Origin of the sequence: Variovorax atrisoli (assembly GCF_014195185.1) — a bacterium.
Classification (GTDB): Bacteria; Pseudomonadota; Gammaproteobacteria; order Burkholderiales; family Burkholderiaceae_C; genus Variovorax; species Variovorax atrisoli.
Map to the genome: position 1 here is coordinate 282,959 of NZ_JACIBG010000004.1, position 55,602 is coordinate 338,560.

At 69.1% G+C, this 55,602-nt stretch carries 51 protein-coding genes (2 of these 51 only partly in view); 30 read left to right on the plus strand and 21 right to left on the minus strand.

The features are described 5' to 3' along the window. The 4 genes from FHY06_RS16480 to gtdA form a co-directional block, all read right to left on the minus strand. A protein-coding gene (locus tag FHY06_RS16480; protein WP_019655493.1) for a Bug family tripartite tricarboxylate transporter substrate binding protein crosses the window boundary here: on the minus strand, positions 1–823 show its 5' portion. 155 nt of this gene lie to the left of the window's left edge; only the first 823 of its 978 coding nucleotides appear in the window; its start codon is at positions 821–823; its stop codon lies off the left edge, out of view. A 69-nt stretch (positions 824–892) separates the two neighbouring features. Continuing rightward, the gene (locus tag FHY06_RS16485) at positions 893–2,158 is read right to left on the minus strand and encodes a 3-hydroxybenzoate 6-monooxygenase (protein WP_126184066.1); all 1,266 of its coding nucleotides are present in this window, start codon (positions 2,156–2,158) and stop codon (positions 893–895) included. 29 nt (positions 2,159–2,187) lie between these two features. Next, the gene (locus FHY06_RS16490; protein ID WP_126184067.1) at positions 2,188–2,892 is read right to left on the minus strand and encodes a fumarylacetoacetate hydrolase family protein; all 705 of its coding nucleotides are present in this window, start codon (positions 2,890–2,892) and stop codon (positions 2,188–2,190) included. Between the two features lie 70 nt (positions 2,893–2,962). After that, positions 2,963–4,024, minus strand: coding sequence for a gentisate 1,2-dioxygenase (gene gtdA / locus FHY06_RS16495; protein ID WP_126184068.1), 1,062 nt, complete (start codon positions 4,022–4,024; stop codon positions 2,963–2,965). Between the two features lie 121 nt (positions 4,025–4,145). Here gtdA and FHY06_RS16500 point away from each other — a divergent pair, with 121 nt between their 5' ends. The 6 genes from FHY06_RS16500 to FHY06_RS16525 all read left to right on the plus strand — a co-directional run bounded on the left by FHY06_RS16500 (position 4,146) and on the right by FHY06_RS16525 (position 8,242). After that, positions 4,146–5,042 carry a LysR family transcriptional regulator gene (locus tag FHY06_RS16500; protein ID WP_145760223.1) on the plus strand — a complete coding sequence of 299 codons (897 nt, stop codon included), beginning with the start codon at positions 4,146–4,148 and terminating at the stop codon, positions 5,040–5,042. Between the two features lie 110 nt (positions 5,043–5,152). After that, complete coding sequence (locus FHY06_RS16505) at positions 5,153–5,602, plus strand: acyl-CoA thioesterase (protein ID WP_019655488.1); 450 nt, start codon at positions 5,153–5,155, stop codon at positions 5,600–5,602. A 110-nt stretch (positions 5,603–5,712) separates the two neighbouring features. Beyond that, a complete protein-coding gene (locus FHY06_RS16510; protein ID WP_132800019.1) occupies positions 5,713–6,195 on the plus strand; it encodes a phasin family protein in 483 nt (160 codons plus the stop codon). A 148-nt stretch (positions 6,196–6,343) separates the two neighbouring features. Continuing rightward, positions 6,344–7,039, plus strand: coding sequence for a TetR/AcrR family transcriptional regulator (locus FHY06_RS16515; RefSeq protein ID WP_184605800.1), 696 nt, complete (start codon positions 6,344–6,346; stop codon positions 7,037–7,039). A 4-nt stretch (positions 7,040–7,043) separates the two neighbouring features. Further along, on the plus strand, positions 7,044–7,892 hold the full coding sequence (locus FHY06_RS16520) for a tetratricopeptide repeat protein (protein ID WP_019655485.1): 849 nt from the start codon (positions 7,044–7,046) through the stop codon (positions 7,890–7,892). 92 nt (positions 7,893–7,984) lie between these two features. Continuing rightward, positions 7,985–8,242, plus strand: coding sequence for an acyl-CoA-binding protein (locus tag FHY06_RS16525; protein ID WP_126184071.1), 258 nt, complete (start codon positions 7,985–7,987; stop codon positions 8,240–8,242). Positions 8,243–8,267: 25 nt separating this feature from the next. Here the strand turns inward: FHY06_RS16525 and FHY06_RS16530 are convergent, their stop codons facing one another. From FHY06_RS16530 to FHY06_RS16545, 4 genes are all read right to left on the minus strand, one after another. Then, entirely contained in the window at positions 8,268–9,182 is a 915-nt protein-coding gene (locus tag FHY06_RS16530) for a DNA/RNA non-specific endonuclease (RefSeq protein WP_184605801.1), read from the minus strand. Between the two features lie 71 nt (positions 9,183–9,253). Continuing rightward, positions 9,254–9,505: a hypothetical protein gene (locus FHY06_RS16535; protein ID WP_019655482.1), complete on the minus strand. Its 252-nt coding sequence runs from the start codon at positions 9,503–9,505 to the stop codon at positions 9,254–9,256. Further along, positions 9,502–11,136 carry a S8 family peptidase gene (locus FHY06_RS16540; RefSeq protein ID WP_184605802.1) on the minus strand — a complete coding sequence of 545 codons (1,635 nt, stop codon included), beginning with the start codon at positions 11,134–11,136 and terminating at the stop codon, positions 9,502–9,504. Before FHY06_RS16540 ends, FHY06_RS16535 begins: the two co-directional genes overlap by 4 nt. Before the next feature lie 74 nt (positions 11,137–11,210). Beyond that, a complete protein-coding gene (locus FHY06_RS16545) occupies positions 11,211–12,455 on the minus strand; it encodes a CaiB/BaiF CoA transferase family protein (protein ID WP_184605803.1) in 1,245 nt (414 codons plus the stop codon). Positions 12,456–12,710: 255 nt separating this feature from the next. Here FHY06_RS16545 and FHY06_RS16550 point away from each other — a divergent pair, with 255 nt between their 5' ends. From FHY06_RS16550 to FHY06_RS16580, 7 genes are all read left to right on the plus strand, one after another. After that, positions 12,711–13,601, plus strand: a complete 891-nt coding sequence (locus tag FHY06_RS16550) for a helix-turn-helix domain-containing protein (RefSeq protein ID WP_184605804.1) — start codon at positions 12,711–12,713, stop codon at positions 13,599–13,601. A 130-nt stretch (positions 13,602–13,731) separates the two neighbouring features. After that, the gene (locus tag FHY06_RS16555) at positions 13,732–14,679 is read left to right on the plus strand and encodes an ABC transporter substrate-binding protein (protein ID WP_184605805.1); all 948 of its coding nucleotides are present in this window, start codon (positions 13,732–13,734) and stop codon (positions 14,677–14,679) included. Positions 14,680–14,704: 25 nt separating this feature from the next. Then, on the plus strand, positions 14,705–16,213 hold the full coding sequence (locus FHY06_RS16560) for a sugar ABC transporter ATP-binding protein (protein ID WP_184605806.1): 1,509 nt from the start codon (positions 14,705–14,707) through the stop codon (positions 16,211–16,213). Next, positions 16,210–17,190 carry an ABC transporter permease gene (locus FHY06_RS16565; RefSeq protein ID WP_184605807.1) on the plus strand — a complete coding sequence of 327 codons (981 nt, stop codon included), beginning with the start codon at positions 16,210–16,212 and terminating at the stop codon, positions 17,188–17,190. The genes FHY06_RS16560 and FHY06_RS16565 overlap by 4 nt, the downstream gene beginning before the upstream one ends. Before the next feature lie 156 nt (positions 17,191–17,346). Next, positions 17,347–18,504: a zinc-binding dehydrogenase gene (locus tag FHY06_RS16570; RefSeq protein WP_184605808.1), complete on the plus strand. Its 1,158-nt coding sequence runs from the start codon at positions 17,347–17,349 to the stop codon at positions 18,502–18,504. After that, on the plus strand, positions 18,501–20,027 hold the full coding sequence (locus FHY06_RS16575; protein WP_184605809.1) for an FGGY-family carbohydrate kinase: 1,527 nt from the start codon (positions 18,501–18,503) through the stop codon (positions 20,025–20,027). Before FHY06_RS16570 ends, FHY06_RS16575 begins: the two co-directional genes overlap by 4 nt. After that, on the plus strand, positions 20,024–20,761 hold the full coding sequence (locus FHY06_RS16580) for an SDR family oxidoreductase (RefSeq protein ID WP_184605810.1): 738 nt from the start codon (positions 20,024–20,026) through the stop codon (positions 20,759–20,761). Before FHY06_RS16575 ends, FHY06_RS16580 begins: the two co-directional genes overlap by 4 nt. 12 nt (positions 20,762–20,773) lie before the next feature. On the opposite strand, the gene FHY06_RS16585 is transcribed toward FHY06_RS16580, so the two are convergent. The 3 genes from FHY06_RS16585 to FHY06_RS16595 are packed head-to-tail and all read right to left on the minus strand — an operon-like array spanning position 20,774 to position 24,292. Beyond that, a complete protein-coding gene (locus tag FHY06_RS16585) occupies positions 20,774–21,091 on the minus strand; it encodes a polyhydroxyalkanoic acid system family protein (protein ID WP_019655477.1) in 318 nt (105 codons plus the stop codon). Continuing rightward, positions 21,084–22,178: an aminopeptidase gene (locus FHY06_RS16590; RefSeq protein ID WP_184605811.1), complete on the minus strand. Its 1,095-nt coding sequence runs from the start codon at positions 22,176–22,178 to the stop codon at positions 21,084–21,086. The genes FHY06_RS16585 and FHY06_RS16590 overlap by 8 nt, the downstream gene beginning before the upstream one ends. A gap of 50 nt (positions 22,179–22,228) precedes the next feature. Next, positions 22,229–24,292 (minus strand): molybdopterin-containing oxidoreductase family protein, encoded by a 2,064-nt coding sequence (locus FHY06_RS16595; protein WP_184605812.1) that lies wholly within the window; start codon positions 24,290–24,292, stop codon positions 22,229–22,231. Between the two features lie 51 nt (positions 24,293–24,343). Between FHY06_RS16595 and FHY06_RS16600 the strand changes: the two genes are divergently transcribed. Next, positions 24,344–25,468 carry an ABC transporter substrate-binding protein gene (locus FHY06_RS16600; protein WP_184605813.1) on the plus strand — a complete coding sequence of 375 codons (1,125 nt, stop codon included), beginning with the start codon at positions 24,344–24,346 and terminating at the stop codon, positions 25,466–25,468. 103 nt (positions 25,469–25,571) lie between these two features. Here FHY06_RS16600 and FHY06_RS16605 read toward each other — a convergent pair whose 3' ends face one another. The 4 genes from FHY06_RS16605 to FHY06_RS16620 all read right to left on the minus strand — a co-directional run bounded on the left by FHY06_RS16605 (position 25,572) and on the right by FHY06_RS16620 (position 29,753). After that, a complete protein-coding gene (locus FHY06_RS16605) occupies positions 25,572–26,666 on the minus strand; it encodes a M14 family metallopeptidase (protein WP_019655473.1) in 1,095 nt (364 codons plus the stop codon). A 59-nt stretch (positions 26,667–26,725) separates the two neighbouring features. Further along, positions 26,726–27,928, minus strand: a complete 1,203-nt coding sequence (locus FHY06_RS16610) for a M20 aminoacylase family protein (RefSeq protein ID WP_019655472.1) — start codon at positions 27,926–27,928, stop codon at positions 26,726–26,728. A 102-nt stretch (positions 27,929–28,030) separates the two neighbouring features. Next, entirely contained in the window at positions 28,031–28,531 is a 501-nt protein-coding gene (locus FHY06_RS16615) for a nucleoside deaminase (RefSeq protein ID WP_019655471.1), read from the minus strand. A gap of 22 nt (positions 28,532–28,553) precedes the next feature. Beyond that, a complete protein-coding gene (locus FHY06_RS16620; RefSeq protein ID WP_132751938.1) occupies positions 28,554–29,753 on the minus strand; it encodes a glycerophosphodiester phosphodiesterase in 1,200 nt (399 codons plus the stop codon). Positions 29,754–29,858: 105 nt separating this feature from the next. On the opposite strand from FHY06_RS16620, the gene argE reads away from it, so the two are divergent. The 9 genes from argE to FHY06_RS16665 all read left to right on the plus strand — a co-directional run bounded on the left by argE (position 29,859) and on the right by FHY06_RS16665 (position 42,078). Further along, the gene (argE, locus tag FHY06_RS16625; protein ID WP_019655469.1) at positions 29,859–31,025 is read left to right on the plus strand and encodes an acetylornithine deacetylase; all 1,167 of its coding nucleotides are present in this window, start codon (positions 29,859–29,861) and stop codon (positions 31,023–31,025) included. Next, positions 31,018–32,280 carry a DUF445 domain-containing protein gene (locus FHY06_RS16630; protein ID WP_260310478.1) on the plus strand — a complete coding sequence of 421 codons (1,263 nt, stop codon included), beginning with the start codon at positions 31,018–31,020 and terminating at the stop codon, positions 32,278–32,280. The genes argE and FHY06_RS16630 overlap by 8 nt, the downstream gene beginning before the upstream one ends. Positions 32,281–32,415: 135 nt before the next feature. Further along, on the plus strand, positions 32,416–34,086 hold the full coding sequence (locus tag FHY06_RS16635; RefSeq protein ID WP_184605814.1) for a hypothetical protein: 1,671 nt from the start codon (positions 32,416–32,418) through the stop codon (positions 34,084–34,086). 139 nt (positions 34,087–34,225) lie between these two features. Further along, positions 34,226–34,999, plus strand: coding sequence for an MHYT domain-containing protein (locus tag FHY06_RS16640; protein WP_019655466.1), 774 nt, complete (start codon positions 34,226–34,228; stop codon positions 34,997–34,999). A gap of 101 nt (positions 35,000–35,100) precedes the next feature. Then, the gene (locus tag FHY06_RS16645; RefSeq protein ID WP_184605815.1) at positions 35,101–36,711 is read left to right on the plus strand and encodes an acyl-CoA carboxylase subunit beta; all 1,611 of its coding nucleotides are present in this window, start codon (positions 35,101–35,103) and stop codon (positions 36,709–36,711) included. Then, entirely contained in the window at positions 36,708–38,678 is a 1,971-nt protein-coding gene (locus FHY06_RS16650; RefSeq protein WP_184605816.1) for an acetyl/propionyl/methylcrotonyl-CoA carboxylase subunit alpha, read from the plus strand. The genes FHY06_RS16645 and FHY06_RS16650 overlap by 4 nt, the downstream gene beginning before the upstream one ends. Positions 38,679–38,715: 37 nt before the next feature. Further along, positions 38,716–39,618: an SDR family oxidoreductase gene (locus tag FHY06_RS16655; protein ID WP_019655463.1), complete on the plus strand. Its 903-nt coding sequence runs from the start codon at positions 38,716–38,718 to the stop codon at positions 39,616–39,618. Positions 39,619–39,651: 33 nt separating this feature from the next. Next, on the plus strand, positions 39,652–40,809 hold the full coding sequence (locus FHY06_RS16660; protein WP_184605817.1) for an acyl-CoA dehydrogenase family protein: 1,158 nt from the start codon (positions 39,652–39,654) through the stop codon (positions 40,807–40,809). Between the two features lie 99 nt (positions 40,810–40,908). Then, positions 40,909–42,078: an acyl-CoA dehydrogenase family protein gene (locus FHY06_RS16665; protein ID WP_184605818.1), complete on the plus strand. Its 1,170-nt coding sequence runs from the start codon at positions 40,909–40,911 to the stop codon at positions 42,076–42,078. A gap of 51 nt (positions 42,079–42,129) precedes the next feature. On the opposite strand, the gene FHY06_RS16670 is transcribed toward FHY06_RS16665, so the two are convergent. Together FHY06_RS16670 and FHY06_RS16675 are read right to left on the minus strand one after the other, a co-directional pair. Then, entirely contained in the window at positions 42,130–43,170 is a 1,041-nt protein-coding gene (locus tag FHY06_RS16670) for a methyl-accepting chemotaxis protein (protein WP_184605819.1), read from the minus strand. Positions 43,171–43,328: 158 nt separating this feature from the next. Next, complete coding sequence (locus FHY06_RS16675) at positions 43,329–44,633, minus strand: DEAD/DEAH box helicase (RefSeq protein ID WP_184605820.1); 1,305 nt, start codon at positions 44,631–44,633, stop codon at positions 43,329–43,331. 75 nt (positions 44,634–44,708) lie between these two features. Here FHY06_RS16675 and FHY06_RS16680 point away from each other — a divergent pair, with 75 nt between their 5' ends. From FHY06_RS16680 to FHY06_RS16700, 5 genes are all read left to right on the plus strand, one after another. Next, positions 44,709–45,104, plus strand: a complete 396-nt coding sequence (locus tag FHY06_RS16680; RefSeq protein ID WP_184605821.1) for a translation initiation factor Sui1 — start codon at positions 44,709–44,711, stop codon at positions 45,102–45,104. Positions 45,105–45,111: 7 nt separating this feature from the next. Continuing rightward, positions 45,112–45,348, plus strand: a complete 237-nt coding sequence (locus FHY06_RS16685; RefSeq protein ID WP_019655454.1) for a DUF3820 family protein — start codon at positions 45,112–45,114, stop codon at positions 45,346–45,348. 191 nt (positions 45,349–45,539) lie between these two features. Next, positions 45,540–45,986 (plus strand): RNA-binding regulator, encoded by a 447-nt coding sequence (locus FHY06_RS16690; protein ID WP_184605822.1) that lies wholly within the window; start codon positions 45,540–45,542, stop codon positions 45,984–45,986. A gap of 205 nt (positions 45,987–46,191) precedes the next feature. Then, on the plus strand, positions 46,192–46,680 hold the full coding sequence (locus tag FHY06_RS16695; protein WP_132751927.1) for a tripartite tricarboxylate transporter TctB family protein: 489 nt from the start codon (positions 46,192–46,194) through the stop codon (positions 46,678–46,680). A gap of 17 nt (positions 46,681–46,697) precedes the next feature. Next, complete coding sequence (locus FHY06_RS16700) at positions 46,698–48,209, plus strand: tripartite tricarboxylate transporter permease (RefSeq protein WP_020723151.1); 1,512 nt, start codon at positions 46,698–46,700, stop codon at positions 48,207–48,209. A gap of 199 nt (positions 48,210–48,408) precedes the next feature. On the opposite strand, the gene chrA is transcribed toward FHY06_RS16700, so the two are convergent. Next, positions 48,409–49,779 (minus strand): chromate efflux transporter, encoded by a 1,371-nt coding sequence (gene chrA, locus FHY06_RS16705; RefSeq protein WP_184605823.1) that lies wholly within the window; start codon positions 49,777–49,779, stop codon positions 48,409–48,411. 20 nt (positions 49,780–49,799) lie between these two features. Continuing rightward, positions 49,800–50,558, minus strand: a complete 759-nt coding sequence (locus FHY06_RS16710) for a sulfite exporter TauE/SafE family protein (protein WP_184605824.1) — start codon at positions 50,556–50,558, stop codon at positions 49,800–49,802. Positions 50,559–50,931: 373 nt separating this feature from the next. Here FHY06_RS16710 and FHY06_RS16715 point away from each other — a divergent pair, with 373 nt between their 5' ends. Next, positions 50,932–52,170, plus strand: a complete 1,239-nt coding sequence (locus tag FHY06_RS16715; protein ID WP_132751924.1) for an ammonium transporter — start codon at positions 50,932–50,934, stop codon at positions 52,168–52,170. Between the two features lie 23 nt (positions 52,171–52,193). Then, positions 52,194–52,499 carry a hypothetical protein gene (locus FHY06_RS16720; protein ID WP_019655447.1) on the plus strand — a complete coding sequence of 102 codons (306 nt, stop codon included), beginning with the start codon at positions 52,194–52,196 and terminating at the stop codon, positions 52,497–52,499. A gap of 112 nt (positions 52,500–52,611) precedes the next feature. Here FHY06_RS16720 and FHY06_RS16725 read toward each other — a convergent pair whose 3' ends face one another. Together FHY06_RS16725 and FHY06_RS16730 are read right to left on the minus strand one after the other, a co-directional pair. Next, on the minus strand, positions 52,612–54,285 hold the full coding sequence (locus tag FHY06_RS16725; protein WP_184605825.1) for a thiamine pyrophosphate-binding protein: 1,674 nt from the start codon (positions 54,283–54,285) through the stop codon (positions 52,612–52,614). Positions 54,286–54,442: 157 nt separating this feature from the next. Further along, positions 54,443–55,602, minus strand: the 3' portion of a protein-coding gene (locus FHY06_RS16730; protein WP_184605826.1) for a pyridoxal phosphate-dependent aminotransferase. It continues 70 nt past the right edge of the window; the window shows 1,160 of its 1,230 coding nt (coding positions 71–1,230); the start codon falls outside the window, past its right edge; it ends in the stop codon at positions 54,443–54,445.

The window sequence follows — 55,602 nt, forward strand, 5'->3', positions numbered from 1 at the left end:
CCACGTCGGCATTGATCTTCGCCTTGATGGCCGCCGGCACGCCCTTGGGCGCGAGCAGCGACACGAACGAATTGACCTCCAGCGAGGCGGGGCCACCGGCCTCGGCCATGGTCGGCACGTCGGGCATCTGCGGGATGCGCTTGGTGGCCGCCACCGCGATGTAGCGCAGCTTGCCGGCCTTGTAGATGCCCTGGCTCGACGGAATGCTCGCGAAGGCCCACGGCACTTCGCCGGTGCCCACGTTCGAGTAGAGCTGCGACACCTCGCGGTAGGGCGCATGGCGCATGTGGATGCCGGTGAGCGCCTCCAGCTGCTGTGCACCCAGGTGGCCCGGGCTGCCCACGCCCCACGAGCCGTAGACGATGCCGTCGGGGTTGGCCTTGGCCGCGGCGATCAGGTCGCCCATGTTCTTCCACTTGGAGTCGGTGCCCACGGCCACGAAGAAGGGCGTGCGAAAGAGCGAGGCCACCGGATCGAAATGCTGCAGCGTCACGAAGTTGCGCGACTTGTAGAGGTGAGGCAGCGCGGCGATGTGCTCGCTGTCCAGCTGCAGCAGCGTGTAGCCGTCGGGCGCGCCGCGGCGGGCCTGGTCGATGGCGATGAAGCCGCCGCCGCCTGGCCGGTTGTCGATGACCACGCGCTGGTTCCAAAGGCGCGAGAGCTTGTCCGAGACGAGGCGCAGCACCGCGTCGGGGCCGCTGCCGGCGGCGAAGGGCGTGACCAGGGTCACGGGCTTGCTGGGGTAGTCGGAAGCCTGGGCCAATGCTCCCGTGGTGGCCGTCAGGGCCAGCAGGCCCGTCATCAGTGCGCGCGAAAAGTTCATCTCTCTTGTCTCCTGGGCTTGGACCTGGATGGTCGCCTCGATGGTTATGAATGTTGAAAGAAAACTGCCTCAGTGTCGCGAAAGCACGGCCGCGGCTTCGGCGACGGCCGCGGCCGAAGGACGCAGCGACTCGGGCGCGTCGTCCAGGCAGCGCTCGGGCCGCCAGGCGTAGAGCCACTCGACCGCATCGTAGAAGCGTTCGGGCGTGCGGCCCGGCCACAGGCTGTTGCGCACGAGGCGCTCCACGCCCTTGGCATGGTAGAGGCGCCCCATCTCGCGCACCGACAGCACCACGCGCGCCGTGCGGGCGACCCGCGCCGCCTCGTAGAGCTTGAAGGCGGCGGGCATGTCGAAGCCGCAGGCCTTCACCGCCTCGCCGAGCGTCACGGCGTCTTCCAGCGCCATGCACGCGCCCTGCGCGAGGTACTGCATCATCGGATGGGCCGCGTCGCCCAGCAGCGTGGCGGCGCCTTCGCTCCAGCGCTCGACCGGGTCGCGGTCGGCGGTGCTCCAGCGGCGCCACGAGGTCGGGCGGTCCAGCAACTGGCGCGGGCGCGCATGCACGCCCTCGAAGTACGAGAGCACTTCCTCCTTGCTGCCGTCGGTCACGCCCCACTCTTCCTTCTCGCGGCTGTGGAAGGTGACGACGAGGTTGTACTGCTCGCCGTGGCGCAGCGGGTAGTGCACCAGGTGGCAATTCGGGCCGGCCCAGACCACGGGCGCGTTCCAGCGCAGGTCGGCCGGCATGTCGGCCGCGGGCACCACGGCGCGATACACCACGTGGCCCGACACGCGCGGCGCGTCGCCGATGAGCCGGCTGCGCACCACCGATTTCACGCCGTCGCAGCCGACGATGGCATCGGCCTTGAAGCTGCGGCCGTCGCGCGTCGTTGCGGTGACGCCCTGCCCGCCCAGGTCGATGGACTCCACCTGCGCCGAGGTGTGGAAGCGGATCAGCGGATGCTGCTTCACCGCCTCGTGGATCGCGCCGTGCAGGTCTGCGCGATGGCTCACCGCATACGGATTCTTGAAGCGCGCACGGAAGGCCTCGCCCACCGGCACCGAGGCCACTTCGCCGCAGTCGACGGCGTCCATCATCACCAGCCGGTCTGTGAACACCGAGCCCCGGCGCACCGCCTCGCCCACGCCCAGCGCGTCGAGCGCCGCGAAGGCATTGGGGCCGAGCTGCAGGCCCGCGCCGATCTCGCCGATGGTGGCGCTCTGCTCGAGCAGGTCGATGGAAACACCCAGGCGCGCGAGCGCCAGCGCGGCGGCCATGCCGCCGATACCGCCGCCGACCAGCAGCACGGTGGGAGGGTTCTTCGATGAAGTCATGGCGGGCCCGTGCTTTCCGGTGGATTCGGTCAGTCGATATGCACAGTCAGCGACGGCAGGCGCTCGATGCTCACCTTGATCGTCTGGCCCGGCTTCACCGCGCCCACGCCCTCGGGCGTGCCGGTGAAGATCAGGTCACCGGGCTGCAGCGTGAAGAGGGTCGAGAGGTTGGCGATGACTTCGTTCACCGACCAGATCAGGTGCGTGATGTCGCTCTTCTGGCGCACTTCGCCGTCCACTTCGAGCACGATGGCGCCGGCGTTGATCTCGCCCACGTCGGCCAGCGTGCGCAGCGGCGCGATGGGCGCGGAGAAGTCGAAGGCCTTGCCGATCTCCCACGGGCGGCCCTGCTCGCGCATCTTCATCTGCAGGTCGCGGCGGGTCATGTCCAGGCCCACGGCGTAGCTGTGGATGTGGCTGGCGGCCTGCTCGACCGGGATGTTGGCGCCGCCCTTGCCGATGGCGACCACCAGCTCGGCCTCGTAGTGGTAGTTGCTGGTGAGCGGCGGATAGGGAATGGAGGCGGTCTCACCCTCGGCCACCGGCACCACCGAGGCGTCGTCGTTGGGCTTGCAGAAGAAGAAAGGCGGCTCGCGGTCGGGGTCGAAGCCCATCTCGCGTGCATGGGCGGCGTAGTTGCGGCCCACGCAGTAGACGCGGCGCACCGGGAACTGCTGGTCGGAGCCGGCGATGGGCAGGCCGACGATGGAAGGAGGCGTGAAGACGAAGGACATGGAAGGCTCCTGCCGCTCGGGGCGGCACACGGTCAGAAAGAAAGAAAAATCGGAACTGCGCGCCCGGGCTTCAGGCGTCTTCGAGGAAGGCCTCGCGCAGGATGCCCATGGCCTGCTGCACGGGGCGGTCGGAGAAGCTGAAGAGCACCGCGTCTCCATCCGGCGACGACAGCTTCAGCGTCGCCCACGAGGGCACCACGAAGGTGTCGCGCGGGCCGAATGAGAAGCGCTGGCCGGCGATCTCGGCCGTGCCGCGGCCCTCGACCACGCTGTAGACGGCGCCGTCGGTCGCGCGGTGCGCCTTGCCGGTGAAGCCCTTCGGCAGCAGTTGCAGGTTGGTCGCGATGGTCGGCATCGGCGAGCCGCCGGTCAGCGGGTTGATGTAGCGCAGCTTGTGGCCCAGCCAGGCATCGGGCGCTTCCTGCTTCTGCAGCTGCGCCAGCGCCTCGCGGCTGCGCGCATAGGGGTAGTTGAAGATCGGCGAGGTGGCCGATGCGTGGTCGTGCCGCACCGGCACCATGTTGTGGCCGAAGCGCGCGAGGCTGTTGCCCTCGGGGCGCGAGACGTGCTGCACCTTGGAGTCGTCGTTCTCGGCGAAGCCTGCGTCGAAGAAGCGCAGCATCGGGATGTCGAGGCCGTCGAGCCACACCACCGGCTCCACGCTGCCGCCGATGCCTTCGTTGCCATGGTCGTGCCAGGCCCACGAGGGCGTGATGATGAAGTCGCCCGGGTACATGGTGGTGCGCTCGCCGCCCACCGTGGTGTAGGCCCCCTTGCCGTCGACGATGAAGCGCAGCGCCGACTGCACGTGGCGGTGCGAGGGAGCGACCTCGCCCGGCATGATGAGCTGCAGGCCCGCGTAGAGCGACTGCGTGATCGACGAGTTGCCGGGCAGCGCCGGGTTCTCGAGCACCAGCACCCGGCGCACGGCCTCCTCGGCGGTGATGAGGTCGGCCGACTCCATCAGCAGCGGGCGGATCTCGTCGTAGCGCCACAGCGCGGGCACGCACGGCGTCTGCGGCTCGCGCGGCACCAGCGCATGCAGCGACTCCCACAGCGGCGTGAGATGCAGCGGGCGGATGCGGTCGTAATAGTCGCGGCGCTCGGCCGCATTCGAGGGGGCGGGTTTCATGGGGCGGTGTCTCCGTTGGCGGCATTGTTGGCGCGCACCACTATTTCCTCAAGACCGACATCCAATACACGGAATTCGAAATTTCGATAATGGTGTCTTTCGCCGTAAGCAGGAGTCCCGCATGTCGAAGCTCGATCTCGAATGGCTCGCCGTGTTCGACGAGGTCTACAAGACCGGCAACGTCTCGAAGGCAGCCGAGCGCCTGGGCATGGCGCAGGCCGCGGCCAGCACCGCGCTGAACAAGCTGCGCGCCCACTTCGACGACCGCCTGTTCACCCGCACCGCGCAGGGCATGCAGCCCACGCCGCACGCCGAGCGCATCTACCCGAACCTGCGCGAGGCGCTGGCCCAGATCGCGCAGGCGCAGGGCAACCGCAGCAGCTTCGATCCGGCGCAGGCGCAGCGGCGCTTCCGCATCTGCATGACCGACATCAGCGAGGTGGTGCTGCTGCCCGGCCTGCTCGACCACCTGCGGCAGGCGGCGCCGGGGGTGCACATCGAGACGGAGATCATCTCCACGCTCAGCGGCCGCCGGCTGCAGGACGGCGAGGTCGACCTCGCCGTGGGCTTCATGCCGCAGCTGGACGCGGGCTTCTACCAGCAGACGCTCTTCATGCAGAACTTCGTCTGCCTCGCCGCGAGGAACCATCCGCGCATCGGCACGAAGCTCTCGCGCAGGCGCTTCGAGGCCGAGGCGCACGCGGTGGTGTCGACCTCGGGCACCGGGCACGCCATCGTCGACACCACGCTCGCGCGGCTGGGCCTGAAGCGCAACGTGGTGGTGCGGCTGTCGAGCTTCTTGAGCGTGGCGCGCATCGTGGCGCAGACCGAGCTGCTGGTGGTGGTGCCGCGCATCCTCGGCAAGGTGCTGGCCACGCAGGAGCCGGTGAAGCTGCTGGAGCCGCCCTTCGCGCTGTCGGACTATGCGGTGAAGCAGCACTGGCACGAGCGCTTCCATGCCGACCCGGGCAATGCCTGGCTGCGGCGCACGCTGGCGCAGCTGTTCAGCGGGAGCTGAGCGCGCGCGCCGCGACGACCGGCGGCGTCCGCAGGCGGGGTGCCCGCTCGCATAATCGCGGCTCCCCACTCCATAGTCACAGCCCACATTCACCACCAAAGGCGGCCCCCATGTCCTCGATCACCCTGCGTTTTCTCGCCGAGCCCAGCACCGTCAACTTCGGCGGCAAGGTCCACGGCGGCACCGTCATGAAGTGGATCGACGAGGCCGGCTACGCCTGCGCGACCAGCTGGGCCAAGCGCTACTGCGTCACCGCCTTCATCGGCAGCATCCGCTTCCACCGGCCCATCATGATCGGCGACCTCGTCGAGGTGGAGGCCCGCCTCGCCTACACCGGCAAGACCAGCATGAACATCTCCGTGGAGGTGCGCAGCGGCGACATGAAGGGCGGCGCGATGGAAAAGACCACCGAATGCCTGATCGTGTTCGTCTCGGTCGATTCGCACGGCCGTCCCCTGCCGGTCGAGGCCTACGTGCCCGGTACCCCCGGCGAAATGGCGCTGGCCGAGCGCGCCAAGGCGCACCTGGACGCGAGCCGAGCGGCCAGCGGCACGCCCTGAGCCGCCCACAGCTTCGACCATGGCTTCGCCCCATAGACGCGAAGCTCTAATGAAGAGGCCCTCGGGCGGCTAGAGTCAGGCGATTGTTTGCACGCAAAGGAAGAAATCGCATGGCTACCCAGGACGACGACAGCAACGGCAAGGCCGCCGACCGCATCAAGGACTCCGCCCAGCAGATCTGGCTCGCCGGCCTCGGTGCCTTCGCCAAGATGCAGCAGGAAGGCAGCAAGGCCTTCGAGGCGTTGGTGCGCGACGGCGCCGGCATGCAGAAGAAGACCCAGCAGGCCGCCGAGGAAACCCTGTCCCAGGCACAGCAGCGCATGGCGGGCTTCGCCAGCGAGTTCGGCACCAAGGCCGCGGGCCAGTGGGGCAAGCTGGAGAACATCTTCGAGGAGCGCGTCGCCCGCGCGATGGAGAAGCTGGGCGCCCCCAGCGCCGCGGACATGGCCGCGCTGCAGGCGCGCGTCGAGGCATTGGAGGCCCAGCTGAAGAAGGCACAGCAGGGCACTGCCGCCGCCGCACGCAAGACCACCGCCCGCAAGCCGGCCGCGCCCGCGGCCAAGAAGACCTTGCGCCGCAGCAAGGCTGGCTGACCCCGAGCGGGCCGCCCGCGGGGCGGCCGCGATTGCGGCACTGCACAAGAGCGGCGGCGCCGCAAATCATGTCCCGCGCCTTCATGGTGCGGTGCACATACGCTAGAGTGTCCCCAAGAGAGACGAACGAGACATCGGGGGCACCGACATGGCAAAGAAGGCGCCACGCCGCACCGCGCAACGCATCCTCGAAGCCGCATTGGACCTGTTCAACCGCTTCGGGGAGCCGAACGTCTCGACCACGCTGGTGGCGGGCGAACTCAATATCAGCCCCGGCAACCTCTACTACCACTACCCGGCCAAGGAAGAGCTGATCAACAAGCTCTACGAAGGCTACGAGGCCGAGCTCGACGAGCTGCTGCACGCCAGCGAGGGCGTGCACGACGTGGAGGACGCCTGGTTCTTCATGCACAGCCTGTTCGAGCTGATCTGGCGCTACCGCTTCCTCTACCGCGACCTCAACGACCTGCTCAGCAAGAACCGCCTGCTGGAGACCCAGTTCCAGCTGGTGCTGAAGAACAAGGCGCGCGCCATCCGGCAACTGATCGCCGGCCTGAGCCGCGCCGGCCACCTGGAGATCGACGTGCACGAGGTCGACACGCTCGCGCAGAGCATGGTGGTGGTGCTGACCTACTGGCTGAGCTACGAATACGTGCGCAACCCGCGCGAGGCGCTGGAACCCGAGCATGCGCAGGGGGCGCTGATGCGCGGCGGGCTCCATGCCCTGCACCTGCTCGCACCCTACCTGGGCCCGGAACAGCGGCGTCACCTGCTGGCGCTGGGCAATGCCTACAACGGCGAAGACCCCGGCGCCGCGGCCACTCCTGTCGACATGGCGGTCTAGAACCATGCCCCATCCCGATTTCAAACCGCTTTCGCTGATGTCCGCCGGTGCGGCCAACACCAACCCCGGCACCGGCAGCGAGCCCTGGACGCCCCTGCCCTGGGCCGACTCGCCGCGCTACGACGCGCGCAGCGTGCTGTCGCACTGGCCGCGCCTGCATGCCGGCCACGCGCTGCCGCCGCCGGCCGAGGGATCGACGCTCGCCGAGGGCTGGGCGCTGTACCACAGCGGCGAGTTCGAACGCGCCGCGGCCATCGGCCTGCTGCAGGGCCCCGAGGGCATGGCGCTGGCCAACCAGGCGACCGCGATCTACGCCAACTACCTGGAGCCGCGCGAATCGGCACGGCTCTCGATGTTCCGCCAGGTGATCGAGCGTGCGGGCGCGCAGGCCGAGGCCGAACCCGACAACTGCCAGGCGCTGTACTGGCAGTCCTATGCGCTGGGCCGCTACAGCCAGGGCATCAGCGTGGCGCGCGCGCTGGCGCAGGGCCTGGGCAGCAAGCTCAAGGGCGCGCTGGAACGCGTGATCGAACTGCAGCCCCGGCACGCCGATGCGCACCTCGCGCTCGCCTCGTTCCACGCCGAGGTGATCGACAAGGTGGGCGCGCTGGTCGGGCGCATGACCTACGGCGTGCGCGCCGAGACTTCGCTCGAACTCTTCGAGCGCGGCCTGGAGCTGCACCCGCAGTCGGCGGCCGGGATGATGGAATACGCCCGCGCGCAGCTGATGCTGCACGGCGAGGCCCGCATGGCCGAGGCGACGCGGCTATACGAGAAGGCGGCGGCGCTCGTGCCGGCGGATGCGCGCGAGCGGCTGGACGTGGAGCTGGCAAGGGCCGGATTGCGGGATTGACCGGTATCGCCGCAGCACCGGCGGGTATCGGTACGTTCGTGTACCGCAGGACTTAAGATGCGGGCTTTCCGCTTCACATCTCCCAGACCGACATGTCCGACCTCAACGCCCAGTTCGAAGCCGCCCAGGCCAATTCCAAGCTGCTCGCCGAGCGCCCCGACAACCCGACGCTGCTGAAGATCTACGCCCTGTTCAAGCAGGCCACCGAAGGCGACAACACCGCCAAGAAGCCCAGCTTCAGCGACATCGTCGCCCGCGCCAAGTGGGACGCCTGGACGGCCCAGAAGGGCCTGAGCGCCGACGAGGCCAAGCAGAAATACATCGACCTGATCGAGTCGCTGCGCGGCTGAACGGCCCGGCGGCCGTCCTGCCGGTTCAGGCCGGCAGCTTCGTGTCGGCCAGGCGCCGGATGGGCTGCACGAAGGCGAGGTCCGCGCCGTCGAGCACGTCGCGGCCCTGCAGGCTCTCGAAGCGCAGCCCGGTCTCGGCCTCGATGAAGGCCAGCGGGCGCTGCGAGGTGCCGAAGTCTTCCAGGTCGCGCGCCACGCCCGAATCGAGGTAGGTGCCCTGGCTCATCAGGTAGGCGATGGCGCTGAGCTCGCCGGTCGCCTCGCTGATGAAGGCGACCACCTTCCAGAAGTCGCGCGGAATGCGGATGCCGAATCGCTCCGCGTCCTCCGGACGCAGGATCGGCCCGGTGAAGACGCTGATGCGCTTGTCGTCGCCCTGGGCGTTGCCCAGCACGTAGTCTTCGAGGTCGCCCCAGAGCCCGTCGTTGAAGGGCTGCCACTGGGGGCAGGCATTGGTGGCGAAGAAGGTGTCGATGTTGGCCCGCTGCGCCGTCGCGAGCGGGCCCCAGTTCGGGTCCTGCCTGCGCGTCATGTGGCCGCGCGAGAACTTGCCGTCCTGCTGGGGGCCGTAGGCCTCGCGCAGCATCTGGTATTCCTTTCCGATGCGCCCGTCGTAGCTCCAGGTGTCGTGGCGCGGCACGTTCTTCGACTTCGAGCCGTCGATGTTGCAGGCCGAATAGAGCGGCATGCGCCGCGAGATGCACTGCACCGTGCTGAAGTGCTGATACCTGAGCTCGAAGGAGCCGTCCTCCAGCTTCGCGATGTCGTCCATGGAGATGGACTCGCCGATGGAAGGCAGCGCCACGTGCGCGTCCTTCCCCAGGAAAGCGGGCGAATAGCCCTTGCGGCCCTTGAAGAACTCCGGCGGCTTCGGCGTCGCGGCGACGCGCTGGATGCCTGCCCATGAGCTGCTCACGACCTGGATGTCTGCATCGGACATGGAGAACCTCCCTCCTGAAAAACACAGGGGCCGATTCCGGCCCCGTCTTGGAATGCGTGCGCGCCGCGCGGCTACTTCGCGAGCTTGGCCCGTGCGTTTTTCAGGTTGAAGACAGGCTTGCGGATTTCCGCGAAGGCGGGCCTGGAGATCGTCCACTCCGGGTTCTGCTCGAGCGCGGCGAGCTGTTCGTCGTCGACCTGGGCTTCCATCAGGGTGCTGGTCTTGGGCGTGAGCACCACGCCGGGAACGCAGCGGCGCAGCCGTGCCTCCGCCGACAACTTCTTGCCGGGGCTGCCTGTGTAGGTCAACACGATGCTGGTCACTTCAGAACTCCAAAACCTTCGTACTCGGCCGGCCAACCCACCTTTTTCGCTGTCTCGGACAGCATCCTGACGATGGCGTCGGCCTTCTCGGGGCCCCTGGGCATGTTAAGCAGCTTCCTTTCCCCTGACAACAAACGGGCTGCCATCCCCGACGAGTAGGGCGTGGCCATCGAAGTTCCGGACATCATGGCGTACCTGTCGCCCGGAAAGGCCGACAGCACCGCCACCCCGGGGCCGATGAAATCGGTGGAGAGACCGTAGTTCGAGAACTCGGCGACGAACTCCTTGCGGCGGCGGATCTCGCTGGCCTGGAAGCTCTCGGGGCAGTCCGCCGGAAAGGTGCCGTCGCGCCCCAGTGCGCCCACCGCCAGGGTGTGGCTGTAGCGGGCGGGATAGCGCAGGAGCGGCTGGCCATCGTTGCCGGTGGCGGCGAACACCACCACGCCGGCGTTGCGCGCCTTCTCGAGGATGTCGGGCATCTCCGGCATGGGCTCCAGGCTGCCCATGCTGATGTTGACGATGTGGCAGCCGTCGGCGATCGCCCGGTCGAGCGCGCTGGCGATGTCGGTCGACTTGGCCCGCCCGCGCTCGCCGCTCTTCGGGCAGACGCGGTAGGCCATGAGCCTGCAGGCCGGCGCGAGGCCGTAGACGCCGGTGCCCTGTGCCATGCGGCCCGCGATGATCCCGGCGACGTGCGTGCCGTGGCCGATGCCGTTGTCGAGGAAGTCCGCCGGGTCCTCGCCGGTGACGAAGCAGCCGCCGCCAGCCACGGCGATGCCGGCATGGGGCCCGACGCCGCTGTCGATCACGCCCACCGTCACGCCCTCGCCCGCCTGCGCATCATGGGGCGCGTAGCTGGCCAGCAGCTGGAAGCCGTCGGGCACCAGCGGCGCGGCCGGCACGTTCAGGCGCTTCGGCGCATCGACGCGGTCGAAGCCCTTCAGGAACACCGACCAGTGCGTGTGCTCCGGCTCGACCAGGATCATCTCCACGCGCGGATAGAGCACCGGAATGCCCAGGCTCGCGATGCCGTCGGGGCCGGTCACGGCGGGCACGTGCGCGCCATCCCAGTCCACGAGCGCCTTCACGCGCACGCCGGCGACCGGCCTGCCCTGCGGGTCGGCAAGCCGCAGCTCGAAGCGCTTGACCTTGGTGCCCGCCGCGACCTGGATCGCGCTGGCTTCCAGCTCGTCGCCCAGCGGGCGGATGTACTGCAGGTAGGCCCAGGCGGCCGGTGCGATCCGCAGCCCCGGCGTGTTGCGGCGCATGGCCAGCAGGGCCGACGAGTTGGCGCGCATCACCGACACGCCCTCGACCTGCTTGAGCAGCTTCATCCTCGGCGCGCCGCGGCCGCGCACGCCCTCGCCGATCGCATCCGCCGCGTTGCCGAGGTTGATCGCGCTCAGCGCCGCCAGCTCCGCGCCGCCGGCCTCGGCCGTGCGGGAAGGCCAGACGATCACGTCGTCGGAGAACTTGGGCTCCAGCGCCATGCGGCGCAGGCGCAGCGCCTGCAGCAGGCGCTCCAGCTTCTTCTCGTCCGACGCCGAAAGCTCGCTTCTGGCGGGCGGAAGATTCCCGTCGTTGTCGCGCCTCTGAAGTTCCCGTCGATCGTTCGCTGCTGCTGCTGCCATCGGCTCTTCCTCCTGGTTGCCGCTTTATCGCACGAAGGCTGTTTCGCCCGCGTGAATCTCCCCTGGAGAGCTGGCTACCCCACGATGCCGCGCTCGTGCAGCGCGGCGATCTGCTCGGCGCTCAGGCCGATCTCCTTCAGCACCGCGTCGGTGTCCGCTCCCAGCGCGGGTGCGTTGCGCCGGTGGCTGGCCGGCGTGAGCGACAGCTTGGGCACGAAGCCGGGCACTGCAAGATCGCTGCCGTCGGCCATGCGCACCTGCTGCAGCATGCCGCGCGCGGCGTAGTGCGGATCGGCCGCGATGTCTGCGATGGTGTAGATGCGCCCGGCCGGCACGTGCGCCGCGTCGAGCGCCGCGAGCACCTCGCCCACGGTGCGCTGCGCGGCCCAGTCGCCGATGGCGGCATCCAGCATCTCCACCTGCGCGACGCGGCCGGTGTTGCCGGCCAGCGCCGGGTCGGCGGCGAGGTCGGGCCGGCCGATGCATTCCATGAGCCGGCGGAAGATGCTGTCGCCGTTGCCCGCGACGATCGCGTAGCCGCCGTCCGCGCAGCGGTAGGCATTGGTCGGCGCGATGCCGGGCAAGGCGCTGCCTGCCGCCTCGCGCACCGCGCCGAAGGCGCCGTACTCGGGCAGCAGGCTTTCCATGCAGTTGAAGACCGCCTCGTACAGCGCCACGTCGACCACCTGCCCGCGGCCTTTCGGATACTCGGCACTCACCGTCGCATGCCGGTGATGCATCGCCATCAGCACGCCGATCACGCCGTGCAGCGAGGCCAGCGTGTCGCCGATCGAGACGCCCACCCGCACCGGCACGCGGCCCGGCTCGCCCGTGAGATGGCGCAGCCCGCCCATGGCCTCGGCCACCACGCCGAATCCGGGACGGTCGCGGTACGGGCCGGTCTGCCCGTAGCCGCTGATGCGCAGCATCACGAGCGCGGGGTTGGCGGCCAGCAGCTCGTCGGGGCCCAGGCCCCAGCCTTCCATCGCGCCGGGGCGGAAGTTCTCGATCAGCACGTCGGCCTCGGCCGCCAGCTGCCGCACGATGGCCTGCGCCTCGGCCTCGCGCAGGTCCAGCGCCAGCGAGCGCTTGTTGCGCGACTGCACCTGCCACCAGACCGAAGTGCCGTCCTTCAGCAGCCGCCAGGTGCGCAGCGGATCGCCCGCGCCGGGCGGCTCGATCTTGATGACCTCGGCACCGAAGTCGGCCAGCGTGCGCGCGGCGAAGGGCCCGGCGATGAGCTGCCCGAGCTCGATGACCTTGAGGCCGGCCAGCGGGCCTGCGGGGGTGGATGAGGGTGTGCTTGTGGTCGTCGTCATGGCGCCAGAGTGTGCCGCCCGCCGCAGCGGGAAGGGAAAACACCTATGAATTCTTGACGCCGCCAGCCTCGCCTGCGCCGCAGTGCAGCAATCGGCGCCGCCACGTGCCTCCTTCCTCGGGGAGAAAGGGTCTTGCTGCGGCGCAATGCGGGCCGCGGCATCGATCTTCGCGGCCTCGCCCAAGGTCAAGAAAGTATCGATTCCGGGCGCCATCTCTGGTTGTTGGCGTCGGGAGCGATTCGTACAGTCCGCCCCATGCAACCCGACCTGGAAATCGTCGAAGTCCGAGGTGACGAATCGTTCACCTGCTGGGCGCACGGCTACCCGTACCGCACGGTGCGCTGGCACTTCCATCCCGAGTACGAGATCCAGCTCATCGTCGAGACCCAGGGCGTGTATTTCGTGGGCGACCACGTGGGCCACTTCGAGCCCGGCAACCTGGTGCTGATGGGCCCCGACCTGCCGCACAACTGGATCAGCGACGTGCCCGCCGGCCAGAGCGTGGAGCGGCGCGGCATCGTGATCCAGTTCCCGGCCTCGCTGGTGCGGGGCATGGCAGCCACCTTCCCCGAGTTCGAGCGCGTCGCGCCGCTGCTCGCCGAATCGGGCTCGGGCCTCCTGTTCTCGGCCGATACCGCCGCGGCGGCCAAGCCGATCATGGAATCGCTGCTGGAGGCGCGCGGCCTGCGGCGGGTGGTGCTGCTGCTGTCGCTGCTCGATCTGCTGGCCGACGGCCAGGACCGCCAGCGCCTCGCGAGCCCGGCATTCAGGCCCGACCCCAAGGCCTTCATGTCGCACGCCATCAACAACGTGCTGGCGCACATCGCCGCCAACCTCGGCGACGACCTGCGCGAGCCGATGCTGGCCGAGCTGGTGGGCCAGAGCCCGAGCGCCTTCTCGCGCTCGTTCCGCAAGCACACAGGCCAGTCGTTCGTGCGCTACGTGAACCGGCTGCGCATCAGCCGCGCCTGCGAGCTGCTCACCAACAGCGAGAAGCCCGTGCTCGACGTCTGCATGGACGTGGGCTTCAACAACGTCTCGAACTTCAACCGGCAGTTTCTGCTGCACAAGCGCATGCCGCCGACCAAGTTCCGCCAGTTCCACCGCATGCAGGCAGCCGCCTCGCGCGCGGCCAGTCCGCCGTAGCGCGCGGCGCCGCCCGCCACCACCGTTCTCCCCGCGTCGTTTCCGGCGCGGCGCACCGAGGCGCCGCGCGGGGCGGCCCTTTGCCAGCGTTTTTCATCGACAGCAAGACAACCCCAAGGAGACAGCCACCATGACGAACCTTCCCAAAGCCGCCGCACTCGCCGCATGCATCGCCGCGCTGGTCTGCGGCACCTCGGCCGCGCAGGCGCAGGCGCAGGCGCAGGCCCAGCCGGCAAAGCAGCCGCTGCGCATCGGCATGACCTTCCAGGAGCTCAACAACCCCTACTTCGTGACCATGAAGCAGGCGCTGGAGGAGGCCGCCGCCAGCATCGGCGCGACCGTGGTCACCACCGACGCGCGGCACGACGTGGCCAAGCAGATCGGCGACGTGGAGGACATGATCCAGAAGAAGGTCGACATCCTGCTGCTGAACCCGACCGACTCCACCGGCGTGCAGTCGGCCGTGCGCTCGGCCAAGAAGGCGAACCTGGTGGTGGTGGCGGTGGACGCCAACGCGCAGGGCCCGGTCAATTCCTTCGTGGGCTCGAAGAACACCGACGCCGGCCGGCTGGCCTGCGAGTACCTGGCGAAGAGCATCGGCGAGAAGGGCGACGTGGCCATCCTCGACGGCATCCCGGTGGTGCCGATCCTGGAGCGCGTGAAGGGCTGCCGCGAGGCGCTCGCCAGGTACCCCGGCATCAAGGTGGTGAGCACGCAGAACGGCAAGCAGGAGCGCGCCACCGCGCTCACCGTGACCGAGAACATCCTGCAGGCCAACAAGGAGCTCAAAGGCATCTTCAGCGTGAACGACGGCGGCTCCATGGGCGCGCTCGCGGCCATCGAGGCCAGCGGCAAGGACGTGAAGCTCGCCAGCGTGGACGGCGCACCCGAGGCCATCAAGGCGATGCAGAAGCCGGGTTCGAAGTTCATCGCGACCACCGCGCAGTACCCGCGCGACCAGATCCGCCTCGCCATCGGCATCGCGCTGGCGAAGAAGTGGGGCGCCAACGTGCCCGCCGCGGTGCCGGTCGACGTGAAGCTGATCGACGCCGAAGGCGCGAAGACCTTCAGTTGGTGACCCGCGCCTCGACGAGTTCCAGGCCATGAACGACACCGCCGAAATGCTGCGGCTCGAAGGCGTCTCGAAGAGCTTTCCCGGCGTGAAGGCGCTCTCGGGCATCGACCTCTCGATCCGCAGGGGCGAGGTGCACGCGCTGCTCGGCGAGAACGGCGCGGGCAAGTCGACGCTGATGAAGATCCTCGGCGGCATCCACCAGGCCGACGAGGGGCGCATCCTCATCGAGGGCGAGGAGCGCCGGTTCGCGGGCTACAGCGACGCGATCGCCGCGGGCATCGGCATCATCTTCCAGGAGTTCAGCCTCATCCCGTACCTGAACGCGGTGGAGAACATCTTCCTCGGCCGCTACCTGAAGAACCGCTTCGGGCTGATGGACCGGGCCGCGATGAAGCGCTCGGCTCGCGAACTCTTCGACGAGCTGGGCGTGCGGATCGACCTCGACGCGCCGATCTGCCGGCTCTCGGTGGCGCAGCAGCAGTTCGTGGAGATAGGCAAGGCGCTGTCGCTGAAGGCGCGCCTGCTGGTGCTCGACGAGCCCACCGCCACGCTCACGCCGAACGAGGCCGCGCACCTGTTCAACATCATGCGCGAGCTGCGCGCCAGGGGCGTGGCGATGATCTTCATCTCGCACCACCTCGACGAGATCTTCGAGGTGTGCGACCGCATCAGCGTGCTGCGCGACGGCGCCAACGCAGGACATGCCGAAGTGGGCGAGACGAACGTGGACGCGCTGGTCGAGATGATGGTGGGCCGCCGCATCGAGCACAGCTTTCCGCCGAAGCCTCGGCCTGCGCCGCGCGGGCGCAAGGTGCTGGAGGTGCCGCACATCCAGCTCGCCAGGGGCGGGCCGGTGAATGCCTTCGACCTGCACGAGGGCGAGATCCTCGGCTTCGCGGGACTCGTCGGCTCCGGCCGCACCGAGCTTGCGCTGGGCGTGATGGGCGCCGACCGCGCCCACCGCAAGACGGTGCTGCGCAACGGCGTGCCCGTGCGGCTGGACGACCCGACGCAGGCGCTGGCGCATGGCATCGGCCTGCTGCCCGAGAGCCGCAAGGTGGAAGGGCTCATCACCGACTTCACGATCCGCTTCAACATCTCGCTGAACAACCTGGGCAGGCACCGCAGCGCGGGGCTGGTCGACAGGGCCTCGGAAGAGCGCTCGGCCGCCGAGCTCTCGCGCCGCGTGGGCGTGAAGGCGCCAGGCATCGAGACGCGCGTGGCGACGCTCTCGGGCGGCAACCAGCAGAAGGTGGTGATCGCGCGCTGGCTAGGCCACGCCTGCGAGGTGCTGATCTTCGACGAGCCCACGCGAGGCATCGACGTGGGCGCCAAGGCCGAGATCTACGGGCTGATGCGCGAGCTCACCAGGCAGGGCAAGTCGATCGTGATGATCTCCAGCGAGCTGCCCGAGATCGTCGGCATGTGCGACCGCGTCGCGGTGTTCTCGGGCGGCGCCATCGTGGCCACGCTCGAGGGCGACTCCATCAACTCCGGCGACATCATGCGCCACGCAACCAGAGGGGGCCTGCAATGAACGCCACCGCCACCCATCCCGCGCCGCCGGTTCCCGCCGGCGGGCTCTTCACCCGGCTGCGCCGCTCCACGGCCTTTCTTCCACTGGTGGGCCTGGTCGCGATCTCGGTCTTCATGATCGTGGCGACCGACAACTTCCTCTCGTGGAGCAACCTGCAGAACATCGCGCTGCAGTCGTCCATCAACGCGATCATCGCGGTCGGCATGACGGCGGCGATCCTCACCGGCGGCATCGATCTCTCGGTGGGCGCGGTGGTGGCGCTTTCGGGCACGCTGGCCTCGGGGCTGATGGTGCAGTTCGGGCTGCCGCCCATGCTCGCGGTGCCGCTGGGACTGGGCGTGGGCGTGGTGATCGGCCTGTTCAACGGCTACTGCGTGGCGTACCTGCGCATGCCGCCCATCATCGTGACGCTGGCCACCATGGGCATCGCACGCGGCATCGCGCTGATCTACACCGGTGGCTACCCCATCGACGGCCTGCCCGACTCGTTCGCCTTCCTCGGCGGCGGCGTGCTGGCGGGCATCAAGGTGCCGATCCTCATCATGCTGGCGACCTACCTCGCGGCCTACGTGCTGCTGAACATGGCGCCCTTCGGCCGCTACGTGTACGCCATCGGCGGCAACGAGGAGGCCACGCGGCTGTCGGGCGTGCGCGTGTCGCGCTACAAGCTGCTGGTGTATGCACTCAGCGGCTTCACCGCCGCAGTGGCCGGCATCGTGCAGGCCTCGCGCGTGACCAGCGGGCAGCCCGGCGTGGGCCTGGGCTTCGAGCTCGACGCCATCGCGGCGGTGGTGATGGGCGGGACCTCCATCGCAGGCGGACGCGGCGCCATCGTGGGCACGCTGGTGGGCGCGCTGCTTCTGGGCGTGCTGAACAACGGGCTCAACATGATCGGCGTGTCGCCGTACCTGCAATTGATCATCAAGGGCGGCATCGTGCTGCTCGCCATCTTCATCAGCCGCGAGGCGAAGAGATGAACCGATGAGCCCCTGCATTGCTCCTTCCCCCGCTGGGGAAGGCTGGGATGGGGCAGGCAGAGCGCGTCCGGTGGTGACGCCGCTTGCCCCCACCCCTGCCCTCCTCCAGCGGGGAGGGAGAACGCCCCGACCACCCTTTCTGATCCCAAGGAACCCATGTCCTATCAAAAGCTCCAGCCCGGCACCTCGGGCGCCATCTCGCAGCTCGCATCCATGCAGGCCGTCGTCTGCCACGGCCCCAGGGACTACCGGCTGGAGACGGTCGACATGCCGGTCATCGGCGCCAACGAACTGCTGATCTCCATCGCCGCCTGCGGCATCTGCGCATCCGACTGCAAGTGCCATTCGGGCGCGAAGATGTTCTGGGGCGGCGACGGGCAGCCTTCGTGGGTGAAGGCCCCCGTGATCCCCGGCCACGAGTTCTTCGGCTACGTCGAGGCGCTGGGCGAAGGCGCGGCGGAGCACTTCGGCGTGGAGAAGGGCGACCGCGTGATCGCCGAACAGATCGTGCCCTGCGGCAAGTGCCGCTTCTGTACCTCGGGCAAGTACTGGATGTGCGAGGTGCACAACATCTTCGGCTTCCAGCGCGTCGTGGCCGACGGCGGCATGGCCGACTACATGCGGCTGCCGCCCACCGCGCGCGTGCACAGGATTCCGGACGGCATCCCGCTGGAAGACGCAGCCATCATCGAGCCGCTCTCGTGCGCGATCCACACGGTGAACCGCGGCGACATCCAGCTCGACGATGTGGTGGTGATCGCGGGCGCCGGTCCGCTCGGACTGATGATGGTGCAGGTGGCGGCGCTGAAGACGCCCAGGAAGCTGGTCGTGATCGACCTCGTGCCCGAGCGTCTCGCGCTCGCGAAGCAGTACGGTGCCGACGTCGTCATCGACCCGAATGCCGAGAACGCCGACGCCATCGTCAAGGAACTGACCGGCGGCTACGGCTGCGACGTGTACATCGAGACCACCGGCGTGCCTGCCGGCGTGACGCAGGGCCTGGAGATGATCCGCAAGCTCGGCCGCTTCGTGGAGTTCAGCGTGTTCGGCTCCGAGACCAGCGCCGACTGGTCGATCATCGGCGACCGCAAGGAGCTCGACGTGCGCGGCGCGCACCTGGGGCCGTACTGCTATCCGGTGGCCATCGACCTGCTGGCGCGCGGGCTCGTCACATCGAAGGGCATCGTCACGCACGACTTTCCGCTGACCGAATGGGAGCGCGCCTTCGCGCTGGCAAACTCGCTGGATTCCATCAAGGTGCTGCTGAAACCGCAGCCCCGACCCCGAGAGACAACCAGCCAGAGGACGACATGAAATACGTGATCGGCGTCGACATCGGCACGCAGAGCACCAAGTGCCTGCTCGTCGGTATCGACGGCAAGGTGCATTCGCAGCACAGCGTGGCCTACCAGCCGGAGACGCCGAAGCCCTTGTGGGCGCAGCAGGACTGCGAGGTGTGGTTCGACGCGGTGTGCGAGAGCGTGCGTGCCTGCGTGGCGAAGAGCGGCGTCGCGCCCTCCGACGTCGCCGCGATGTGCGTGAGCAGCCTCTACGGCGGCGCGGGCATCCCGGTCGACGAGGCCATGCGTCCGCTGCATCCGTGCCTGATCTGGATGGACCGCCGCGCCACTGCCGAGGTCGATGCGGTGAACGCCAGCGTCGACGTGCAGCGGCTGCAGGCCATCACCGGCAACGGCGTGGACAGCTACTACGGCTTCACCAAGATCCTGTGGATTCGCGAGCACCTGCCCGAGGTATGGGCGAAGACGCGCCACTTCCTGCCGCCCAACAGCTACATCAACTGGCGGTTCACGGGCGAGCTCGCCGTCGACCACAGCTCGGCCGACAACATCGGCGGCGTGTACGACGCGGCGCGCCGGCAGTGGTCGGAGGAAGCGATGGGGATGCTCGGCATTCCGCCGCGCATGATGCCGCCGCGCCTGGTCGAATCCAGCGACGTGGTCGGCGGGCTGAGCGCCGGATGGGCCGCGAAGCTGGGCCTTGCCGAGGGCATGCCGCTGATGGCCGGCGGCGTCGATGCGGCGGTCGCCACCTTCTGCGCGGGCGTCACCGGCAGCGGCGACCACGTGGCGATGATCGGCACCAGCATGTGCTGGGGCTTCGTGAGCCCCACGGTCGATGCGCGGCACAAGCTCATCACCATGCCGCACGTGTACCGCGGCGCGGACCGCAGCTACGTGTTCGGCGGCGCGATCACCGCGGGCGCCGCCGTCACCTGGTTCCGCGAGGCCTTCTGCCAGGCAGAGATCGCGGAGGCCGCGCGCACCGGCGAGGACGCGCATGCCCTCATCGAGCGCAAGGCGGTCGACGTACCGCCCGGCGCCGAGGGCCTGGTGTTCCTGCCCTACCTCATGGGCGAGCGCAGCCCGATCTGGGACGCACAGGCCAAGGGCGCGTTCATCGGGCTTTCGCTCGCGCACAGCCGCGCGCATCTCTACCGCGCGGTGCTCGAAGGCGTGAGCTTCGCGCTGCAGCACAACATCGAGGCCGGGCGGCGCAGCGGCCAGCCGCTGGACGAACGCCTGATAGTGGTCGGCGGCGCCGCGCACTCCGATCTCTGGATGCAGATCGTGGCCGACGTCACCGGCTACCCGGTGTTCACGATCGAGCAGGAAGTGGAAGCGGCGCTGGGCGCGGCGATGCTCGCGGCGCTCGGCGCCGGGCTGGTCGATGCGGCCACCGCCGAGCGCGGCTGGGTCACGCTGGTGGAGCGCGCGCGGCCCGAGCCCCGGGCGCAGGCCGTGTACCGCGAGCGCTTCGAGATCTACAAATCGCTCTACCCCGCGCTGCGCGATGCGATGCAGCGGCTGACATGACGACCTCCTTCGACTTCTCCGGACGCCGCGCCCTGGTGACCGGCGCGAGCAGCGGCATCGGCCGCGCGGTGGCGGTGCGGCTCGCGCAGGCCGGCGCGCAAGTGACGGCCATCGGCCGCAACGCCGCGGCGCTGGCAGCGCTGCACACCGAAGCAGGCTGCACCCCGCTGGTGCTCGACGTGGCCGACGCGCCAGCACTGGAACGCGCGCTCGCGCCGCTTCCCGCCTTCGACCTCGTGGTGAACTGCGCCGGCATCGCGCTGCTCGAACCGGCCGCCGAGATGCAGGCCGGCAGCTTCGACGCGGTGATGGCCGTCAACGCGCGCGCGGCGGCACTGGTGGCCTCGCGCTGCGGCAGGGCCATGATCGCGGCCGGCGTGCGCGGCAGCATCGTCAACGTGTCGAGCCAGGCCGCGCTGGTGGCGCTCGACGCGCACCTTTGCTACTGCGCCTCCAAGGCCGCGATGGACGCCGTCACGCGATCGCTGTGCCTGGAGTTCGGGCCGCACGGCATCCGCGTGAACAGCGTGAACCCGACCGTCACGCTCACGCCGATGGCCGCGCAGGCCTGGTCCGATCCGGCGAAGAGCGCGGCCGCATTGAAGAACATTCCGCTGGGCCGCTTCGCGCAGGTGGAGGAAGTAGTGGCGCCCATCCTCTTCCTGCTGGGCGACGGCGCGTCGATGGTGAGCGGCGTGGCGCTGCCGGTGGACGGCGGCTACACCAGCGTCTGAGCCGGCGCGGCCTCAGGCGAGGCGGGTGCCGCCCCGGGGAGACGATTCGAGCATCGCGTCGAGGTTGCGCGTGATCTTCTGCTCGATCATTTCGCTGAAGCTGCTGAACAGGAAGCCCAGCGTCGCTTCGAGCTTGAAGGTGGTGTCGGTGACCTCGACGGTGCCGTCGATGCCGGCGCGCGTGAAGGTGGCGGTGTCGCGGCCGTCGCCCTGCGTGTAGACGCATTCGAGGCCGAACTCCTGCTCGGCCTGCTGGATCCACTTGCGCGCGACGACGCGCGCGCGTGCGATGCCCAGCGTGTGATTGCGTTCGATATGGATGTCAGGCACCGCGATCTCCGGTCTTTTCGTGTTCAGGTTTGGTCTGGGTCTGGAGGATACCCGTCGCTGCCTGCAGGGCGACGCGGCGTTCCTCGGAAGTCGGCAGCTTCGCGATGCGCCGCACCTCGGCATAGAAGCGCGGCCAGTCGCGGCCTTCGCGCTCGAAGAGTTTCTCGAAGCTGGGCACGAGGTCGTCGTACGCGCCCTGCGCGCCGAAGGCCGCGTTGTTGGCGCGCGCCACCCAGGCGTCGTAGGCGTTCTGGCGCGGGCCGGACCAGCCGGCCTTCAGCTTCGCATAGCGCTCGCGGAAGTCGGCCATGGCGGCCTGCTTCATGGCCTCCACCCTCGTCCAATCCCCGGCCTTGGCTTCGGGCGATTCGTACACCTTCGTCAGCGCGCGGCGGGTGTCGAGCGCCAGCGCGCGGAACTCCTGGCGCTGCGTGTCGAACTGCGCGTACTCGCGACGCGCCGCGTCGCCGGCCTCGCGCTGCAGCCACATCGCGCCGCCGATGCGCTCGACCGCCGTGGCGTAGGACTCGTTGAAGACCGTGTCGCCCGCCACGTAGAGCACCTGGTGTGCGAGCTCGTGGAAGACGATGCGCGCGAGCTCGCCCTCGGGGTAGCCGATGAAGGTGGACAGCAGCGGATCGCCTCCGGCCCAGTTCATCCAGCCCAGCGTGGAGTACGCGGGCACCGGGTACACGGCCACTTCCAGGTCCTGCTTCTTCTGTTCCTCGGCTTCGGCCTTGGCCGCTTCCTCGCTGTAATAGCCGCGATAGCCCACGCAGCCCGCCACCGGGAAGCACCAGCTCTTGAGCGTGAGCGAATAGTGCGGCGCCGCCACCACGTTCCACACGGCGGCGGGGCGGTGAAGGTCGGCGTACGACTTGTAGCTGGCGTTGTCGGGCAGGCCGAGTTCGGCGGATGCGAAGCGGCGGATGCGCTGCGTGAGCTCGAGCCTGGCCTTCAGCGCGACCGACACCGACGGGTCGGCCAGCCACTCGGGCACCGGCTTGGCGGCCCGCATGATGCCGATGTGGCCGCTGGCGGACTGCCAGTAGTAGCCGAGGTCGGCGCAGCCCGTGAGCAGGAGCATCGAGCCGGCCAGCGCAAGGACCGGAAGGCCCGGAAGAAAGCGAAAGCGCCTCACACCTTCTCGACTTCGACCAGGCAGTCGTAGAAGGTCGGCCCGCGGCCGATGTCGGTCAGGCGCTGGCTGGTGAGCTCGTTGACGTTGGTGCCGTCCATGCCGAGCTTGCGCCACCAGATGCCCATGCCGTGCACCACGCCCTGGCGTGCGCGGCGCGAGATCTCGGCGCGGCAGCGGTGCTCGCCGCGCTTGTTGAACACGCGCACCGTGGCGCCGTCCTCGATGCCGCGCGCGGCGGCGTCGGCCTCGTGGATCTCCAGCAGCGGCTCGACCTCGATGGCGCGCAGGCTGGTCACGTTGACGAAGGTCGAGTTGAGGAAGTTGCGCGCCGGCGGCGAGATCATGGCCAGCGGGAACTCGGTCGAACTGCCTGCCGGCTCCCAGTTGGGTACGTGGTCGGGCAGGCCGTCCATGCCCATGGCCTGCAGGCGCTCGCTGAAGAACTCGCAGCGGCCCGAGGGCGTGGGGAAGCCGCCTTCGGCGAACGGCGCCTCGGGCAGCTTCAGGCTGCTGAAGCCCTGCGCGGTCAGCTCGGCGTAGTCGATGCTGCCTTCGGCGAAGGCGGTGCGGCACAGCGTCTCGTCCGAATCGGAGAAGCAGGGCTCGGTGAAGCCCATGCGCTTCGCGAGCTCTCGGAACACCCAGGCGTTGCTGCGGGCCTCGCCGCGCGGCGCGACGGCCGGGCGGTTCAGCAGCACGTCGGTGTGGCCGTAGCTGCAGTGGATGTCCCAGTGCTCCAGCTGCGTGGTGGCGGGCAAGAGGTAGTCGGCGTAGTCGGCGGTGTCGGTGCGGAACTGCTCCAGCACCACGGTGAAGAGGTCTTCGCGCGCGAAGCCCGCCGCCACCTTGGCCGACTCGGGCGCCACCGCCACCGGGTTGCTGTTGTAGACCACGATGGCCTTCACGGGGTTGGCTGTGTCGAGCAGCGCGTCGCCGATGGTGCTCATGTTGACGGTGCGCGGCTTGCGCCCGGCGAGCAGGTCGGGGCGCTGCAGCGCGGCGCGGTCCACCGGGTAGTGGCCGGAGCTGCTCAGCAGCAGGCCGCCCGCGCGGTCGCGCCAGGCGCCCACCAGCGCCGGCAGGCAGGCGACGGCGCGGGCCGCGTTGCCGCCGCCGCGCACGCGCTGCATGCCGTAGTTCAGGCGGATGGCGGCCGGCTTCGTGGTGCCGTAGGCCTTGGCCAGCGAGACGATCTGCTCCTCGGGAATGCCGCAGACCTGCGCCGCGCGCGAGGGCGGCCACTGCAGCGCGCGCTCGCGCAGCCGCTCCCAGCCCAGGGTGTGATCCGCGATGTAGTCGTGGTCGAGCCAGTCGTGCACGATCAGCTCGTGCATCAGGGCCAGCGCCAGCGCGGCGTCGGTGCCCGGCAGCAGCGCGATGTGCTCGTCGCACTTGTCGGCGGTCTCGGTCTTGCGCGGGTCGATGCACACCAGCCGCGCGCCGGCGCGCTTGGCGGCCTGGGCGTGGCGCCAGAAATGCAGGTTGCTGGCAATGGAGTTGCTGCCCCAGATCAGGATCAGCTTCGCCTCGGCGAAGAACTCGATGCGCATGCCGACCTTGGCGCCCAGCGTGTGGACCATGGCCTCGCCGCCGGCCATGGAGCAGATCGTGCGGTCCAGCAGGCTGGCACCCAGCTTGTGGAAGAAGCGCCGGTCCATCGACTCGCCCTGGACAAGGCCCATGGTGCCCGCATAGCTATAGGGGACAATAGCTTCGGGTTTTCCCTGTAATACTTGAAGATTCGCGGCGATGTCGTCCAGGGCGGCATCCCAACTCACCGGCTCGAACCGGCCGCTTCCCTTGGGGCCGACACGCCTGAGGGGCTGCACCAGCCGTTCCGCATGGTCGTTGCGCTCGATGTAGCGCGACACCTTGGTGCACAGCACCCCGCCCGTATGCGAATGGGCGGGGTTGCCCTGCAGCTTCACCGCAACGCCGTCCCTGACGGTGGTGACCAGCGCGCAGGTGTCCGGGCAGTCGTGCGGGCAGGCGCCCAGCACTGTGGTGGTTGCGGGCTGGGAGGGCGCTTCTTCGAGCGAGGTATCCGGTGCGTGGGCCATCGGACAAGTCTAATTTGTGCGCGAGTCAGAGCGCAGGAGTGGGTTTTCGTCATGTTGTTGAATCGACGTCGTTTTTCTCTGGCCGCAGGCGCGGCCGCCACGCTGGGCGGCTTCGGCCTCGCACGGGCGCAGGACACGCCGCTGGTGCTGGGCCAGTCGGCGGCTTTCACCGGGCCGGCGGCGCAGCTGGGCATCCAGTTCCACCAGGGCGCCAAGCTGTTCCTGGACCAGTACAACGCCCAGCCCGGCCGCCGCAACGTGGTCATCAAGAACCTGGACGACGGCTACGAGCCCGACCGCTGCGCGGCCAACACGCAGAAGCTGATCGAGGAGGACGTCTTCGCGCTCTTCGGCTACATCGGCACCCCGACCAGCCTGGCCGCGCTGCCGCTGGCGGTGAAGGACAAGGTGCCCTTCGTGGCGCCCTTCACCGGCGCGATGTCGCTGCGCGAGCCCTTCCAGAAGAACGTGTTCCACCTGCGCGCCTCGTACAACGACGAGACGGCGCTGATGGTCAAGCAGCTCACCCACCTGGGCCTGAAGAAGATCGCGGTCTTCTACCAGAACGACGCCTACGGCAAGGCCGGCCTCGACGGGGTGACGCTGGCGCTCGCCGAGCAGCAGCTCAAGCCGGCCGCGCTGGCCACGGTGGAGCGCAACTCGGCCGACGTGGCGCAGGCGGTGAAGACCATCGTCGCGGCCCGGCCCGACGCGGTGGTGCAGGTGGGCGCGTACAAGGCCTGCGCGGCCTTCATCCGCGAGTCGCGCAAGGCGGGCTACGGCGGCACCTTCTTCAACATGTCCTTCGTCGGCACGCAGGCGCTGGCCGACGAGCTGGGCAAGGACGGCGCCGGCGTGATGATCACGCAGGTGGTGCCCTCGCCCTACAACCAGGCCAACGCGCTGGCCCGCGAATTCGCCGAGGCGGCGCGCAAGGTCAACGGCGCCAGCATCAACTTCTCGAGCCTGGAGGGCTACCTCGCGGCGAAGGTGCTGGTGGAGGGCCTGCGCAAGGCGCCGGGCAAGCCGACGCGCGAGGGCCTGATCGCCGGGCTGGAAAGCATCGACCGCCAGCAGTTCGGCGGCTTCGAGGTGTCGTTCTCGTCCAGGAACCACGTGGGCTCGAAGTTCGTCGAGCTCTCGATGCTGACGGGCGACGGCCGCGTCAGGACCTGAGGTCCTCCCCTCGAATACCGCGGAACCGGCTTCGCCGGGCCCTACGTATTGCCTTCTCGGCGGAGTTGGCGCAGCGACACGAAGTGCGCAAGGCCGGGAAGGGTCAAGCCGTCAGACCGTCCACCGCCTGGAACATGGCCTGGCGCGCCTGGCTCACGATCTGCCCACGCCAGGCGTCGGTGTCCGTGTAGAAAGCCTCCAGCATGCGCGCGCGGATGCCGTCGGCCAGGTCGGCCGGCGCGCCGGGGTGCTTGTGCAGCCAGTGGTCGGCGCGCAGCGCGCCGGTCACTTCGAGGATGGGCAGCGTGCCGTATTCGAGCGCGATGCCGGTGTACTCGGCCTGCGGGCACTCCTCGTACACCGAATCCCACATCAGCCCGCGCAGCAGCGCCGAGGTCGACGAACCGTCGTAGATGGAAGTGACGGGCGCCGCCGGCGTGCCCCACCATGCATTGGCGCGCGCATAGGCGGTCTTGTCGTCGCGGCCCGCGAAGATGCGCTCGCCCAGGCCGTTCGGGCCCAGCCCGGTGTGCAGGTCGATCCACGCGATGCGCTTCGCGCGGCCCGCGTGGCGGCGCAGCACCTCGCGGACGGTCCTGTTGCTCCAGGTCGGCGCCTTGCCGCCGTAGAACAGCCCGTCTTCGAACTGGTATTGCCCGCTGGTCACCGCGGCCTGGTAGGCGGTGGTGCCATGCTTGCCGATCCACTTGTCGATGGCCGCCTGGTTCTCGGGCGTGGGCGGCCAGGTGGCGGGCAGCAGCAGTTCGTGCAGCTTCGCGTAGGCCTCGTTGACCGGCACCGGCTTCGAGAAGTCGATGAAGTTGCGGTTGAGGTCGACGTTCTCGTGCGTCACGCGCCGGCCATGCGAGAAGCCATGCGGGTTGAGCGCATGCACGTACAGCACCGCCACGCCCTGGGCCTTCGCCTTCTCGCGCCACTCGGCGTCGTGCAGCGCGAACACCTGCACGCCGCTGCCGCAGTGGCCTTCGACGCCGTGGCAGGCACTGCTGACGACCAGCAGGTTCTGCGCGTCGGGGGCGCCGTCGAGTGCTACGTCCATCGAGAGCTCCTCGCCCTCGCGCCCCTTGAGCGGGTGCGCATGCGGCTCGACCGTGAGGCCGGCGCTCACGCAGCCCTGCAGGAATTTCTGGCGCGCCTGCGAATAGCGCGGCGAAAAGGCTTCGGCGATTCCGATCATGTGGCGCGGGACCTCTCTCGATGGATCAGGCAATCAGGCGTGAATCAGGCGACGGCGGATCAGGCTGCGCTGCCGCCGGGCTTGAGGAACTGCTCCGCGATCTGCACCCAGCAGGTCGCGCCCAGCGGGATCAGGTCGTCGTTGAAGTCGTAGCTGGCGTTGTGCAGCGTGCACGGGCCCTCGCCGTGGTGCACGTCGCGGTGCGAGCCGTCGCCGTTGCCGATGAAGGCGTAGGCGCCCGGCTTGGCCTGCAGCATGAAGGCGAAGTCTTCCGAGGTCATGGCGGCCTCCTGCTTCAGCACGTTCTCGGGGCCCACGACCCCGGCCATCACGCGGCGGGCGAAGTCGGCCTCGGCCTCGGTGTTGATGGTGGGCGGGTAGTAGCGCTCGAAGCGGAACTCGCAGGTGGCGTCGTGCGCGGCGCAGATGTGGTCGCAGATCTGCTTCATGCGCGCCTCGATCATGTCGAGCACCTCGATGGAGAAGGTGCGCACCGTGCCCGACAGCTCGCAGTTGTCGGGGATCACGTTGTTGGCTTCGCCGGCATGGATGGTGGTGACCGATATCACCGCCGAATCGGTCGGCTTCATCTTGCGCGTGAGGATGGTCTGGAAGGCCTGCACGATCTCGCAGGCGATCGGCACCGGGTCGATGCCGGTCTGCGGCAGCGCCGCATGGCCGCCCTTGCCCACCACGTTGACGAAGAACTTGTTGCCCGAGGCCATCACCGGGCCGGGGCTCACTGCGAACTGGCCGGCCTTCATGCCGGGCCAGTTGTGCATGCCGAAGACGGCATCCATCGGGAATTTCTCGAAGAGCCCTTCCTTGATCATCTCGCGGGCGCCGCCGCCGCCCTCTTCGGCCGGCTGGAAGATCAGGTAGACGGTGCCGTCGAAGTTGCGGTGCTTCGCGAGGTGCTGCGCCGCCGCGAGCAGCATGGCCGTGTGGCCGTCGTGGCCGCAGGCGTGCATCTTGCCGTGGTGCTTGCTGGCGTGGGCGAAGGTGTTGAGCTCGGTGACGGGCAGTGCGTCCATGTCGGCGCGCAGGCCGACGGCGCGGTTGCTGGTGCCGTTCTTCACGATGCCCACCACGCCGGTGGTGCCCAGGCCGCGGTGGATGGGGATGCCCCATTCGGTGAGCTTGCCTGCCACCACGTCGGCGGTGCGGACTTCTTCGAAGCAGAGTTCGGGGTGTGCGTGCAGGTCACGTCGGACGGCGGCGATGCCAGCCGCCTGCGTGACGATCGAGTCGATGAGTTTCATGGGGATAGACCGTCTCAAAACGCCAGTCTATCCACTCTGGCACCGAGAGGCACCTCGGAAGACACGCAGCCCGAGTGGCTGCAGGGGCCGTTCCCCGGTTCCTCAGTGCGCGCCGGTCCAGAAGCCCACGTGCGGCGCCGCGGCTTCCTGCTCGAGCAGCGGCCCGACCACCTCGACGCGCCGCTGCCCGCGCGCGAAGACTTCGCGGCACGGAAGCGAAAAGGTCGGGTTCTCGGGATGATCGCCGGTCAGGCCCAAAAGCGCGTGCTCGGAAAGCGCGTAGACCACGCGCCCGATGTTGGTCCAGTAGATCGCCCCCGCGCACATGCAGCAGGGCTCGGCGCTGGTGAAGAGCGTGCAGCGCGCGAGCTCCTCGGGGGTGAGCAGCTTCGCGGCCTGCGCGGCGGCCACCAGCTCGGCGTGCTGCGTGGGGTCGCCCTCGGGCGGCATCGAGTTGTTGCCCGCGGTGACGACGACCTCGCCGTGCTCGTTCGCCACCAGCGCGGCGAAGGGATGGCGCCCGCGCGCCTTCGATTCGTCCGACAGGCGGATGGCCATGCGAAGCAGTTCGAGATCGCGCGGGGAGAGGTCGTCGGTGGTCATTTGCGCACGATAACCCGGTCGATCAGCGGCCGATGCTCTTGAGGTAGTCGGCGCGCGCGGCCAGCGCGGTGTCGGTGAAGTCGGTGAACACGCCGTCCACGCCGAGCTTGTAGTACACGCCGTATTCGTTCTTGCCGTCCTTGTTGTAGTCGGAGGCCAGGCGGCGCGACTCGTTGCGGAAGGTGAAGGGGTGCACGAAGAGGCCGGCCTTGTGCGCGTCGGCGATCAGCGAGGTGGGCGCCATGGAGGTGGCATCGGCGTCGTTGATCTTGCCGTCCTTGTTGACGTCCACCGGCTTGCCGTCCGCACCGATAGTGCCCTTGATGCTCACGATGTAGCGCTTCCAGGGGCCGATGCCGTCGGCGTAGGTCTTGATCTCGGCCAGGCCCGCGGGCGTGACCATGGCGTCGAAGTTGCGCTTGTCGCCGGCCTTGGTCCAGTCGTAGGGGCGGTCGCTGGGCACGGCGAAGGTCACGGCGCCGGTCTTCAGGTCGACGCTGTCGCCGTCGATCAGCTGGATGAGCCTGGTGTTCAGGCCCTTGCTCTTCATGTACTTGAGGCTGCCCGGCTCGAAGGACTGCACGTAGATGGGCGCGGTCTTGCTGTTCCAGCCGGCCGCGTTGATGGCGGCGATGACCTTGTCCTCCATCGGCAGGCCGAGGTCGCGGAAGTAGGTCGGGTTCTTCGTTTCGGGGTAGATGGCGATGGTGCGGCCGGTTTCCTTCGACTTGGCCTTGGCGAAGTCGATGATCTCCTGGAAGGTGACGACCTTGTACTTGCCGTTGAATTCCTGCGGGCGCTCGGCGTCGGTGGAGATGGCGCCCAGGGTCTTGATCTCGGCCAGCGTGAAGTCGTTGCTGAACCAGCCGGTCTGGGTCTCGCCGTCGACCTTGATGGTCTTCTTGCGCGAGGCGAAGCGGGGGTGCTTGGCCACGTCGGTGCTGATGGCGAGGTTGGGGTCGTGGCGGGCGATGAGCACGCCGTCCTTGGTGGAAATCAGGTCCATCTCGATCACGTCGGCGCCGAGCTCGATGGCGCGGGCATAGGCTTCGAGGGTCTCTTCCGGCAGATAGCCCGATGCACCACGATGGGCAATGACCAGCGGCGGGTTGCCGTCCAGCGTCAGCAGCTTGCTGCCGCCGCCGGAAGGTCCGGTGCTGCTGCAGGCGGCCAGTGCGAGGGCTGCGGTGGCGGTCAGGGCGATCTGAAGAGAGGTGCGCATGGTCGAGGTTCTCCGTCCGGAATGAAGAGGCGCAGGGTACCCGTTTCGCGTGACAGCTTCGACATCCGCGCACGCGCGGCGCCGACTTCCGGGAGAATGTGTTGCATGCCCCATACGCTTTCCCCCCAAAGCCTGCTGATGGCCCAGACGCTGGTGCGCATGAACACCGTCAGCGCCAACAGCAACCTCGAACTGATCGACTTCGCCCAGAGCCACCTCGCGGCCCTGGGCGTCAGGAGCCGGATCACCTACAACGCCGAACGCACCAAGGCGAACCTCTTCGCCACGCTGGGCGAGGGCAAGCCGGCCGGGGTGATCGTCTCGGGCCACACCGACACGGTGCCCTGGGACGGGCAGGACTGGAGCGTCGATCCGCTCTCGGCCGTGGTGCGCAACGAGCGCCTCTACGGGCGCGGCTCGGCCGACATGAAGAGCTTCATCGCCGTCGCGCTGTCGAACGCCAGGCGCTTCCTGGAGAGCGACTCGCCCTTCGCGGTGCACTTCGCCTTCAGCTACGAGGAGGAGATCGGCTGCTTCGGCGTGAAGGAGCTCATCGCCGACATGCGCGACGCCGGCATCAAGCCCCTGGCCTGCATCGTGGGCGAACCCACCAGCATGGTGCCCGCCATCGCGCACAAGGGCGTGTACCGCTACAAGTGCTGCGTGCGCGGCAAGGAGGCGCACTCCTCGCTCACGCCGAAGTCGGTCAACGCCATCGAGATGGCTGCGCGCGTGATCGGCAAGGTGCGCGACATGGCCGAGGGCTTCGAGCGCAGCGAGCCGCGCTACGAGGGCTTCGACGTGCCCTTCAGCACCGCGAGCGTGGGCCAGTTCCACGGCGGCATCGCCGACAACGTGGTGCCGCGCGACGCCGAGTTCCGCTATGAATTCCGCGACCTTCCCACCGCCGACGCCGGGAAGATGCAGGCCGAGGTGGTCGCCTACGCGGGCAGCCTCGAGCCCGCGATGAAGAAGGTGGCGCCCGACGCGGGCTTCAGCTTCGAGACCATCTGCGAGATCCCCAGCTTCCTGGGCTCCGCCAACGACCCCATCACGCTGCTGGCCCAGCGCCTGGCGAGCGAGGAGCGCACCACGCTGGTGGCCTTCGGCACCGAAGCGGGTCTCTTCAAGAACGCCGGCATCCCCACCGTGGTGTGCGGCCCCGGCAGCATCGAGCAGGCGCACCAGCCCGACGAGTACGTGAGCCTCGAGCAGCTCGCGCGCTGCGAGCTGTTCATGGAGCGCCTGGCATCCACGCCGAGCATTGGCTGAAGCCGGCAGCAACGACGACGCATCGCGGCGCATGAAGCGCGTCGCGCTCGGCCTGCTGTGCGCCGCCGCGCTGCTCTATGCGGTGGCGAGCGTGCTGCATGCGCGGCATCCGGCCTGGGGCTACGTGGCGGCCTTCGCCGAGGCCGCGATGGTGGGTGCCATCGCCGACTGGTTCGCTGTGGTGGCGCTGTTCCGCCATCCGCTGGGCCTGCCGATCCCGCACACGGCCATCATCCCGAGCAACAAGGACCGCATCGGCGCCAAGCTCGCGGGCTTCATCTGCGACAACTTCCTGAGCACCGCCCAGGTGCTCGGCAAGCTGCGGCAGTTCGACGCGGCCGGGCGCATCGCCGACTGGCTGGCCCGGCCCGCGAGCGGCGAGAAGCTCGGCGAATGGGGCGTGGCCGCGGCGCGCTACGGGCTCTCGGCCTTCGACGACGAGCGGGTGCGCGACTTCATGGGCCGCGCCGCCGCAGCCGGCCTCGCGAAGATCGACCTCTCGCGCCTGACCGGCCAGGCGCTCGACGCGCTCACCGCGGGCGGGCGCCACCAGGCGCTGCTCGACGACGTGCTGCAGCAGGTGGCCGGGCTGCTCGAAGGCGAGGAGGTGCAGGCGCACATCACCGAGGCGATCGCGCGCGAGATCAAGACGCTGCGCTACGTGGGCCTCGACCAGGTGGCCGCCAAGCTGGCCACGCGCAAGATCGTCGCGGCCGTGGCGCGCACCATCGGCGAGCTCGCGGCCGAGCCCGACCATCCGATGCGCAGGCGCTTCGACCATTTCGTCGACGACTTCGTGGTGCGCCTGAAGCTCGACCCCGAGTTCCAGCAGCGCGGCGAGCAGATCCGCGCCGAACTGGTCGCGCACCCCGCGCTGGGCGACTACCTGCACGGGCTGTGGGGCGAGCTGCTCGCGTGGCTGCACGACGACCTGGGCCGCGGCGATTCGGCCATCCGCCAGCGCATCGCATCGATGGCGGGCGCACTGGGCGCGCGGCTGCAGGGCGACGAGGCCATCCGCCGCTGGATCAACGAGCAGATCGAGGCGGCCGCGCCGCTGGCCATCGAGCGCTACCGCGAGGACATCCGCCGCTACATCGAGGAGCGCGTGGGCGAGTGGAACGCGCAGGAGATGACGGTCGAGCTCGAACGCCACATCGGGCGCGACCTGCAGTTCATCCGCATCAACGGCACGCTGGTGGGCGGGCTGGTGGGGCTGCTGATCCACACGGCGACGCAGCTCCTGCGCGGCTGAGCCTGTGCTGAACCCCGGCAGAAGGCCGCGGGTAATCCACAGCGGACGAAAGTCCGCATCCTGTCCCCGGCGGGACTCGGCGGCCCCTGCGCGCTCCTAGACTGCTTCGCGCATCAACAAGAGGAGACGCCAACCATGCCCCGTCGACGCAGCCTCGGCGCCATCGCGCTGACCGCCACCCTCGCCCTGCTGGGCGCCTGCAGCAGCCTCGCGCCGCCAACGTTCACCAGTCCCCCCACCCGACCTGCTTCCTGGGCTGCGCCCGAGGCGCTGGTGGCGCCATCGGCCTTCGCCGGGGTGCACGGGCTGGCCATCGACGCCAAGGGCCGGCTGCTGGCGGGCTCGGTGCTGGGCAACACGATGTGGGAGGTCGACCGCAGCACCGGCGCGGCGAAGGTGTTCATCGACGCGCCCGAAGGCCAGGCCGACGACATCGCCGTGGGCCCGAAGGGCGAACTCGCCTGGACCAACTACCTCATGGGCCTGGTGCGCTACCGCGAGAGCGACACCTCCCCCATGCGCGTGCTGGCCAAGGACCTGCCCGGCATCAACTCGCTCGATTTCGACCGCCGCAACGGCAGGCTCTACGCCTCGCAGGTGTTCCTGGGCGACGCGCTGTGGGAGATCGACCGCGAGGGCCAGAAGCCGCCCAGGCTCATCAGGAAGGACATGGGCGGCTTCAACGGCTTCGAGGCGGGGCCCGACGGCATGCTCTACGGGCCGCTGTGGTTCAAGGGCCAGGTGGTGAAGATCGACCCGGCCAACGGCAACATGACCGTGATCGCCGACGGCTTCAAGATTCCGGCGGCCGCCAACCTCGACGGCAAGGGCAACCTCTGGGTGGTCGATGCACGCAGCGGCGAGCTTGTGCGGGTGGAGCTGGCCACCGGCCGCAAGACGGTCGCGAAGCAGCTGCGGCCCTCGCTCGACAACCTCGCCATCGCCAAGGACACGCCCGACGGGACGATCTACGTCTCCAACATGGCCAACAACGAGGTGCAGGCCTTCAACCCCGCCACCGGCGAGCTGCGCACGCTCACCAGCGGCAAGGTGGCGGCGCCGGCCGGCATGAAGATCGACGGCAACGACCTCTGGGTGGCCGACGTCTTCGGCTTCCGCCAGGTCGACGTGCGCAGCGGCGAGGTGCGCGACGTGTTCCGCATGCAGCGCGACCCGGAGCTCGACTACCCGTTCGCGGTCGGCCTGTCGCCGAAGCTCTTCGCGCTGAGCTCGTGGTTCACCGGCACGGTGCAGCTGGTCGACCGGCAGACCCTGAAGACGGTAGAGACCATCCACGGCCTGAAGGCGCCCTTCGATGCCATCCCCATGCCCGACGGCAGCGTGATCTATGCCGAGATCGCCACCGGCAGCATCACGCGCGCCAGCGGGCCGAAGTTCGCAGAAAAGTCAGTGCTCGCCAGCGGCCTGAACGGCCCGGTGCAGATGATCGTCGGCCAGGACGGCGCGCTCTACGTGACCGAGGCCGCCGGCCGGCTGCTGCGCATTCCGCTGGACGCCAGCGCCCCGCTGCGCGCGGTGGCCGAGGGCCTGGCCCTGCCCGAAGGCGTGGCGCAGACGCCCTGGGGCAGCTTCATCGTGGCCGAGAGCGCGGCGCGCCGGCTCGTGGAGATCGCGCCCGACGGCAGCCGCCGAACCGTCGCCGAGAACCTGCCGATCGGCCTCGCACCCGGGCCCGGACTGCCGCCGCCCTACGTGGTGACAGGCGTGGCGGTGGGCCGCGACGGCACCGTCTACATGGCCGCCGATCGCAACAACGCGATATATCGAATCCGCCCCGTAAGGTAGCGTAACAATAAGTGTAAATTTCAGTTTACTTTTACAAACAAACATTACAGACTGCGCGGGACGCCTTGTGGCGCCCCGTCCGCATCCCGCGAGCGGGAGTCCGCGAGGCGCTCTTTTCTTGACCTGAAAGGGACATCGCATGACTCCGCTCGTCGTAGGCCAGATCCTGTCGCCCGAGTACTCCCCGGGCATGGTGGCGCTCTCCTTCCTCATTTCCTTCGCGGGCTCGCTCGTGGCCCTGATCTGCGCCGGCCGGATGGTCGGCCCGGACGGCAGGCCCAACCTCGCGGTCGTGACCTGCGCGGCGGTCGCGCTGGGCGGCATCGGCATCTGGTCGATGCACTTCATCGGCATGCTGGCGTACCGGCTGCCGGTGGCGATCTCGTACAACATGCCGCTGACGGTGGTGTCGCTGGTGGCGGCGATCCTGATCTCGGGCATCGCGCTGTACATGGCGGGCGGGCAGCGCAAGTTCAGCAAGCCGGGCTGGCTCGCGGGCAGCCTGCTGGCGGGCATCGGCGTGTGCGTGATGCACTACATGGGCATGTTCGCGATGAACATGCGCGCCTCGATGAACTTCGACCTGGCGACGGTCGGGCTGTCGGTGCTGATCGCCGTCACGGCGGCCGGCGCCGCGCTCTGGCTGGCTTTCAACCTGCGCAAGTTCACGCACAAGGTCGCGGCCGCCGCCGTGATGGGCGTGGCGGTCTGCACCATGCACTACGTGGGCATGAGCGCGGCCAGCATGGTCTGCACCGCCGCCGCGCCGGTCGACGCGCTGGCCATCGGCGGCAGCTACATGGGCCTGACGGTGTTCGGCACGGCCGGCGCGGTGCTGATCTTCATCTACTGGGTGGTCACGGGCAGCAGCCTCGACGCGCCGGTCGCGCCCCGGCGCGCCCGCGCGGGCTGAGCGCCCGGCGGGCATCAGCCAGTCAGCGCAAGCGGGCGCCGCGCCCGCGACCTAGAGTCCGTGCAGAACGAAGAAACAAGCGATCTGCACGGACTCTTTTCATGCCAGTCATCGAATCCCGGCTGCAAGCGGCCAGCGACACCTTCCAGGCCAACCGGGCCAGCATGCTGGCGCTTCTCGGCCAGGTGCGTGAGCACGAAGCCCGCGCCGTCGCGGCCTCCGCAGCCTCGGCAGAGCGATTCGCCAGGCGCGGCCAGTTGCTGCCGCGCGAGCGCCTCGCGCTGCTGCTGGACACCGGCGCTCCGTTCCTGCCGCTGGCCTCGCTCGCGGGCCTCGGCCAGGACAACCTCGATCTTTCCAGGAGCGTGCCCGGCGGCGGCCTGATCTCCGGCATCGGCTACGTCGCGGGCGTGCGCTGCATGGTCAACGCCTCCGACTCGGGCATCGACGCCGGCGCGCTGCAGCCCATGGGCCTGGACAAGCAGCTGCGCGTGCAGGAGATCGCGCTGGAGAACAGGCTGCCTTACGTGCAGCTGGTGGAAAGCGCGGGCGCCAACCTGATGCAGTACCGCGTGCAGGACTTCGTGCGCGGCGGCAACATCTTCCGCAACCTCGCGCGGCTGTCGGCCGCGGGGCTGCCGGTGGTGACGGTGACGCACGGCTCCTCGACCGCAGGGGGCGCCTACCAGACCGGGCTTTCCGACTACATCGTGATGGTGCGCGACCGCACGCGCGCCTTCCTCGCGGGGCCGCCGCTGCTGAAGGCCGCCACCGGCGAGATTGCCACGGAAGAGGAACTGGGCGGCGCCGTGATGCACACCCACATCTCGGGCCTGGGCGACTACCTCGCGGAGGACGACCGCGACGCCATCCGCATCGCCCGCTCGATCCTCGGCGGCATCGACTGGGCGCGCGACGAAGCGCCGCGCAGCTTCGCACCGCCGCGCTACGACGCCGAGGAACTGCTGGGCATCATGCCCAGCGACGGCCGCCGCCCGGTGGACATGCGCGAGGTCATCGCGCGCATCGCCGACGGTTCCGAGTTCCTGGCCTTCAGCGAGCACTACGGCAGCGCCACCGTCTGCGGCCACATCCGGCTCGAAGGACATGCCGTTGGCATCATCACCAACAACGGCCCGATCGACTCCGACGGCGCCACCAAGGCCACGCACTTCATCCAGGCCTGCTGCCAGTCGCGCACGCCCATCGTCTACCTGCAGAACATCACCGGCTACATGGTGGGCCGCGCGCACGAGGAGGCCGGCATCATCAAGCACGGCGCGAAGATGATCCAGGCGGTGTCGAACGCCACCGTGCCGCAGGTCACGCTGCTGTGCGGCGCCTCGTACGGCGCGGGCAACTACGGCATGTGCGGCCGCGGCTTCGCGCCGCGCTTCTGCTTCAGCTGGCCCAACGCGCGCACCGCGGTGATGGGCGGCGAGCAGGCGGCGAAGACCATGGTCATCGTGATGGAGGCCGGCATGGCACGAAAGGGCGCGGTCGACCAGTCGAAGATCGACGCGATGCAGCAGCAGGTCATCGAGCGCTTCGACCGGCAGATGAGCGTGTTCACCACCAGCGCCCTGCTGCTGGACGACGGCGTGATCGACCCGCGCGACACCCGCGCCGTGCTGGCCGAGGTTCTCTCGATCTGCCGCGACGCCGACACGCGCACGACGCAACCCATGCAGTTCGGGGTGGCACGTCCATGAGCAGCAGCAACACCAGCATCACCACCAGGTTCCGGAAGATCCTGGTCGCCAACCGCGGCGAGATCGCGGTGCGCGTCATGCGCACGGCCCGCGCCATGGGCTTTCGCACCGTGGCCGTGTACTCCAGCGCCGACGCCGGTTCGCAACACGTTCGCTTCGCCGACGAGGCTGTGCATATCGGCGAGCCGCTGCCCGCGCAGAGCTACCTGAACATCGCCGCGATCGTCGAGGCCGCGCGCACCAGCGGCGCCGACGCGGTGCACCCCGGCTACGGCTTCCTCGCCGAGAACGCGGCCTTCGCGCAGGCCTGCCGCGATGCCGGCGTGGTCTTCATCGGACCTTCGCCCGAAGCCATCCGCGCGATGGGCGACAAGGCCGGCGCCAAGCGGCTGATGCAGGCGGCGGGCGTGCCCTGCATTCCGGGCTACCAGGGCGAGGACCAGGGCGAAAGAACGCTCGCCGCCGAAGCCGCGCGCATCGGCTGGCCGGTGATGATCAAGGCCACGGCCGGCGGTGGCGGGCGCGGCATGCGGCTCGTCAGCTCGGCCGCGAACTTCGCCGAGCAGCTGCGCAGTGCGCAGTCGGAGGCGCTCAACGCATTCGGCGACGCCACCGTGATCCTGGAGCGCGCCATCGTCGCGCCGCGCCATGTCGAGGTGCAGGTGTTCGCGGACCGGCACGGCAATGCCATCCATCTCGGCGAGCGCGACTGCTCGGTGCAGCGCAGGCACCAGAAGGTGGTGGAGGAAGCGCCCTCGCCCGCCGTCTCGCAAGCGCTGCGCGAACGCATGGGCGCCACCGCCGTCGCCGCGGCGAAGGCCATCGGCTACGAGGGCGCGGGCACGCTCGAATTCCTGCTCGACGCCGAGGGCCGATATTGGTTCATGGAGATGAACACGCGCCTGCAGGTGGAGCACCCGGTGACGGAAGCCGTGACCGGACTCGACCTGGTCGAGCTGCAATTGCGCGTCGCGGCCGGCGAGCCGCTGCCGGTCACGCAGCAGGAAGTGCGCTTTTCCGGCCATGCGATCGAGGTGCGCCTGTGTGCCGAAGATCCGCAGCAGGGCTTCATGCCGCAGAGCGGCACGCTGGCCGCATGGCGCCCCAGCGCCGCGCTGCGCACCGAGCATGCCCTGCGCGACGGCGCCGAGGTGCCGCCCTTCTACGACTCGATGATCGCCAAGCTGGTCGCCCACGGCCGCACACGGGAGGACGCGAGGCAGCGGCTCCTGGCGGGCCTGCAGGACACCGTCGCGCTCGGCATCCCGACCAACCAGCAGCTGCTGGAGCGCACGCTGTCGCATGCGGTGTTTGCAAGCGGCGAGGCGACGACCGCCTTCGTGGCCGACCACATCGGCGCGCTGCTCGCTGCCGACGAAGCAGGCCGCAACCGCGCAGCGTTGCTCGCCGCGCTGCTGCTGCAGCTCGGCGAACGCGGCTGGCCTTCGCCGCTGGCGCACACGCTGCCCAATGCCCTGCGCTTCGAGCTCGACGGCACGGTGCACGCCGCGCGCGTGACGCCGCGCGGCGCCGGCCGCTTCGGCATCGCGCTGGACGGCCAGGAGCCGGTGCAGCTCGCGCTGCTCGACATGCCAGGCGACGGCAGCCTGCGCTTCTCGTGCAACGGGCTCGACGCGCAAGCCTTCGTCGCGCGGCACGGCGGCCGCGTGTTCTTCCACCACGACGGACAGGCCCACCGCCTCGACGACCTCACCCACGCCCCGGCCACCCGCGCCCATGACGACGGCGGCGACGGCCTGCTGCGCGCCTCCATGAACGGCCGCGTGATCGCGCTGCTGGTGGCCGAGGGCGAGGCCGTCGCCGCGGGCCAGCCGCTGGTCACGCTGGAGGCGATGAAGATGGAGCATGTGCACTGCGCACCGCGCGCCGGACGTGTCGCCCTGCACGTCGCGGTCGGCGCGCAGGTGGCGGCGCGCCACGTGGTCGCGCAGGTCGCCGATGCATGACGGGGACCGCCCCCGCGCCTTTACCGAAGCCAACCGCATGAACTCACCCTCTTCCCACTACCGTTCCGTCTTCGCCCCCGGCCTGTTCGACGGGCAGGTCGTCGTCGTCACCGGCGGCGGCTCCGGCATCGGCCGCTGCACGGCGCACGAGCTCGCCTCGCTGGGCGCGCAGGTGGTGCTGGTCGGACGCAAGCCCGAGAAGCTCGACGCGGTGCGCGCCGAGATCGAGGCCGCCGGCGGCAAGGCTTCCACGCAGGCCTTCGACATCCGCAACGAGGACGCGGTTCGCGAGGCCATCGCCGCCGTCGTCGCCGCGCACGGCCGCATCGACGGTCTGGTCAACAACGCGGGCGGCCAGTACATCACGCCGCTGCACGCGATCTCGGCCAAGGGCTGGGAGGCGGTGATCCACACCAACCTCACGGGCGGCTTCCTGGTCGCGCGCGAGTGCTACCTGCAGAGCATGCAGGCCCAGGGCGGCGCCATCGTCAACATCGTGGCCGACATGTGGGGCTCCATGCCCAACATGGGCCACAGCGGCGCGGCGCGCGCGGGCATGGTGAGCTTCACCGAGACCGCCGCGCTCGAATGGGCCGCGAGCGGCGTGCGCGTGAACGCGGTGGCGCCGGGCTACATCGCATCGAGCGGCATGGACCACTACCCGCCCGAGGCCGGCGACATGCTGCGCGCCATGCGCAAGACCGTGCCGGCCGGGCGTTTCGGCAACGAGGCCGAGACCTCCGCCGCCATCGTCTTCCTGCTGGGCCCGGCCGCGAGCTTCATCAGCGGCAGCGTGCTGCGCGTGGACGGCGCGCGGCCGCAGGTGCGCATGGGCTGGCCGATGGCGATTCCCGATGCGCAGGCGCAGCAGCGCCGCGCGGTGAAGCCCTTCGACGGCTTCCACCTGGCGCAGGCGCCGCGCGTGTTCCAGGACAAGTAGGACGAGAGACAAGGAAAGACCGGAGACCACCCCATGCAGTACAGCCACGAACACCTCGAGATCCAGAAGACCCTGCGCCGCTTCATCGACGACGAGATCAACCCGCACGTGGAAGAGTGGGAAGAGGCAGAGATCTTCCCCGCGCACGAGGTCTTCAAGAAGCTCGGCAGCCTCGGCATGCTGGGGCTGAACAAGCCCGAGGCCTTCGGCGGCGCGGGCCTGGACTATTCGTATGCGATGGCCATGGCCGAGGCGCTGGGCCACATCTCCTGCGGCGGCGTGCCGATGGCCATCGGCGTGCAGACCGACATGTGCACCCCTGCGCTCGCGCGCTTCGGCAGCGACGAGCTGCGCCGCGAGTTCCTGGCACCCGCCATCGCGGGCGACATGGTCGGCTGCATCGGCGTGAGCGAGCCCGGCGCGGGCAGCGACGTGGCGGGCCTGAAGAGCCATGCGCGAAAGGACGGCGGCGACTACCTCATCAGCGGCCAGAAGATGTGGATCACCAACAGCCTGCAGGCCGACTGGATGTGCATGCTGGTCAACACCAGCGACGGCCCCGTGCACCGCAACAAGTCGCTCGTGATGGTGCCGATGGACAGCCCCGGCATCGAGAAGGCGAAGAAGCTGCGCAAGATCGGCATGAATTCGAGCGACACCGGCCTGATCTACTTCGACAACGTGCGCGTGCCGCAGCGCTATCGCATCGGCGAGGAGGGCCAGGGCTTCGTCTACCAGATGCAGCAGTTCCAGGAAGAGCGCCTCTGGGCCGCCGCCAGTTCGCTGGAGCCGATGGAGGACTGCATCGCGCAGACCATCGAGTGGGCGCAGCAGCGGCAGATGTTCGGCTCCACGCTGGCCGACCAGCAGTGGGTGCAGTTCAAGCTGGCCGAACTGAAGACCGAGGTGGAAGCGCTGCGCGCGCTCACCTACCGCGCCTGCGACCTGCACGTGAAGGGCGAGGACGTGCTCGAGCTCGCGTCGATGGCCAAGCTCAAGACCGGCCGCCTCACGCGCCAGGTGGCCGACACCTGCCTGCAGTTCTGGGGCGGCATGGGCTTCACGCTGGAGAACCGCGTCTCGCGCCTGTACCGCGACGGCCGCCTGGGCTCGATCGGCGGCGGCGCCGACGAGGTGATGCTGGGCATCCTCGCGAAGACCATGGGCATCGCCAAGCGGCCGCCGCGCTGAGAGGTTTGCGGGCTTGGTCGTGCCGTCTGGAGACGGAGCCGTCGAACAGCCGGACGCCCGCTTTCGACACCACCCATTTCCCCTGAAGGAGACAGCAGGATGAATGCAGAACTGGCCGCGGACCGCCAGGTGCTGGCCGACCTGGTCCGGCGGTTCGCCGGCGACGAGATCGCGCCGAACGTGCAGGCCTGGGACGACGCGGGCGAGTTTCCGCGCGGGCTCTACGCGCGCGCTGCCGAGCTCGGCCTGCTGGGCCTGGGCTATCCGGAAGAGTTCGGCGGTACGCCCGCCTCGTACTCGCTCAAGCTGCCCGCCTGGGTCGCGCTCGCACGCCACGGCAAAAGCGGCGGCGTGCTCGCGAGCCTGTTCTCGCACAACATCGGCCTGCCGCCCGTGGTGCTGCACGCGAGCGACGCGTTGTTGCGCCGCGAGGTCGTGCCGCCGGTGCTGCGCGGCGAGAAGATCGCGGCGCTCGCCATCACTGAACCTGGCGGCGGCTCCGACGTGGCTGCACTTCGCACGACGGCACGGCTCGACGGCGACCACTACGTCGTCAACGGCGAGAAGACCTTCATCACCTCGGGCATGCGCGCCGACTGGATCACCGTGGCCGTGCGCACCGGCGAGGGCCGCGGCGCGGGCGGCATCTCGATGCTGCTGGTGCCGGGCGACGCGCCGGGCCTCACGCGTACGCGCCTCTCGAAGATGGGCTGGCTGTGCTCCGACACCGCCACCCTGCACTTCGACAACGTGCGCGTGCCCGCGCGCTACCTGCTCGGGCACGAGGGCGAAGGCTTCCGCATGATCATGGGCAACTTCAACGGCGAGCGCATCGGCCTTGCCGCGGGAGCGCTGGGCTTCTCGCAGGCCTGCCTCGACGAGGCCCTGGCGTGGGCGCGCGAGCGCAAGGCCTTCGGCACCGCGCTCGTCGAACACCAGGCGGTGCGCCACAAGCTGGTCGACATGCAGATGCGCATCGCCTCCACCGAGGCGTGGATAGAGGCCGTGTCGGCTGAAGGCGATGCGCTCGAAGCGGCCGGCCGCCACAACGCACCCGAGTGGGTCGCGCAGATCTGCCTGCTGAAGAACCACGCGACGCAGACCATGCAGTTCTGCGCCGACCAGGCGGTGCAGATCCTCGGCGGCATGGGGTTCATGCGCGGCACCGTCAGCGAGCGCATCTACCGCGAGGTGAAGGTGATGATGATCGGCGGCGGGGCCGAGGAGATCATGAAGGAGCTGGCGGCCAGGCAGATGGGGTGGCTGTAGCAGGCAGCGAAGCACGAAGCGCTTCGATGCCCGGCTTGCGGAGGGCGGCGATCAGGTCGGCGGCGTCTGGACGACGACGCCGTACCAACCCAGTCCGCGATAGCTCTCGTAGCCGGGTGTCGCTGCGAACGACACCGTGGCATGTCCATCTGCCGCGCGGTAGAAGCCGGTACGCCGCCCATCGGTGACGAGGTTGAAGTGCTCGTCGAGCACGCCGGTCTTTCGAGAACTCGCGATCACCCGGAAAGAAGCGTCGACGATCATGCAGCGCGTGCGCTGCCATTCTTCGTCGGTGAGCCGCACGCCGTTGACGACTGCAGCCGCCTGCGCCGCCCAATCGAAGAAGATCACCAGCGCGCCAAGGGGCCGACCGTCCACGGCCCCCTGCTCCCGGATCGCAGTCGCATAGGTCGCGACTTGTGCGTTGTTCAACTGCGGCAATGCCTCGATGTCACCCGCGATGAAATCCGCGCCCGATCGCGTCTTCATAGAGTCCTTGAACCAGCGCGCATGGGCGACGCTCTTCCCTGCGACCGGATAGGTTTGAGGCCGGCCGTTCGCCACGATGGTGCCCGAGGCATCCACGATCCACAGGTCCAGGTAGACGGTGTAGCTGTCGAGGATCACGGACAGACGCCGCGACGCATGCTCGCGCGCAGCGCCCCCGCCGAGGGCAAGGCAGTCGACCACCGCGGAATCCGTCGCCCACCAGCGCACGTCGCATGAACGCTCGTACAGGTTGCGGTCGACGATGTCGATCATGTTCAGCGCCAGGTCGGCGCAGCGCTGTCCTTCGTGCGAGCGCAGCCGTTCGATCATGCCGTCGCTGAGGTCCGTGAGCTTCGACAGGGAGCCGGCGAGCTCCTTGTTGAGGCCGGTGGTGATGTCGGCGATGCGCACCGACACCTGCTTGACCTGATTGGCCACGACCGCGAAGCCCTTGCCCGCATCCCCCGCCCGCGCTGCCTCGATCAGCGCATTGAGCGCGAGGAAGGTGGTCTCCCGGTTGATGTCGTTGATGTCGGAGATCTTGCCAGTGGCCAGCTTCTTGACCTGATGGGTGAGCTCAACGATTTCCATTGGATTGGACATGGTGCGACCTCGCGGCATTAACTTTTGTTAACCGCCTCGCAAATATCGCGCCCGGTGTCCTGAGAACCGCACGGCATCCGGTGGGTCGCGGGATCGCAGCTCGGCCAAGCCCTGCCCCGCTCGTACCGGCGAGCACCGAACTTCCTCGGCAGGAAGGGTCAGCCCGCCTCTTCCTCGCCTCCCGCACCTCCTGCGCTTCCTGAAGCCTTCGCGGCGGCTGCCGCAGCAGCCCGCAGCTTGTCCTTCTTGCTCGGCCTCTTCCCCTTGATCCCGCCCGTGCCCGAGGCATCGACCACCGGCGGCGCGGTTTCCGTCGGCTCGAAGCCTTCGACGCGCTCGCGCGCAAGCCTCAGGCCGTTGCGCTTCTCGATCAGGCGGAAGTGGGCCTCGGTGGCCGCGCTCACGAAGCTGATCGCCAGGCCGCTCTCGCCTGCGCGGCCAGTGCGGCCGATGCGGTGGATGTAGTCGGTGGGCGAGCGCGGCAGGTCGTAGTTGATGACCACCGGCAGCTGCGCGATGTCGATGCCTCGCGCGGCGAGGTCGGTGGCGACGACCACGTCCCATCGGCTCTGCTTGAACTGCGAGAGGATGTCGCCGCGCGTGCCCTGCGCGATGTCGCCGTGGAAGGGCACGGCGTAGATGCCGTTGCGGTAGAGCTTCTCGGCCACGGTCTGCGCCGCGTGCTGCGTGGCGACGAAGACCAGCACGCGGTCCCACTCGTGCTCGTGCTGCTTGAGCAGGTGGCGCAGCAGCTGGGTGCGGCGGCCGGCGTCGACCTCGATCACGCGCTGCACGATGTCGGGCGCGGTGCCGGGCTCGCCCTGCACGTCGACGATGGCCGGCTCGTGCAGCATGCGGTCGGCCAGCGCCTCGATGGCCGGCGGGAAGGTGGCGGAGAAGAACAGGTTCTGGCGCCGCTTCGGCAGCAGTTCGAGGATGCGGCCGAGTTCCTCCGCGAAGCCCAGGTCGAAGAGGCGGTCGGCCTCGTCGAGCACCAGCATGGCGACGGCGTCGAGCCGCAGTGCGTTGTGCTCCACCAGGTCGAGCAGCCGGCCCGGCGTGGCGACGACGATGTCGGCGCCGCCGCGCAGGTTCATCATCTGCGGGTTGATCGACACGCCGCCGAAGACGGTGACGATCTTCGGGCGCTCGGGCAGGTCCTGGGCCAGTTCGTACATGGTGCCGCCCACCTGGGCCGCGAGCTCGCGCGTGGGCACCAGAACCAGCGCGCGCACCCGGCGCGGGCCTTGGGGGCGTTCCGGCTGCTGCGAAACCAGGCGCTGCAGCAGCGGCAGTGAAAATGCGGCGGTCTTGCCGGAACCGGTCTGCGCCGAGCCCCGCAGGTCGCGGCCTTGCAGAATCGAGGGAATGGCCGCGGCCTGGATGAGCGTCGGCGTCGAAAAGCCGCATCGGGCGGCAGCTTGCACGAGCGCGGGGGCCAGGCCCAGTGAATCGAATGGCATGTGTGTGATGGGCGAGCGCGGCGGGCGAAGAACGGGAAACCGGCGAAAGAAGGAAATTGAGAAGAGGCGTATCGGATGTCGACGATGAAACAGCAGCGCGCCGGCCAGTCCGGCGGCAGCACCCTGGTGTATTCCACCGACGGCGGCGGACGCATGTGCCCCGGCTGCGGCGAGCCAGTGGCCCGTTGCCGCTGCAAGGAACTCGAGAGGGCGCGCAGCGCGCCGGCCACGGACGGCATTGTGCGCGTGTCGCACGAGACCAAGGGGCGAAAGGGCAAGGGCGTGACCCTCGTCAAGGGCGTGGCGCTCGAAGCGGCGGCGCTGCTGGCGCTGGGCAAGCAGCTCAAGACCGCCTGCGGTACGGGCGGCACGGTGAAGGACGGCACGATCGAAATCCAGGGCGACCACCGCGAAACCGTGATCGCGGCGCTCGCGAAGCTGGGCCACACGGTCAAGCGCGCCGGAGGCTGAGGCTCCCATGAAACCCGAAGACCTGCAGCGGCTGGTGACGCTCGAAATGCCCTTCGGCAAGTACAAGGGCACGCTGATTGCCGATTTGCCCGGAAATTACCTGACCTGGTTTGCACGCGAGGGTTTTCCCTCAGGCGAAATTGGCCGATTGCTCGCCCTGATGCATGAAATAGACCACAACGGGCTTTCCGGACTGCTGAAACCGTTGCGAAACCGCCCGCCGGAACGAGGAGTTTCCCGATAAGGGGCAATTTCGCCACATATTTTTCGAATTCGGGCCGGATAATGCTCGCTACGTGTCAGCGGGCCTTGCGGCTCCCGTGCACGTAATTCGGTGATCGGTCAGTTTCGCGCCACAGCGCAGTTCTTGTTTGTTGTGATTCTGGGACTCCATCGCTTTTTGTCTTTTTGTTGGTTTGAATCAGGAGTCCCTTGATGGGCAAGAAACTTTATGTGGGCAACCTCGCCTACTCGATCCGCGACAACGATCTGGAGCAAGCCTTCGGCGAATTCGGCTCGATCGTCAGCGCCAAGGTCATGATGGAACGTGACACCGGCCGTTCGAAGGGCTTCGGCTTCGTCGAAATGGGTACGGATGCCGAAGCACTGGCAGCCATCGAAGCCATGAACGGCCAGCCCCTGCAGGGCCGCGCCCTGACGGTGAACGAAGCCCGTCCGATGGAAGCTCGTCCTCCCCGCACCGGCGGCTACGGCGGCGGTGGCGGTGGTGGCGGCTACGGTGGTGGCGGCGGCGGCTACGGCGGCGGTGGCCGCAGCGGCGGCGGCGGTTACGGCGGCGACCGTGGTGATCGCGGCGGCTACGGCGGCGGCGGCGACCGCAGCGGCGGTGGCGGCTACGGCGGCGGCCGCGGCGGCTACTGAGCCCTTCCCCCCTTCCGGGGCCTTCGGGCCCCTGAACCAAAAAGCTCCTTCGGGAGCTTTTTTCGTTTCCGGGCGCGCCTGCCCGAAGGCCGGGCCCCTGGGAGAACCCTTGCCCCGCGGTACGCACTTGTTCGTACCGCACCGGTCAGCCCACCGTCAGGCGCGCAGCCCGACCCTCGTTTCCCCCAACAAAGAGGAGCGAGACATGCGCATCAAGAGTCAGGCCGACTTCTTCTCAGGAGTCATGTTCACGGCCGTGGGCGGCGCCTTCGCCGTCGGCGCCACCACCTACACCATCGGCGACGGCGCGCGCATGGGACCGGGCTACTTCCCGCTCATGCTGGGAATCCTGCTGGCGGTGCTGGGCGCGATCATCATGTTCCAGGCGATGGTGGTCGAGACCACCGACGGCGACCCGATCGGCAAGTGGGCCTGGAAGCCGCTGGCCTTCGTGCTCGGCGCGAACCTGGCCTTCGGCGTGCTGCTGGGCGGGCTGCCCAGCATCGGGCTGCCGGCCATGGGCATGATCATCGCGATCTACGCGCTCACCATCATCTCGAGCATGGCGGGCGAGCACTTCAAGCTGCGCGACGTGCTGATCCTCGCGACCATCCTGGCGGCCGGCAGCTACGTGGCGTTCATCTGGGCGCTCAAGCTGCAGATCCAGGTGTGGCCCACCTTCATCGCCGGTTGAACGAGGAGCACGCCGCCATGGAACTCTTCAACAACCTCGCGACCGGCTTCGGCGTCGCGTTCACCTTCACCAACCTGCTGTACTGCCTGATCGGCTGCATCCTGGGCACGCTGATCGGCGTGCTGCCGGGCATCGGGCCCGTCGCGACCATCGCGATGCTGCTGCCGGCCACCTACGCGCTGCCGCCGGTGTCGGCGCTGATCATGCTGGCCGGCATCTACTACGGCGCCCAGTACGGCGGCTCCACCACGGCCATCCTGGTGAACCTGCCGGGCGAATCGTCCTCGGTGGTCACCTGCATCGACGGCTACCAGATGGCCCGGCAGGGCCGCGCGGGCCCGGCGCTTGCCGCCGCCGGCCTGGGATCGTTCTTCGCGGGCTGCGTGGGCACGCTGATCCTGGCCGCCTTCGCGCCGCCGCTGACCGAGCTGGCCTTCAAGTTCGGCCCGGCCGAATACTTCTCGCTGATGGTGCTGGGCCTGATCGGCGCGGTGGTGCTGGCCTCGGGTTCGCTGCTGAAGGCGGTGGCGATGATCGTGCTGGGCCTGCTGATGGGCATCGTGGGCACCGACGTCAACTCGGGCGTGGCGCGCTACAGCTTCGACATTCCGGAGCTTACCGACGGCATCGGCTTCGTCGTCATCGCGATGGGCGTGTTCGGCTACGGCGAGATCATCGGCAACCTCTCGCAGCCGGACGACGAGCGCGAGGTGTTCACGCACAAGGTCAAGGGCCTGTGGCCCACCAAGGACGACTTCAAGCGCATGCTCCCCGCCGTGCTGCGCGGCACCGCGCTGGGCTCGGCGCTGGGCATCCTGCCGGGCGGCGGCGCGCTGCTGGCCTCGTTCGCCTCGTATGCGCTGGAGAAGAAGATCCGCATGCGCCCCGGCGAAGTGCCCTTCGGCAAGGGCAACATCCGCGGCGTGGCGTCGCCGGAATCGGCCAACAACGCGGGCGCGCAGACCTCCTTCATCCCGCTGCTGACGCTGGGCATCCCGCCCAACGCGGTGATGGCGCTGATGGTGGGCGCGATGACCATCCACAACATCCAGCCGGGTCCGCAAGTGATGACCAGCAACCCGGAGCTCTTCTGGGGCCTGATCGCCTCGATGTGGATCGGCAACGCGATGCTCATCATCCTGAACCTGCCGCTGATCGGCATGTGGATCAAGCTGCTGACGGTGCCCTACAAGTTCCTGTTCCCGGCCATCGTGCTGTTCTGCGCGATCGGCGTGTACTCGACCAACAACAACACCTTCGACGTGTGGATGGTGGCGGCCTTCGGCTTCATCGGCTATCTCTTCATCAAGCTGCGCACCGAGCCTGCACCGCTGCTGCTGGGCTTCATCCTCGGGCCGATGATGGAAGAGAACCTGCGCCGGGCGCTCTTGCTGTCGCGCGGGGCGTGGAGCGTGTTCGTCACGCGGCCGCTGTCGGCGGGGCTCCTGATCGCCGCGGCGCTGCTGCTGGGCATCGTGCTGCTGCCGGCGATCAAGGCCAAGCGCGAGGAAGCGTTCGTGGAAGATTGAGTTCGCCCCCAGGCTTCGCGCACTTCGTGTCGCTGCGCCAACCCCCTTCCGGGGGCAACACCTGCGGCCCGGCAAAGCCGGTTCCGCGGAGACCAGATTCGCCCCCAGGCTTTGCACACTTCGTGTCGCTGCGCCAACCCCCTTCCGGGGGCAACACCTGCGGCCCGGCAAAGCCGGTTCCGCGGTGTTCCACGAAAGGTCAGTGGGGCAGCAAAGGCAGCAGCAACAGCTGCCACGCCAGCCCCAGCAGGGCCGAGGCGAGCACCACCGGGATCACACCGGCCTTGAAGCGGAACAGCGCCACGGCGGCGATCAGCCCGATCGCCGTCGATGCCGCGTCGAAGCCCCCGCCGGCCCCCCTGGGCCACAGCACGTGCCAGGCGAAGAACACCGCCAGGTTGACGATCACGCCCACCACCGCTGCGGTGATGGCCGTGAGCGGCGCGGTGAGCTTCAGGTTGCCGTGCGTCGACTCGATGAAGGGCCCGCCCAGCAGGATGAAGAGGAACGACGGCAGGAAGGTGAAGAAGCACACCACCGTCGCCGCCACGGACCCTGCCGCGAAGAGCGGGTCGCCGCCGGAGAGCGCCTGGTTCCAGCCGCCGACGAAGCCCACGAAGGACACCACCATGATCAGCGGCCCCGGCGTGGTCTCGCCGAGCGCGAGGCCGTCGATCATCTGAGTGGCGCCCAGCCAGCCGTAGTGGTCGACCGCGCCCTGGAACACGTAGGGCAGCACCGCGTAGGCGCCGCCGAAGGTCATGAGCGCTGCCTTGGTGAAGAACCAGCCCATCTGCGTGAGCGTGCCCTGCCAGCCGTACAGGGCGACGAGCGCGCCCATGGCGCCCAGCCACAGCACGAGGAACATGCCCAGCACGCGCCAGAAGCGGCCCCAGTCGAAGCGCGCGTGCGCGGGTGTGGGCGTGTCGTCGTCGATGAGCGCCGGGCCGATGGCCGCCGCCCCTGCCGCACCATGCCCGCCGCCGCCCGGCGCGAAGCGCTGCGGCGCCACCCGGCTGCCGAAGTAGCCGATGGCCGCCGCCGCAAGCACGATCAGCGGAAACGGCAGCTGCAGCGCGAAGATCGCCACGAACGCCGCCGCAGCGATCGCCCAGAGCCAGGCGTTCTTCAGCACCCGCGAGCCGATGCGCCAGGCCGCGAACAGCACGATGGCCGTGACCGCCGGCTTCACGCCGTACAGCAGCCCCGCCACCGCCGGCACCTGCCCGTAGGCCATGTAGATCCAGGAGAGCGCGATCAGGATGAAGAGCGAGGGCAGCACGAACAGCACCCCCGCCGCGACGCCGCCCCAGGTGCGGTGCATGAGCCAGCCGATGTAGGTGGCCAGCTGCTGGGCCTCGGGGCCGGGCAGCAGCATGCAGTAGTTGAGGGCGTGGAGAAAGCGCTTCTCCGAGATCCAGCGCCGGCGCTCCACCAGTTCCTGGTGCATCAGCGCGATCTGCCCGGCCGGCCCGCCGAAGCTGATGAAGCCCAGCTTGAGCCAGTAGGCGAAGGCCTGCCAGAAGCTGACGGGAGCGGGCCGCTCGACGGGATCTTGGGCAGAGGGCATCGGGCGACTTTCTCGTTGCGCTATTTCAGGAATACGTCGTAGGCGGTCTTCAGAATCAGCGCGCTCACCACGACGATGAACACCACCCGCACGAAGCCAGCGCCATGCCGGAGCGCAACGCGCGTGCCCAGCACGCTGCCGGCCACGTTGGCCACCGCCATCACCAGCCCGTAGTGCCACCAGACGTGGCCCTTGGCCGCCAGCAGGATCAGCGCGGCGGCATTGGTCAGGGTGTTGATGATCTTGGCCGAGGCCGAGGCGTTGAGGAAGTCGTAGCCCATCCAGCGCACGAAGAGGAACACCAGGAAGCTGCCCGCGCCCGGGCCGAAGAAGCCGTCGTAAAGCCCGATCGTGAGCCCGATGGTGCAGGCCGCCAGCGTCTCGGCCCGGCCGGTGAAGCGTGGCGCGTGCATGCGGCCCATGTCCTTGCGCGCCAGCGTGTAGAGCAGCACGCCCAGCAGGATGAGCGGCAGCGCCTTGCGCAGGAAGTCTCCGGGGAACATGGTGACGCCCCAGGCGCCCAGCATCGAGCCGGTGAAACCGAGCAGCGCGGCTGGCCACAGCGCGCCCCAGCGCATCTGCACCCGCTGGCTGAACTGGGCCGCGGCGGCGGCCGTGCCCCAGATGGAAGCACTCTTGTTGGTGCCCAGAAGGGTCGCCGGCGGTGCACCCGGGAAGACGGCGAACAGCGCAGGCACCAGGATCAGGCCGCCTCCACCCACGATCGAATCGACAAAACCCGCGAGCGCAGAGGCGCCCGTGACCACCAGCATTTCCATAGGGCCTGGATTGTCTCACTCCGGTGCTATCGAAAAAGTAGCTGCGAAGGCCGATGCCCCAAGCCTCCGCGCAAATAAAAAAGGCGCCGACCAGCGGCGCCTTCAAGGTTGGACAGGCATCTCGTACGGAGCCTTTGAAGAATTTTTATTGTTGCTTGGGGGGTTTGTCTCCTCGGACCCTCGGCACACGAGCAGGGCCCGTTCGCGAGTGCGCAGACTTTAGGGGCACGCACCGCCTCAGTGCATAGGGAATTACCCGCTTTGCCTTACCAATAAAGCCCGATCTGCAAACCAAAGTGTTTCTGATAGTTAACAAAGTGGCACGACTTGTGCACGGGGCGCCTGAGTCCACCACTTGAAGAAGAAAGCGACCATGGCCCTGGCACCACAAGCCTCGATCAACGCGGCAGACACCGCATGGATGATGACCTCGACCGCGCTGGTGCTGCTGATGACGCTGCCCGGCATCGCCCTCTTCTATGCCGGCATGGTGCGCCGCAAGAACGTGCTGGCCACCATGGCGGCGGTGGTGGCGATCGCCGCCGCCGTCTCGCTGACGTGGTTCGCGGTGGGCTATTCGCTCGCCTTCACCGAGGGCTGGCCCTGGCTCGGGGGCGCCGGCCGCCTCTGGTTCTCGGGCTTCGACTACCTGAAGGAGGCCGGCCAGCTGGCTGTGAGTCACGTGGCGCCCAACGTGCCCGAGTCGGTCTACGCGATGTTCCAGCTGACCTTCGCGATCATCACCACGGCCCTGGTGCTCGGCGCCTTCGTCGAGCGCATGCGCTTCTCGGCGATCCTGTGGTTCGCGCTGCTGTGGAGCGTGCTGGTGTATGCGCCCATCGCCCACTGGGTGTGGGAGCCGGGCGGCTGGCTCGCGCAGATGGGCGCGCTCGACTTCGCGGGCGGCTCGGTGGTGCACGTCAACGCCGGCATCGCGGGGCTGGTGTGCGCCTACGCCCTCGGCTCGCGCAAGGGCTACGGCCGCGAGGCCTTCGAGCCCTACAACCTGGCCTTCACCATGACCGGCGCGGGCCTGCTGTGGGTGGGCTGGTTCGGCTTCAATGCCGGCTCGGCGGTGGCGGCCGACGGGCGCGCGGGGCTGGCGATGCTGGTCACGCACATCGCGGCGGCTGCCGGCGCCATGAGCTGGATGCTCGGCGAATGGATCGTGCGGCGCAGCCCCTCGCTGCTGGGCCTGTGCTCGGGCCTCGTGGCCGGGCTGGTGGCCATCACGCCCGCGGCCGGCTTCGTCACGCCGCCGGCCGCGCTGGCCATCGGCGCCATTGCGGGGCTGGCCTGCTATTGGGGCGCCACCGGCCTGAAGCACCTGCTGGGGGCGGACGACTCGCTCGACGTGTTCGGCGTGCACGGCATCGGCGGTATCGTGGGGGCGCTGCTGACCGGCGTGTTCGCCGACCCGCGCGTCTCCGGCGCCACCGGCGACGTGCTCACGCAGGCGATCGCGGTCGGCAGCGTGGCCATCTTCAGTGCGACGGGCACGGCCGTGGTGCTGTTCCTGGTGCACGTCATCGTCGGCCTGCGCGTCGATGCCGACAGCGAGCTGCTGGGCCTCGATCTTGCACAGCACAGGGAACATCTCGGGAGCAGTTGACCCACCGACGGAGGAAACAAGCCATGTCGCCATCCATGTCCGAAAGCGAACGCATCGCCCTCGCCGCCCGCCTTCACGTGGCGCTGCGGCGAAAGCACGGCCGCGTGACCGACACCGAATGGATGGCGACCAATGCCGAGTACGCCGCCGAGATCGTGCGCATGACCCGCGCGCACGCGGCCGACACCAAGGACGAGGAGCTCTACCTGCTCGCCACCCGGCTGGAGCAGGCGATGGAGCCGCTGGCGCGCGCCGCGCGCCTGGCGGCACGCCAGCCCGACGGCCAGCCGCCCACACCCCCACCCCGGTACGTCGGCGGCCTGCGCTGATACGCAGCCAGTTCGCGGGACACCGCGGAACCGGCTTTGCCGGGCCGCAGGTGTCGCCCCCGGCGAGGGGGTTGGCGAAACGACACGAAGTGCGCAGAGCCTGGAGGAGTGCTCAGCTCTCCAGGGCGGCCTTGCGGATCGACTGCAGCGTGCTGCCCGGCGTGATGGCCTCCGGGTCCAGCAGGCAGTGCAGGATCGACGGCTTGCCGCTGGCACGTGCGCGGGCCAGCGCAGGGCCGAATTCTTCGGTGCTGGCCACATGCTCACCGTGGCCGCCGAACACCTCGGCGTAGCCGCGGAAGTCGGGGTTCTTCAGCTGCGTGGCACTGATGCGGCCCGGGTAGTGCCTTTCCTGGTGCATGCGGATGGTGCCGTACATGCCGTTGTCCAGCAGCACCACGATGATCGGCAGGCCGTACTGCACGGCGGTCGCGAATTCCTGGCCGTGCATCATGAAGTCGCCGTCGCCGGCGAACACCACCACCTCGCGCTGCGGCCACAGCCGCTTGGCGCCGACGCCGGCCGGCAGGCCGTAGCCCATCGAGCCGCTGGTAGGCGCGAGCTGGCTGGCATACGCGCGGAACGGCCAGAAGCGGTGCACCCAGGTGGCGAAGTTGCCCGCGCCGTTGCAGAAGATGGTGTCGGCCGGAAGCACCTCGCGCAGGTGCTTCATGACCTCGCCCATCTGCAGCGGGCCCGGAATGCGGACCGGCGACGGGTCACTCCAGCGCAGGAAGTCTTCGCGTGCGGCCTTCGTCTCCGCCTGCCAGGCCGGCACCTGTGCGGGGCGCAGCGTGGAAACGGCCTCGGCGAAGGCCTGCGGCGTGGCGTGGATGCCCAGCGCCGGGCGATACAGCCTGCCCAGTTCGTCGGCATCGGCATGCACGTGCACCAGCGCCTGCTTCGGCTGCGGGATGGACAGCAGCTCGTAGCCCTGCGAGGGCACTTCCGACAGACGCCCGCCGACCAGCAGGATCAGGTCGGCATTGCGGATGCGCTCCAGCATCCTGGGGTTGACGCCCAGGCCGAGGTCGCCCGCATAGCAGGGGTGATCGGCCGACATCAGCATCTGCCGGCGGAACGAGCAGTACACGGGCAGCGAGAACGCCGCCGCGAAATCCGCGAACTGGCGCGACGCCTTCTCCGACCAGCGGCTGCCGCCCAGGACGACCACCGGCCGCTGCGCCTGCGACAGCCGCTGCTGCAGCTCGGCGAGCTGCGCCGCGCCGGGATGGGTCTCGGTGACGGCGTACGGCTGCGCGTTGGCCACCGTTGCGGCCTCGGTCAGCATGTCTTCCGGCAGCGCGATCACCACCGGGCCGGGCCGCCCCGAGGTGGCGACATGGAAGGCGCGCGACACCAGCTCGGGCACGCGCGCAGGGTCGTCGATCTGCACCACCCACTTGGCCATGGTGCCGAACACCGCGCCGTAGTCCAGCTCCTGGAAGGCCTCGCGGCCCAGCGCGTCGCGCGCGACCTGGCCGACGAAGAGCAGCAGCGGCGTCGAATCCTGGTGCGCGATGTGCACCCCGGCCGACGCATTGGTGGCGCCCGGCCCGCGCGTGACGAAGCACACGCCCGGCCTGCCGGTGAGCTTGCCCTGCGCCTCGGCCATCATCGTCGCGCCGCCTTCCTGGCGGCACACGGTCACTTCGATGGACGCGTCGTGCAGCGCGTCGAGCACGGCGAGAAAGCTTTCGCCGGGCACGCAGAAGAGCTGCTCGACGCCGTGGGTGACGAGCTGGTCGACCAGGATCTGGCCGCCGGTGCGGGGTGTTGAAGTCATGCTGTATCCAATGGTCTGAAGGTGTTCGGTATTGCTCCTTCCTCCTCTGGGGGAAGGCGGGGATGGGGGCAAGCGGCGCCGGACGGACCGGCGGCAACGGATGCGCCGCCTGCCCCCACCCCAACCCGCCCCCGGAAGGGGAGGGAGAAAAGCGGAGTCATTCCAGCGCCTCGCAGGCAGCCTGGATGCGCTCGCAGGCCTCCCGCAGCTGCGCCATCGAGGTCGCGTACGAGATGCGGAAATACGGCGCCAGCCCGAACACGCTGCCCGGCACCACCGCGACCTCGAAGTCCTGCAGCAGGTAGCGGCAGAAGTCGCTGTCGCTGCGCAGCAGCATGCCGCCGCGGGTGTGCCGGCCGAGCACGCCGGCGCAGCTCGCGAATGTGTAGAACGCGCCCTCGGGCACGCGGCAGCGCAGGCCCGGCGCGCGATTCAGCGCGGCGACCACGAAGTCGCGCCGCGCCTGGAAGTCGGCGCAGCGCTCGGCCACGATGTCCTGCGGACCGGTCAGCGCCTCGATGGCGGCTGCCTGGCTGACCGACGAGGGGCATGACGTGGTCTGGCTCTGCACCACGGCCATCGCCGCGATCAGCGCTCGCGGACCGGCGCCGTAGCCCACGCGCCAGCCGGTCATCGCATAGGCCTTGGACACGCCGTTCACCGTCAGCGTGCGTTCGCGCAGGCGCGGCTCCACCGCCGCCGGCGTGGCGAAGGCCAGTCCGTCGTAGAGGATGTGTTCGTAGATGTCGTCCGCCAGCACCCAGACCTGCGGATGGCGCAGCAGCACCTCGCACAGCGGTTTCAGCTGGTCCGCGCTGTAGGCGGCACCGCTCGGGTTCGACGGCGAGTTCAGGAACAACCAACGCGTGCGCGGCGTGATGGCCGCTTCGAGCTGCGCGGCATCGAGCCGGAAGCCGTTGGCCTCGGTGCCGGCCACGGGCACCGGCACGCCGCCGCAGATCTGCACGATGTCGGCGTACGAGGTCCAGTACGGCGCGGGCAGGATGACTTCGTCGCCTGGGTCCAGGCTGGCCATCAGCGCGTTGAAGATCACCTGCTTGGCGCCTGCGCTCACGCTGATCTCTTCGAGCGCGAAGTCCAGCGCGTTGTCGCGCCTGAACTTGAGCTGCACCGCCGCCTTCATCGCCGGGCTGCCGTCGAGCACGGTGTAGCGCGTGTCGCCTCTGCCGATGGCTTGCACGGCAGCGTCGCGCACGTTCTGCGGCGTGTCGAAGTCGGGCTCTCCCGCGCCCAGCACGATCACCGGGCGGCCGGCGCGCTTGAGCGCGTTGGCGTGGTCGGTGATGCGCAGGATCT

Excerpts from the sequence above, each read along its gene's own strand:
- FHY06_RS16485 (WP_126184066.1), bottom strand. The coding sequence starts at position 2,158 with ATGACTTCATCGAAGAACCCTCCCACCGTGCTGCTGGTCGGCGGCGGT.
- FHY06_RS16490 (WP_126184067.1), bottom strand. The coding sequence starts at position 2,892 with ATGTCCTTCGTCTTCACGCCTCCTTCCATCGTCGGCCTGCCCATCGCC.
- gtdA (WP_126184068.1), bottom strand. The coding sequence starts at position 4,024 with ATGAAACCCGCCCCCTCGAATGCGGCCGAGCGCCGCGACTATTACGAC.
- FHY06_RS16500 (WP_145760223.1), top strand. The coding sequence starts at position 4,146 with ATGTCGAAGCTCGATCTCGAATGGCTCGCCGTGTTCGACGAGGTCTAC.
- FHY06_RS16505 (WP_019655488.1), top strand. The coding sequence starts at position 5,153 with ATGTCCTCGATCACCCTGCGTTTTCTCGCCGAGCCCAGCACCGTCAAC.
- FHY06_RS16510 (WP_132800019.1), top strand. The coding sequence starts at position 5,713 with ATGGCTACCCAGGACGACGACAGCAACGGCAAGGCCGCCGACCGCATC.
- FHY06_RS16515 (WP_184605800.1), top strand. The coding sequence starts at position 6,344 with ATGGCAAAGAAGGCGCCACGCCGCACCGCGCAACGCATCCTCGAAGCC.
- FHY06_RS16520 (WP_019655485.1), top strand. The coding sequence starts at position 7,044 with ATGCCCCATCCCGATTTCAAACCGCTTTCGCTGATGTCCGCCGGTGCG.
- FHY06_RS16525 (WP_126184071.1), top strand. The coding sequence starts at position 7,985 with ATGTCCGACCTCAACGCCCAGTTCGAAGCCGCCCAGGCCAATTCCAAG.
- FHY06_RS16530 (WP_184605801.1), bottom strand. The coding sequence starts at position 9,182 with ATGTCCGATGCAGACATCCAGGTCGTGAGCAGCTCATGGGCAGGCATC.
- FHY06_RS16540 (WP_184605802.1), bottom strand. The coding sequence starts at position 11,136 with ATGGCAGCAGCAGCAGCGAACGATCGACGGGAACTTCAGAGGCGCGAC.
- FHY06_RS16545 (WP_184605803.1), bottom strand. The coding sequence starts at position 12,455 with ATGACGACGACCACAAGCACACCCTCATCCACCCCCGCAGGCCCGCTG.
- FHY06_RS16550 (WP_184605804.1), top strand. The coding sequence starts at position 12,711 with ATGCAACCCGACCTGGAAATCGTCGAAGTCCGAGGTGACGAATCGTTC.
- FHY06_RS16555 (WP_184605805.1), top strand. The coding sequence starts at position 13,732 with ATGACGAACCTTCCCAAAGCCGCCGCACTCGCCGCATGCATCGCCGCG.
- FHY06_RS16560 (WP_184605806.1), top strand. The coding sequence starts at position 14,705 with ATGAACGACACCGCCGAAATGCTGCGGCTCGAAGGCGTCTCGAAGAGC.
- FHY06_RS16565 (WP_184605807.1), top strand. The coding sequence starts at position 16,210 with ATGAACGCCACCGCCACCCATCCCGCGCCGCCGGTTCCCGCCGGCGGG.
- FHY06_RS16570 (WP_184605808.1), top strand. The coding sequence starts at position 17,347 with ATGTCCTATCAAAAGCTCCAGCCCGGCACCTCGGGCGCCATCTCGCAG.
- FHY06_RS16575 (WP_184605809.1), top strand. The coding sequence starts at position 18,501 with ATGAAATACGTGATCGGCGTCGACATCGGCACGCAGAGCACCAAGTGC.
- FHY06_RS16580 (WP_184605810.1), top strand. The coding sequence starts at position 20,024 with ATGACGACCTCCTTCGACTTCTCCGGACGCCGCGCCCTGGTGACCGGC.
- FHY06_RS16590 (WP_184605811.1), bottom strand. The coding sequence starts at position 22,178 with ATGCTCCTGCTCACGGGCTGCGCCGACCTCGGCTACTACTGGCAGTCC.
- FHY06_RS16595 (WP_184605812.1), bottom strand. The coding sequence starts at position 24,292 with ATGGCCCACGCACCGGATACCTCGCTCGAAGAAGCGCCCTCCCAGCCC.
- FHY06_RS16600 (WP_184605813.1), top strand. The coding sequence starts at position 24,344 with ATGTTGTTGAATCGACGTCGTTTTTCTCTGGCCGCAGGCGCGGCCGCC.
- FHY06_RS16605 (WP_019655473.1), bottom strand. The coding sequence starts at position 26,666 with ATGATCGGAATCGCCGAAGCCTTTTCGCCGCGCTATTCGCAGGCGCGC.
- FHY06_RS16610 (WP_019655472.1), bottom strand. The coding sequence starts at position 27,928 with ATGAAACTCATCGACTCGATCGTCACGCAGGCGGCTGGCATCGCCGCC.
- FHY06_RS16615 (WP_019655471.1), bottom strand. The coding sequence starts at position 28,531 with ATGACCACCGACGACCTCTCCCCGCGCGATCTCGAACTGCTTCGCATG.
- FHY06_RS16620 (WP_132751938.1), bottom strand. The coding sequence starts at position 29,753 with ATGCGCACCTCTCTTCAGATCGCCCTGACCGCCACCGCAGCCCTCGCA.
- argE (WP_019655469.1), top strand. The coding sequence starts at position 29,859 with ATGCCCCATACGCTTTCCCCCCAAAGCCTGCTGATGGCCCAGACGCTG.
- FHY06_RS16635 (WP_184605814.1), top strand. The coding sequence starts at position 32,416 with ATGCCCCGTCGACGCAGCCTCGGCGCCATCGCGCTGACCGCCACCCTC.
- FHY06_RS16640 (WP_019655466.1), top strand. The coding sequence starts at position 34,226 with ATGACTCCGCTCGTCGTAGGCCAGATCCTGTCGCCCGAGTACTCCCCG.
- FHY06_RS16645 (WP_184605815.1), top strand. The coding sequence starts at position 35,101 with ATGCCAGTCATCGAATCCCGGCTGCAAGCGGCCAGCGACACCTTCCAG.
- FHY06_RS16650 (WP_184605816.1), top strand. The coding sequence starts at position 36,708 with ATGAGCAGCAGCAACACCAGCATCACCACCAGGTTCCGGAAGATCCTG.
- FHY06_RS16655 (WP_019655463.1), top strand. The coding sequence starts at position 38,716 with ATGAACTCACCCTCTTCCCACTACCGTTCCGTCTTCGCCCCCGGCCTG.
- FHY06_RS16660 (WP_184605817.1), top strand. The coding sequence starts at position 39,652 with ATGCAGTACAGCCACGAACACCTCGAGATCCAGAAGACCCTGCGCCGC.
- FHY06_RS16665 (WP_184605818.1), top strand. The coding sequence starts at position 40,909 with ATGAATGCAGAACTGGCCGCGGACCGCCAGGTGCTGGCCGACCTGGTC.
- FHY06_RS16670 (WP_184605819.1), bottom strand. The coding sequence starts at position 43,170 with ATGTCCAATCCAATGGAAATCGTTGAGCTCACCCATCAGGTCAAGAAG.
- FHY06_RS16675 (WP_184605820.1), bottom strand. The coding sequence starts at position 44,633 with ATGCCATTCGATTCACTGGGCCTGGCCCCCGCGCTCGTGCAAGCTGCC.
- FHY06_RS16680 (WP_184605821.1), top strand. The coding sequence starts at position 44,709 with ATGTCGACGATGAAACAGCAGCGCGCCGGCCAGTCCGGCGGCAGCACC.
- FHY06_RS16685 (WP_019655454.1), top strand. The coding sequence starts at position 45,112 with ATGAAACCCGAAGACCTGCAGCGGCTGGTGACGCTCGAAATGCCCTTC.
- FHY06_RS16690 (WP_184605822.1), top strand. The coding sequence starts at position 45,540 with ATGGGCAAGAAACTTTATGTGGGCAACCTCGCCTACTCGATCCGCGAC.
- FHY06_RS16695 (WP_132751927.1), top strand. The coding sequence starts at position 46,192 with ATGCGCATCAAGAGTCAGGCCGACTTCTTCTCAGGAGTCATGTTCACG.
- FHY06_RS16700 (WP_020723151.1), top strand. The coding sequence starts at position 46,698 with ATGGAACTCTTCAACAACCTCGCGACCGGCTTCGGCGTCGCGTTCACC.
- chrA (WP_184605823.1), bottom strand. The coding sequence starts at position 49,779 with ATGCCCTCTGCCCAAGATCCCGTCGAGCGGCCCGCTCCCGTCAGCTTC.
- FHY06_RS16710 (WP_184605824.1), bottom strand. The coding sequence starts at position 50,558 with ATGGAAATGCTGGTGGTCACGGGCGCCTCTGCGCTCGCGGGTTTTGTC.
- FHY06_RS16715 (WP_132751924.1), top strand. The coding sequence starts at position 50,932 with ATGGCCCTGGCACCACAAGCCTCGATCAACGCGGCAGACACCGCATGG.
- FHY06_RS16720 (WP_019655447.1), top strand. The coding sequence starts at position 52,194 with ATGTCGCCATCCATGTCCGAAAGCGAACGCATCGCCCTCGCCGCCCGC.
- FHY06_RS16725 (WP_184605825.1), bottom strand. The coding sequence starts at position 54,285 with ATGACTTCAACACCCCGCACCGGCGGCCAGATCCTGGTCGACCAGCTC.